Annotated in this window: 43 protein-coding genes and 4 pseudogenes (1 of these 47 running past the window's edge); 19 read left to right on the top strand and 28 right to left on the bottom strand. The window is 68.2% G+C overall.

Going from position 1 to position 57,671, the window contains the following annotated elements:
- Nucleotides 1–177, top strand: the 3' portion of a protein-coding gene (locus QZ546_RS11320) for a LacI family DNA-binding transcriptional regulator (RefSeq protein WP_294237340.1). The gene continues 846 nt to the left of window position 1, outside the view; the window shows 177 of its 1,023 coding nt (coding positions 847–1,023); the start codon falls outside the window, past its left edge; its stop codon occupies nucleotides 175–177.
- Between the two features lie 269 nt (nucleotides 178–446).
- Here the strand turns inward: QZ546_RS11320 and QZ546_RS11315 are convergent, their stop codons facing one another.
- Nucleotides 447–1,466 (bottom strand): class 1 fructose-bisphosphatase, encoded by a 1,020-nt coding sequence (locus QZ546_RS11315; RefSeq protein WP_294237337.1) that lies wholly within the window; start codon nucleotides 1,464–1,466, stop codon nucleotides 447–449.
- Nucleotides 1,467–1,715: 249 nt separating this feature from the next.
- Between QZ546_RS11315 and epsC the strand changes: the two genes are divergently transcribed.
- From epsC to QZ546_RS11275, 8 genes are all read left to right on the top strand, one after another.
- Nucleotides 1,716–2,648, top strand: coding sequence for a serine O-acetyltransferase EpsC (epsC, locus tag QZ546_RS11310; protein ID WP_294237335.1), 933 nt, complete (start codon nucleotides 1,716–1,718; stop codon nucleotides 2,646–2,648).
- On the top strand, nucleotides 2,645–3,385 hold the full coding sequence (locus QZ546_RS11305) for a gamma-glutamyl-gamma-aminobutyrate hydrolase family protein (RefSeq protein ID WP_294237332.1): 741 nt from the start codon (nucleotides 2,645–2,647) through the stop codon (nucleotides 3,383–3,385). Before epsC ends, QZ546_RS11305 begins: the two co-directional genes overlap by 4 nt.
- 94 nt (nucleotides 3,386–3,479) lie before the next feature.
- Complete coding sequence (locus QZ546_RS11300; RefSeq protein ID WP_294237328.1) at nucleotides 3,480–4,325, top strand: fumarylacetoacetate hydrolase family protein; 846 nt, start codon at nucleotides 3,480–3,482, stop codon at nucleotides 4,323–4,325.
- A gap of 172 nt (nucleotides 4,326–4,497) precedes the next feature.
- Nucleotides 4,498–5,808, top strand: a complete 1,311-nt coding sequence (gene fucP, locus QZ546_RS11295; protein ID WP_367113527.1) for an L-fucose:H+ symporter permease — start codon at nucleotides 4,498–4,500, stop codon at nucleotides 5,806–5,808.
- Nucleotides 5,805–6,536 carry an SDR family oxidoreductase gene (locus tag QZ546_RS11290; RefSeq protein WP_294237324.1) on the top strand — a complete coding sequence of 244 codons (732 nt, stop codon included), beginning with the start codon at nucleotides 5,805–5,807 and terminating at the stop codon, nucleotides 6,534–6,536. Before fucP ends, QZ546_RS11290 begins: the two co-directional genes overlap by 4 nt.
- A complete protein-coding gene (locus QZ546_RS11285) occupies nucleotides 6,533–7,420 on the top strand; it encodes an amidohydrolase (protein ID WP_294237322.1) in 888 nt (295 codons plus the stop codon). Before QZ546_RS11290 ends, QZ546_RS11285 begins: the two co-directional genes overlap by 4 nt.
- Nucleotides 7,421–7,439: 19 nt before the next feature.
- Nucleotides 7,440–7,739: a UxaA family hydrolase gene (locus QZ546_RS11280; RefSeq protein ID WP_294237320.1), complete on the top strand. Its 300-nt coding sequence runs from the start codon at nucleotides 7,440–7,442 to the stop codon at nucleotides 7,737–7,739.
- A complete protein-coding gene (locus tag QZ546_RS11275; RefSeq protein WP_294237317.1) occupies nucleotides 7,736–8,959 on the top strand; it encodes a UxaA family hydrolase in 1,224 nt (407 codons plus the stop codon). The genes QZ546_RS11280 and QZ546_RS11275 overlap by 4 nt, the downstream gene beginning before the upstream one ends.
- Nucleotides 8,960–9,109: 150 nt before the next feature.
- On the opposite strand, the gene QZ546_RS11270 is transcribed toward QZ546_RS11275, so the two are convergent.
- Together QZ546_RS11270 and QZ546_RS11265 are read right to left on the bottom strand one after the other, a co-directional pair.
- Nucleotides 9,110–10,270 carry a mannitol dehydrogenase family protein gene (locus QZ546_RS11270; protein WP_294237314.1) on the bottom strand — a complete coding sequence of 387 codons (1,161 nt, stop codon included), beginning with the start codon at nucleotides 10,268–10,270 and terminating at the stop codon, nucleotides 9,110–9,112.
- On the bottom strand, nucleotides 10,267–10,605 hold the full coding sequence (locus QZ546_RS11265; RefSeq protein ID WP_294237310.1) for an L-rhamnose mutarotase: 339 nt from the start codon (nucleotides 10,603–10,605) through the stop codon (nucleotides 10,267–10,269). Before QZ546_RS11265 ends, QZ546_RS11270 begins: the two co-directional genes overlap by 4 nt.
- A gap of 104 nt (nucleotides 10,606–10,709) precedes the next feature.
- Here QZ546_RS11265 and QZ546_RS11260 point away from each other — a divergent pair, with 104 nt between their 5' ends.
- Nucleotides 10,710–11,726: a zinc-binding alcohol dehydrogenase family protein gene (locus QZ546_RS11260; RefSeq protein ID WP_294237306.1), complete on the top strand. Its 1,017-nt coding sequence runs from the start codon at nucleotides 10,710–10,712 to the stop codon at nucleotides 11,724–11,726.
- 69 nt (nucleotides 11,727–11,795) lie between these two features.
- Complete coding sequence (locus QZ546_RS11255; protein WP_294237303.1) at nucleotides 11,796–12,620, top strand: IclR family transcriptional regulator; 825 nt, start codon at nucleotides 11,796–11,798, stop codon at nucleotides 12,618–12,620.
- A gap of 12 nt (nucleotides 12,621–12,632) precedes the next feature.
- Here QZ546_RS11255 and QZ546_RS11250 read toward each other — a convergent pair whose 3' ends face one another.
- The 7 genes from QZ546_RS11250 to QZ546_RS11220 all read right to left on the bottom strand — a co-directional run bounded on the left by QZ546_RS11250 (nucleotide 12,633) and on the right by QZ546_RS11220 (nucleotide 29,250).
- The gene (locus QZ546_RS11250; protein ID WP_294237300.1) at nucleotides 12,633–13,082 is read right to left on the bottom strand and encodes a winged helix DNA-binding protein; all 450 of its coding nucleotides are present in this window, start codon (nucleotides 13,080–13,082) and stop codon (nucleotides 12,633–12,635) included.
- A 46-nt stretch (nucleotides 13,083–13,128) separates the two neighbouring features.
- Nucleotides 13,129–14,316, bottom strand: coding sequence for an HlyD family type I secretion periplasmic adaptor subunit (locus QZ546_RS11245; RefSeq protein ID WP_294237298.1), 1,188 nt, complete (start codon nucleotides 14,314–14,316; stop codon nucleotides 13,129–13,131).
- Nucleotides 14,313–16,460 carry a type I secretion system permease/ATPase gene (locus QZ546_RS11240; RefSeq protein ID WP_294237297.1) on the bottom strand — a complete coding sequence of 716 codons (2,148 nt, stop codon included), beginning with the start codon at nucleotides 16,458–16,460 and terminating at the stop codon, nucleotides 14,313–14,315. The genes QZ546_RS11245 and QZ546_RS11240 overlap by 4 nt, the downstream gene beginning before the upstream one ends.
- Nucleotides 16,457–17,752, bottom strand: coding sequence for a TolC family protein (locus QZ546_RS11235; protein WP_294237295.1), 1,296 nt, complete (start codon nucleotides 17,750–17,752; stop codon nucleotides 16,457–16,459). The genes QZ546_RS11240 and QZ546_RS11235 overlap by 4 nt, the downstream gene beginning before the upstream one ends.
- A 181-nt stretch (nucleotides 17,753–17,933) precedes the next feature.
- A complete protein-coding gene (locus QZ546_RS11230; protein WP_294237294.1) occupies nucleotides 17,934–26,363 on the bottom strand; it encodes a BapA/Bap/LapF family large adhesin in 8,430 nt (2,809 codons plus the stop codon).
- A 178-nt stretch (nucleotides 26,364–26,541) separates the two neighbouring features.
- On the bottom strand, nucleotides 26,542–27,882 hold the full coding sequence (locus QZ546_RS11225; RefSeq protein ID WP_294237292.1) for a glycosyl hydrolase family 28 protein: 1,341 nt from the start codon (nucleotides 27,880–27,882) through the stop codon (nucleotides 26,542–26,544).
- A gap of 66 nt (nucleotides 27,883–27,948) precedes the next feature.
- Entirely contained in the window at nucleotides 27,949–29,250 is a 1,302-nt protein-coding gene (locus QZ546_RS11220; RefSeq protein WP_294237450.1) for a glycoside hydrolase family 27 protein, read from the bottom strand.
- Nucleotides 29,251–29,446: 196 nt separating this feature from the next.
- On the opposite strand from QZ546_RS11220, the gene QZ546_RS11215 reads away from it, so the two are divergent.
- Complete coding sequence (locus QZ546_RS11215) at nucleotides 29,447–30,928, top strand: sensor histidine kinase (protein WP_294237291.1); 1,482 nt, start codon at nucleotides 29,447–29,449, stop codon at nucleotides 30,926–30,928.
- Between the two features lie 268 nt (nucleotides 30,929–31,196).
- Here QZ546_RS11215 and QZ546_RS11210 read toward each other — a convergent pair whose 3' ends face one another.
- Nucleotides 31,197–32,225: an SMP-30/gluconolactonase/LRE family protein gene (locus tag QZ546_RS11210; RefSeq protein ID WP_367113526.1), complete on the bottom strand. Its 1,029-nt coding sequence runs from the start codon at nucleotides 32,223–32,225 to the stop codon at nucleotides 31,197–31,199.
- Nucleotides 32,226–32,386: 161 nt separating this feature from the next.
- Between QZ546_RS11210 and QZ546_RS11205 the strand changes: the two genes are divergently transcribed.
- Entirely contained in the window at nucleotides 32,387–32,632 is a 246-nt protein-coding gene (locus QZ546_RS11205) for a glutaredoxin domain-containing protein (RefSeq protein ID WP_294237289.1), read from the top strand.
- Between the two features lie 33 nt (nucleotides 32,633–32,665).
- Here QZ546_RS11205 and QZ546_RS11200 read toward each other — a convergent pair whose 3' ends face one another.
- From QZ546_RS11200 to QZ546_RS11180, 5 genes are read right to left on the bottom strand one after another with little or no spacing between them, the layout of a single operon-like run.
- Entirely contained in the window at nucleotides 32,666–33,292 is a 627-nt protein-coding gene (locus QZ546_RS11200; protein ID WP_294237288.1) for a DNA-binding response regulator, read from the bottom strand.
- The gene (locus QZ546_RS11195; protein WP_294237286.1) at nucleotides 33,289–34,383 is read right to left on the bottom strand and encodes a histidine kinase; all 1,095 of its coding nucleotides are present in this window, start codon (nucleotides 34,381–34,383) and stop codon (nucleotides 33,289–33,291) included. The genes QZ546_RS11200 and QZ546_RS11195 overlap by 4 nt, the downstream gene beginning before the upstream one ends.
- On the bottom strand, nucleotides 34,380–35,150 hold the full coding sequence (locus QZ546_RS11190; protein WP_294237283.1) for an ABC transporter permease: 771 nt from the start codon (nucleotides 35,148–35,150) through the stop codon (nucleotides 34,380–34,382). The genes QZ546_RS11195 and QZ546_RS11190 overlap by 4 nt, the downstream gene beginning before the upstream one ends.
- A complete protein-coding gene (locus QZ546_RS11185; RefSeq protein WP_294237280.1) occupies nucleotides 35,147–36,058 on the bottom strand; it encodes an ABC transporter ATP-binding protein in 912 nt (303 codons plus the stop codon). The genes QZ546_RS11190 and QZ546_RS11185 overlap by 4 nt, the downstream gene beginning before the upstream one ends.
- Complete coding sequence (locus tag QZ546_RS11180; RefSeq protein WP_294237277.1) at nucleotides 36,055–37,005, bottom strand: acyl-CoA thioester hydrolase/BAAT C-terminal domain-containing protein; 951 nt, start codon at nucleotides 37,003–37,005, stop codon at nucleotides 36,055–36,057. The genes QZ546_RS11185 and QZ546_RS11180 overlap by 4 nt, the downstream gene beginning before the upstream one ends.
- A 137-nt stretch (nucleotides 37,006–37,142) precedes the next feature.
- Between QZ546_RS11180 and QZ546_RS11175 the strand changes: the two genes are divergently transcribed.
- Both QZ546_RS11175 and QZ546_RS11170 read left to right on the top strand, forming a co-directional pair.
- A complete protein-coding gene (locus QZ546_RS11175) occupies nucleotides 37,143–38,354 on the top strand; it encodes an FAD-dependent monooxygenase (protein WP_294237275.1) in 1,212 nt (403 codons plus the stop codon).
- On the top strand, nucleotides 38,351–38,839 hold the full coding sequence (locus tag QZ546_RS11170; protein ID WP_294237272.1) for a DUF427 domain-containing protein: 489 nt from the start codon (nucleotides 38,351–38,353) through the stop codon (nucleotides 38,837–38,839). The genes QZ546_RS11175 and QZ546_RS11170 overlap by 4 nt, the downstream gene beginning before the upstream one ends.
- Nucleotides 38,840–38,845: 6 nt before the next feature.
- Here QZ546_RS11170 and QZ546_RS11165 read toward each other — a convergent pair whose 3' ends face one another.
- Nucleotides 38,846–39,619 (bottom strand): SDR family oxidoreductase, encoded by a 774-nt coding sequence (locus QZ546_RS11165; protein WP_294237270.1) that lies wholly within the window; start codon nucleotides 39,617–39,619, stop codon nucleotides 38,846–38,848.
- A 218-nt stretch (nucleotides 39,620–39,837) separates the two neighbouring features.
- On the opposite strand from QZ546_RS11165, the gene QZ546_RS11160 reads away from it, so the two are divergent.
- Nucleotides 39,838–41,313 carry an EAL domain-containing protein gene (locus QZ546_RS11160; protein WP_294237267.1) on the top strand — a complete coding sequence of 492 codons (1,476 nt, stop codon included), beginning with the start codon at nucleotides 39,838–39,840 and terminating at the stop codon, nucleotides 41,311–41,313.
- Here the strand turns inward: QZ546_RS11160 and QZ546_RS11155 are convergent.
- The 7 genes and pseudogenes from QZ546_RS11155 to QZ546_RS11125 all read right to left on the bottom strand — a co-directional run.
- A pseudogene (locus tag QZ546_RS11155) lies at nucleotides 41,297–41,530 on the bottom strand (hypothetical protein); the annotation flags it as partial. The gene QZ546_RS11160 and the pseudogene QZ546_RS11155 sit on opposite strands and share 17 nt — an antisense overlap.
- 177 nt (nucleotides 41,531–41,707) lie before the next feature.
- Nucleotides 41,708–42,452, bottom strand: a pseudogene (locus tag QZ546_RS11150) (IS5 family transposase); the annotation flags it as partial.
- A gap of 290 nt (nucleotides 42,453–42,742) precedes the next feature.
- Nucleotides 42,743–44,080, bottom strand: a complete 1,338-nt coding sequence (locus tag QZ546_RS11145; RefSeq protein ID WP_294237265.1) for an MmgE/PrpD family protein — start codon at nucleotides 44,078–44,080, stop codon at nucleotides 42,743–42,745.
- Nucleotides 44,077–45,183, bottom strand: coding sequence for a hypothetical protein (locus tag QZ546_RS11140; protein WP_294237261.1), 1,107 nt, complete (start codon nucleotides 45,181–45,183; stop codon nucleotides 44,077–44,079). Before QZ546_RS11140 ends, QZ546_RS11145 begins: the two co-directional genes overlap by 4 nt.
- Before the next feature lie 6 nt (nucleotides 45,184–45,189).
- A complete protein-coding gene (locus QZ546_RS11135) occupies nucleotides 45,190–46,509 on the bottom strand; it encodes an NCS2 family permease (RefSeq protein WP_294237258.1) in 1,320 nt (439 codons plus the stop codon).
- Nucleotides 46,506–47,597, bottom strand: coding sequence for a nucleoside hydrolase (locus tag QZ546_RS11130; protein ID WP_294237255.1), 1,092 nt, complete (start codon nucleotides 47,595–47,597; stop codon nucleotides 46,506–46,508). The genes QZ546_RS11135 and QZ546_RS11130 overlap by 4 nt, the downstream gene beginning before the upstream one ends.
- A complete protein-coding gene (locus QZ546_RS11125; RefSeq protein ID WP_294237253.1) occupies nucleotides 47,597–50,602 on the bottom strand; it encodes a TonB-dependent receptor in 3,006 nt (1,001 codons plus the stop codon). The genes QZ546_RS11130 and QZ546_RS11125 overlap by 1 nt, the downstream gene beginning before the upstream one ends.
- Nucleotides 50,603–50,876: 274 nt before the next feature.
- Between QZ546_RS11125 and QZ546_RS11120 the strand changes: the two genes are divergently transcribed.
- A complete protein-coding gene (locus QZ546_RS11120) occupies nucleotides 50,877–51,857 on the top strand; it encodes a LysR family transcriptional regulator (protein ID WP_294237250.1) in 981 nt (326 codons plus the stop codon).
- A gap of 480 nt (nucleotides 51,858–52,337) precedes the next feature.
- Here the strand turns inward: QZ546_RS11120 and QZ546_RS11115 are convergent.
- Both QZ546_RS11115 and QZ546_RS11110 read right to left on the bottom strand, forming a co-directional pair.
- A pseudogene (locus QZ546_RS11115) lies at nucleotides 52,338–53,546 on the bottom strand (IS3 family transposase).
- A 61-nt stretch (nucleotides 53,547–53,607) separates the two neighbouring features.
- A complete protein-coding gene (locus tag QZ546_RS11110) occupies nucleotides 53,608–54,315 on the bottom strand; it encodes an aminotransferase class I/II-fold pyridoxal phosphate-dependent enzyme (RefSeq protein WP_294237247.1) in 708 nt (235 codons plus the stop codon).
- Nucleotides 54,316–54,411: 96 nt separating this feature from the next.
- Between QZ546_RS11110 and QZ546_RS11105 the strand changes: the two genes are divergently transcribed.
- A complete protein-coding gene (locus QZ546_RS11105) occupies nucleotides 54,412–55,098 on the top strand; it encodes a pyridoxamine 5'-phosphate oxidase family protein (RefSeq protein WP_294237245.1) in 687 nt (228 codons plus the stop codon).
- On the top strand, nucleotides 55,095–55,781 hold the full coding sequence (locus QZ546_RS11100; protein WP_294237242.1) for a GNAT family protein: 687 nt from the start codon (nucleotides 55,095–55,097) through the stop codon (nucleotides 55,779–55,781). The genes QZ546_RS11105 and QZ546_RS11100 overlap by 4 nt, the downstream gene beginning before the upstream one ends.
- A gap of 216 nt (nucleotides 55,782–55,997) precedes the next feature.
- Here QZ546_RS11100 and QZ546_RS11095 read toward each other — a convergent pair whose 3' ends face one another.
- On the bottom strand, nucleotides 55,998–57,029 hold the full coding sequence (locus tag QZ546_RS11095) for a purine nucleoside permease (protein WP_294237239.1): 1,032 nt from the start codon (nucleotides 57,027–57,029) through the stop codon (nucleotides 55,998–56,000).
- Between the two features lie 543 nt (nucleotides 57,030–57,572).
- Nucleotides 57,573–57,671 (bottom strand): annotated as a pseudogene (locus QZ546_RS11090) (IS5/IS1182 family transposase); the annotation flags it as partial.

Genomic DNA, 57,671 nt, shown 5'->3' with positions numbered 1-57,671 from the left:
GACGATACCGCGATCGCTGCCCGGCTCTGGCCGCCGCTGACCGTGATCCGTCAGCCGGTGGGCGACATGGCGTTCCAGGCGGTCGAGCAGGTCCTCGCCGCGTTGCGGTCGCGGGTGGTGGAGGACCGGGTGCTGGACTTTGAACTGGTGATGCGGGAGTCGGTGGGGCGGCGGTAATTCCGTCCATCCGTTCGCCCTGAGCGAAGTCGAAGTGCATGTCCCGGACCGTGCGGCAAGGATTCCCGTGGCCTTCGACTTCGCTCAGGCGGGACGGGGTGAGGGGGGAGGGGCTCCGTTTTACAAACCCCCGTTCCCCGGCGGAGGCCGGGGCCCAGGCTCCATCAACTATGTAGAGCGGAAGACGAGGCGGGGGAGGCCAATCCATCCCGCCCCTCATGGTTCACCGCAACTGAGCCCCGGCCTTCGCCGGGGAACAGCGGGCGGGGTTATCCCGTGCGCCCATAGTCCGCGATCCGCGCCACTTCCTCCGGATCGCCCAGCACCACGCCGACGCGCTGGTGGAGCCCGATCGCCTCGACATCCATGATCGGGATCGCCCCGTCGATCGAGGCGCCGCCCGCCTGTTCGATCAGGAAGCTCATCGGGTTCGCCTCATAGAGCAGGCGCAGCTTGGCCTTGCCGTCCTTGCGGTGGTCGGCCGGATAGAGGAACACGCCGCCGCGCTTCAGGATGCGGTGGATGTCGGCGACCATCGAGGCGGTCCAGCGCATATTATAGTCGACGCCGCACGGCCTCTCGGTGCCCAGGATACACTCCTCGACATAGCGCGCGATGCCGGGCGACCATTGGCGGCGGCGCGCCATGTTGATCGCGAATTCCTTCGTGCCGGTCGGAATGCGCATCGGCCCGTCGGTCAGCCGCCACGACCCGATCTCGCGGTCGAGCGTGAATTCATAGACGCCGGTGCCGACCGTCAGGACCAGCAGCGTCTGCGGGCCGTAAATGGCATAGCCCGCCGCCACCTGCGAACGGCCGGTCTGGAGGAAGTCCTCCTCGGTCACTTCGCGGCCCGCGCAATCCTCGGGCGCCTTCAGGACCGAGAAGATGGTGCCCACCGACAGGTCGACATCGACATTGCTCGACCCGTCGATCGGATCGAACAGAAGGAGATATTCGCCGCGCGGGAAGCGGTTGGGAATGCGGTGGATGGTCTCCATCTCCTCCGACGCCATCGCGGCCAGGTGCCCGCCCCATTCATTGGCGTCGAGCAGCAGGTCGTTGGCGATCACGTCCAGCTTCTTCTGGACCTCGCCCTGGACGTTTTCGCTGCCCAGCGAGCCCAGCACATCGCCCAGCGCGCCCTTGGAGATCGCCTGGTTCACCGCCTTGCACGCCCGCGCGACGGTTTCGATCAGCAGGCGAAGTTCGGCGGGGCAGGTTTCCTCGGAGCGCCGCTGCTCCTCGATCAGGAAACGGGTCAGCGTCGTCTGGCGCGGGGTCGTCATCGTCGCATAGGCTCCAGGAGGGGACCAGGAAGGATCGGCCCCGCAGGCTCCCTCCCGCCGGACCGTGCTATGGTGTCGGGCGGACCATGGACCGCGCCGTTCCCGATCGCAATCGGCTGTTAAGGCAGGCCGTGCTTTATTGGGGCGTAGCATTTCTGTTATATCCTATTATCCAAGTGGGATATGATGGAGGTCGGAGGATCGCCCATGTCGACCAAGCCGTTCATTGCTGCCGCCCCGAAAGGGGATATGTCCGCGACCGGGATCGACGGGGTCGTGTCGGGCCTGCGCGCCGCACGGCAGGACTGGCGGGCACGGCAGGACGGGACCCGCGACGTCGAGCGTTTCCCGTCGCGCGCCGGGGTCGAGGACGTGGTGGCGCTGGTCGCTGCCGCGCTCTATCCGCGCCGCCCGGGCCATTTTCGCGGCGGCGTGGCCGAAGAGGATCGGTTCGTCGCCGCCAAGCTGCTCGCCGCGCTGACCGCGCTGGAGCGCGAGGTGGGTGCCGAACTCGCCTATTGGCAGAGCGATGCGGACGCGGCCTTTCCGCCCGAACAGGCGGCGTTGGTCGCCCGGCTGTTCGGCGCGACCCTGCCGCAGGTGCGGATGCTGATCGACAGCGATGTCGAGGCGGCGTTCTTGGCCGATCCGGCGGCGCGCAGCGTCGATGAGATCCTGCTCTGCTATCCCGGTGCGATCGCCAGCCTGCATCACCGGATTGCGCATGAACTGAACGGCCTGGGCGCGCCGATCGTCGCGCGGATGATCTCCGAACTCGCCAATGAGCGGACCGGGATCGACATCCATCCGGGGGCGACCATCGGGCGGCATTTCTTCGTCGACCATGGCACCGGCGTCGTCGTCGGCGAGACCGCGATCATCGGCGAGCGGGTCCGCGTCTATCAGCATGTGACGCTGGGCGCGCGGTCGGCGCTGGGCACCGCGCCGCGTTCGCCGCGCGATCGCTTCGCGCGCCATCCGGTCGTCGAGGACGACGTCATCATTTACGCTGGTGCGACCATACTCGGTCGTGTCACCATCGGCGCGCGCTCGGTGATCGGGGGCAATGTCTGGCTGCTGACCGATGTCGCGCCCGACAGCGTCCTCGTCCAGCCCGAGGCTTTGCATCTGCCGCGCGCCGAGGGGAGGGCGCTGCGCCAGGAACTGGAGGGAACGGCATGACGGGGGGACGCAAGCCGATCATCGGCCTGATGTGCGGCAATGAGGTGGCGAACCGCCCGATCCAGGCGGTCGCGACGCGCTTCATCGACCCGCTGATCCGCCTGTGCAACGCCAACGTGGTGATCGTCCCCGCGATTCCCGAAGCGGTCGACACGGTGATGATGGCCGACATGCTCGACGGGCTGCTGCTGACCGGCGGCCGGTCGCATGTCGCCCCCGCGCAATATGGCGACTGTGCGCAACTGGCGGCCTCCGCCTGCGACCCGCAGCGCGACTCGGTGGCGCTGGCGCTGGCCGGGCGGATGATCGACCGGGGCAAGACGGTCTTCGGCATCTGCCGGGGAATGCAGGAGATCAATGTGCTGTTCGGCGGATCGCTGACCTGCCTGGGTGGCCTGCCGCGCCATCATCGCGGTAGCTGGGACGCCGATTATGAATCGCTGTTCGACCATCACCACAGCGTCGACCTGATGCCCGGCGGCGCGCTGGCGGGGCGGAGCGCGCAGCGGCGGGTGCAGGTCAATTCGGTGCATCAGCAGGGCGTCGACCGGCTGGGCTATGGCCTGGTGGTCGAGGCGCGCGATGCCGAGGACGGCCTGATCGAGGCGTTTCGTGCGCCTGGCTGCGACGCCGATGTGCTGGCGGTGCAATGGCATCCCGAATGGGACATCGCGACCTGCGGCGTGGCGCAGGGTTTCTTCAGCCTGATGGGCGAGTCGATCCGCGGCCACGCCTGATCGGCATTTGCGAGCGGACTATCATATTGGCGAGTGACATCGCCTGATCGGGCTGCATAAGAGGCTTATCCACCTCTTATGGGAGACCGCGTCGATGAAGCTGCTGCGTTACGGAGATTATGGGCAGGAGCGCGCCGGGCTGTTGGACGCGGACGGCCACATCCGGGCGTTGCCGGAGTCGCTGGGCGATCTGGGCGGCGATCGTCTGACGCCGCAGGGCCTGGCCGCGATCGCCGCGCTCGATCCCGCCACATTGCCGCTGGTCGAGGGCAGCCCGCGCCTGGGTGCGTGCATCACGCGGCCGGGCAAGTTCGTGTGCATCGGCCTCAACTATCGCGACCATGCCGCCGAGAGCAATCTGCCCATCCCGGCCGAACCCGTCATCTTCGGAAAATGGTCGAGCGCCATCGTCGGCCCGAACGACGATGTCGAAATCCCGCGCGGCTCGGAAAAGACCGACTGGGAAGTCGAACTGGGCGTCGTGATCGGCACCCGCGCGCGCTATGTCGCGCAGGACGAGGCGCTGTCGCATGTCGCGGGCTATTGCGTCGTCCATGACGTCAGCGAGCGCGCCTTCCAGCTGGAGCGCGGCGGCACCTGGGACAAGGGCAAGGGCTGCGACACCTTCGGCCCCACCGGCCCCTGGCTGGTGACGGCGGACGAGGTCGGCGATCCGCATACGCTCCGCCTGTGGCTGGAGGTCGACGGCCATCGCTATCAGGACGGCAACACCTCGGACATGATCTTCACGGTCGCCGAGATCGTTTCCTATGTCAGCCAGTTCTGCACGCTGGAGCCGGGCGACATCATCACCACCGGTACGCCCAAGGGCGTCGGCATGGGCCAGACCCCGCCGACCTATCTACGCGCGGGCCAGACGGTGCGTCTGGGCATTGACGGCCTGGGCGAGCAGACCCAGCGCTTCGTCGCCGCCGCCTGAGCCATGGTCGCGCCCGGCCGCCATCGGAGCGGCCGGGCGCTTTCCCCTCCGATAGCCCTTGCCATGACAGGATCTGCCGCCTTAAGATCGCACTCATAAAATATAAGTTTCATGGAGAAGGAGCCGTGATGACGGCAGTCGGAGCCGGCCAAGGCCGTGGAGGGCATGGGTAATGCCGATGCATATCGACATGGCGGACGCCCGCATGGGCCGGCCCTGCGAGTGTGCGGGCACCGTGGCACGCAGCTATCTGCCCGCGCTGGTCATCACGGTCAGCCTCTTCTTCCTGTGGGGGATGGCTAACAACCTGAACGACATCCTGATCGCGCAGTTTCGTAAGGCGTTCACGCTGAGCGACTTCGGGACCAGCTTCGTCCAGCAGGTCTTCTATCTCGGCTATTTCCTGCTCGCGGTGCCCGCTTCGCTGGTCATGCGGCGGTTCGGGTACAAGATGGCGATCGTGCTGGGCCTGGTGCTGTACGGCACCGGCGCGCTGCTCTTCTATCCGGCGGCGGCGGCGAGCCTGTACCAGCTGTTCCTGCTCGGGCTGTTCGTGATCGCGGCGGGGCTGGCGTTTCTGGAGACCTCGGCCAATCCGTTGATGGGCGAGCTGGGCGATCCGGCGGGGGCGACCCGGCGGCTGAACTGGGCGCAGGCGGCCAATCCGCTGGGCGCGATCACCGGCGTGCTGATCGGCCGCTTCTTCATCCTGTCGGGTATCGAGCATGACGAGCGGGCGCTGGCGACCATGGATGCCGCCGCGCGTACCGCCTTCTACAAGGCCGAGGTGCAGGCGATCGCGCCGCCCTATGTCGGGATCGCGATCGTCGTGCTGCTGTTCGCGCTGGCCGCGGCGCTGGTCCGCTTCCCCAGCGGCGCGCCCGTCCAGGCCGACGGCCCGAGCGGCGGCGGTCGCTTCCTCGACATATTCGGCAAGCCCCGCCTGCTGGGCGCGGTGGTGGCGCAATTCTTCTATGTCGGCGCGCAGGTCGGGGTGTGGAGCTACACGATCCGCTATGCGCAGGCGAATGCGGGGCTGAACGAGCGGGGCGGGGCGGATGCGCTGTTCGTGTCGCTGGTGCTGTTCGCCGCCGGGCGCTTCCTGGGCAGCGCGCTGATGGGCCGGGCCGCGCCGGTGAGGCTGCTGGCGCTGTTCGCGGGGCTGTCCGTCCTGCTGACCGCGGCGGCGGGCATGCTGGGCGGCTGGCCGGGCCTGATCGCGCTGGTCGCCGCGAGCTTCTTCATGTCGATCCAGTTCCCGACGATCTTCGCGCTGGGGATCGAGGGGCTGGGTCCGCTGCGCCGCGCCGGGGCCTCGCTGATCGTGATGGCGATCATCGGCGGGGCCGGGCTGACCGCGCTGATGGGGCTGGTGTCGGATCATAGGGGCATCACCAGCGCGATGTTCGTGCCCATGGTCAGCTTTGCCGTCGTTACGGGTTTCGCCGTCCTGATCGGACGCCACAAGGAGAAGCATGGATGAACCGTCTGCAGGGTAAGCGGGCGATCGTGACGGGCGCGGGCCAGGGCATCGGCCGGGCCGCCGCCGAGCTGTTCGCCGCCGAGGGCGCGCAGGTGATCGCGGTCGACCGCAATGCCGAGGCGCTGGCGAGCCTTCGGGGTTGCACCGCCGAAACGCTCGACCTGCTCGATCCGGCGGCGATCGCGGCGTTCGGCGAGCGGACGGGGGCGGTGGACGTGCTGTTCAACTGCGCGGGTTATGTCGATGCGGGCGACCTGCTGACGACGAAGGACGCGGGCTATCGCCTGTCCTTCGACCTGAACGTCCATGCGATCACCCATATGCTCCAGGCCTTCCTGCCCGCGATGATCTCGAACGGGGGCGGCGCGATCGTCAACATGGCGTCGGTCGCAGGCGCGGTGATCGGCGTCGGCAATCGCTATGCCTATTGCGCGTCCAAGGCGGCGGTGGCGGGGATCACCCGCTCGGTCGCGCTCGACTATGTCGGTCAGGGCATACGCTGCAACGCGATCTGCCCGGGCACCGTCCAGTCGCCCAGCCTGGACGAGCGGCTCGCCGCGACGGGCGATGCCCAGGCGGCGCGCGCGGCCTTTATCGCGCGCCAGCCGATGGGCCGTCTGGGCCGCGCCGAGGAGATCGCCGCGCTAACCCTGTATCTCGCCTCGGACGAGAGCGCCTATACGACCGGACAGTTGCACGTCATCGACGGCGGATGGACGATGGCGTGAACGCCGCCCGGCCGCCCTTTGTCGATGCGCATTTCCACCTGTGGGACCATGGCGTGCTGCGCTACCCTTGGCTCGATGCGGCCGAGGTCGCGCCGATCGCCGCGACCTATCGCATCGCCGATTACCGGGCGGAGCTGGCGGCGTGGAATCTGGTCGGCGCGGTGCATGTCGATGCGGGCGCCGATCCGGGGCAGGGGGCGGACGAGACGGTGTGGCTCAACCGGGTCGCGCATGACGACGGCCTGCCCAGCGCCATCGTCGCGCGGGTCGAGCTGAACCATCCGGCGGTCGAGCCGCAACTGGCCTGGCAGGCCGGGCACGCGCGGGTGAAGGGTATCCGCCACCTGATCAACTGGCACCCGAGCGATCCCGCCCGCCGCGCCTATGCCATGGATCTGACCCGCGATCCCCGCTGGCGCGAGGGCTATGCGCTGCTCGGCCGCTATGGGTTGAGCTACGACTTTCACGGCTTTCCGCCCCAACTGGCCGGGTTGGCCGAGGTCGCGGCGCGGCGTCCCGAGGTGCCGGTGATCCTCAACCATCTGGCGCTGCCGATCCCGGCGGATGGGCTGGAGGCATGGCGCGCCGGGCTGAACGCCTTTGCCGCCATGTCCCATGCCGCGATCAAGCTGTCGGGCGCGGGCTTTATCGGCCCGCGCTTCGACCCCGCCGGTTTCGCCGCTATCGTCGCCGAAGTGATCGACCGGTTCGGTACGGACCGCGTGATGGTCGCGTCGAATTTCCCGACCGACCGTCTGGCGGCCGATCTCGACCGGACGCTGGGCGCCTATGAGACGCTGCTGGCCGGATTTTCCGATGACGAGCGGCGGGACCTGTGGGGGCGCAACGCCAACCGCATCTATCGACTTGGTCTCGACCTGTGACCGATACCGGAGCAAGCGCATGAGTGTGGCCGCAATTCGCCTGACCCCGACCGACAATGTCGCCGTCTGCTGCCGCACGGTCGAGCCGGGCGAGCGGATCGGCGTCGACGGCCATGACCTGCTCGTCACCGAACAGGTGGCACTGGGCCACAAGCTGGCGGTCGTGCCGCTGAGGACCGGTGACAAGGTCATCAAATATGGCATGCCGATCGGCTCGATGACGCATGACGCGCCCGCCGGGGGCTGGGTTCACATGCACAATATGCAAAGCGACTATATTCCCGCCCATCTGCGCGACGCGCATGGAGATCACGCATGAACGGGGGCATGACCGAGCGGACCTGGCAGGCTTGGGCGCGCCCCGATGGACGCAAGGGCATTCGCGACGCCATCGTCGTCGTCTATCTGGTCGAGTGCGCGCACCATGTGGCGCGCCGCATCGTCGACAAGATGGACGATCCGCGCGTGCAACTGATCGGCTTTCCCGGCTGCTACCCCAATGACTATGCGCTGGCGATGATGAAGGCGCTGACGACGCATCCCAATGTCGGGGGCGTGGTGCTGCTCTCGCTGGGCTGCGAGAGTTTCAATCGCGAGGCGCTGGCCGCCAATGCGCGTGAGCAGGGGCGCCCCGTGGAGACGATCGTCATCCAGCAATCGGGCGGCACGCGCGGCGCGATGGAGGCGGGGATCGCTGCCGTCGAACGCGTCCGCGCGGCGGCGGACGCGCAGGCGGTGCGCGTGCCGATGACCCTGTCGGAGCTGGTGATCGGCACCATCTGCGGCGGGTCGGACGGGACCAGCGGCATCACCGGCAATCCGGCGGTGGGCCGCGCGTTCGACACGCTCTACGACGCGGGTGCGATCTGCATCTTCGAGGAAACGGGCGAGATGATCGGCTGCGAAGGCCATATGGCCGAGCGCGCCGCGACGCCGGAGGTAGCCGAGGCGTTGATCGCGTCGGTCGCGCAGGCCGAACGTTATTACCGGGCGATGGGCTATGGCAGCTTCGCGCCGGGTAATGCCGAGGGAGGCCTGACCAGCCAGGAGGAGAAGTCGGCGGGCGCCTATGCCAAGTCGGGCAGCCGTCCGATCACCGGCGTGATCCTGCCCGCCGAACAGGCACCGGGACCGGGCCTGTACCTGCTCGACGTGGTGCCCGCGGGCGATCCGAAGTTCGGCTTCCCCAACATCGTCGACAATGCCGAGATCGGCGAGCTGATCGCGTGCGGCGCGCATATCAACCTGTTCGTGACCGGACGCGGCTCGGTCGTGGGCTCGGCCATCTCGCCGGTCATCAAGATCGCCGCCAATCCGGAAATGTATGCCCGGATGGAAGGGGACATGGACGTCAATGCCGGTCGCATCCTCTATGGTGAGGCGACGCTGGACGCGGTGGGGGCGGAGATCGTCGACTTGATCGTCGCGGTATCGGGCGGGGCGCAAACCAAGTCGGAAGCGCTGGGGCATCAGGAATTCGTCCTGACCTACAAGGCGGCCGGGGCCAAGGGGCCTGGCTGTTTGCCGCAGGCGGCGTAACGGCTGCGGCTGTGCGGTCGGGGCGTGCGCTTCGACTTCGCTCAGCGTGAACGGATGTCGGTATCCAGACCCGATCCCCCCGCCCGTTCAGCCTGAGCGACGTCGAAGGCCACGAGACAGGCTATCAGCAAGCGCGGCATTCCCGGGCGATCAGCCCGATTGCGCCGCCAGAGCCCGCAATTCCGGCATCGCGACCTTCTGCCCCGAGCCGTCCACCCATCGGATGAACCCGCCGATCCGCTTCTCCACCTTCGCCGCATGACCGCCGAAGATGTCCGACAGCCTGTGGTCGAGAAAGGGATTGGCGAAGCGCTCCAGCGTCGTCGCGATATAGTCCCGTGCTTCATCCTCCATCCCGTGGGCGGCAAAGCCCGGCAGCACCTCCTGCGCCATCACGCGGTCGAGCGCGCGCCGCGTGTCCGCATTGGCCAGCGCCGCGCGGACCGTCTGTCCCTCGGGCGCGCCCTGTGCACGCCATCGTCCGGCCAGCCATGTATGGCCAAGGTTCAATATGTGCAGCTTCAGCCGCTCATAGCGCTCCAGTTCGTCGGTCGGCACGATGTCGGGATGGGTGAAGGGCAGGGTGAGACCCGGCTGCCGCTCGATCGCCCAGAGGGCATAGGGCTCGGCGACGGCGCCCGCCGGCGATAGGGGCTCGCTGACGATCCGGTCGACCAGCGTGTTGGCCCAGACGCATTCGCGCTCCAGCCACGCGATGAAAGCCGCGTCGCGCCGCTGGTCGCGCGCCAGCCCGGTGATTGCCGCGCGCAGGACATCGCCGTTTCGCACCACCAGTTCGCAGGGCAGCATCGTCAGGCCCGGTTCGCCCGCCCGCCATCGCCGGTGGAGCAACGCGGTCAACAAGCCGCAAAAGCTGGTCGGCACCGCATCATCGGCCGGTGCCGTCCGGTCGCTGTCGGGGATCGCATAGCCCGTATCGCCGGTGTTGGAGACGATATGCGTCGCCCGCCCAGCCAATGCCGTCAACCGCTCCCAGTCCGCACCGGCGCTCAGCCCTTCGCGCACGCTGCGCACCTGGACGGTCCGCTCATACCGGGCGCCGTCGCGAAGGCCGCGCAGGATGACCGGGAAACCCGCCGGATCGGCAAAGCCCGCCAGACGCTTGGCCCGTTCGGGATCGTTGGTCGTCTGGACGATGACGATCGGCGGCACCGCCTGTCCGGCGGCGCGCGCCTCCTCGGCGAACAGGTCGACATGCGCCTGGAGGAAGCGGCTGGTGCCGAATTGCAGGATGACGGGGGCGGTCGCGGTCGTGGTCACGGTCACGGTCTCGGTCGCGGCTGCGGTCACTGGGCGTCCAACGAATAGATACGCTCCATCGCGACCCATTTCTCCCCCGGTGCGGCGTGGGGCAGCGGCTTTTGGAAACGGTCCATCGCCGCTTCCCATCGGGTATCCACGGCCGCCAGCTCAGCCGGGATCGCGCGGGGCCAGTCGTCCGTCACTTCGGCGATCATGACCAGCCGGTCGCCGGTGCGCCAGATTTCCATCGCGGTGAACCCCTTGGCCCGGATCGCCGCCGTCACCTCGGGCCAGGCGGCCCCGGCGGCATGAGCCTTTTCATAGTCGGCGATCAGCGCCGCATCGGCGACCAGGTCCAGCGCGAAGCATATCCGTCGGGCCATATCGAGCCTCCTCTCTCTTTTCGTGTCGTTTTAGCGTTCCCACACCTGTGCATCAATGGCATATGTGAGAGCATGATTGCATATAGGATTGCGGAGAGGGTGACATGAAGGCGCTGGTCTGTGTGCGTCCCCAGGATATTCGCGTCGAGGAGCGGCCTCGGCCGGAGCGGGGACCGGGCCATGTCCTGCTGCGGATGCGGCGCGCCGGCATCTGTGGCACCGACTATCACATCTATGCTGGCAAGCACCCGTTCCTGGAATATCCCCGGCTGATCGGCCATGAGCTGGCGGGCGAGGTTGTCGAGGCGCCCGAGGGCTCGGCGCTGACCCCGGGGCAGGTGGTGACGATCAACCCCTATCTCGCCTGTGGAACCTGCCGCGCCTGTCGCCGGGGCAAGCCCAATTGCTGCGCGCGGATCAGCGTGCTGGGCGTCCATGCCGATGGCGGCATGTGCGAATGGCTGTCGGTCCCCGAAAGCGCGGTGATCGACGCCACCGGCCTGTCGCTCGACCAGGCGGCGATGGTCGAGTTCCTGGCGATCGGCGCCCATGCCGTCCGCCGCTCCGGCCTGTCGGCGGGGGACGAGGCGGTGGTGATCGGCGCGGGACCGATCGGCATCGCGGTCGCTCTGTTCGCACGGATCGCGGGGGCGGGGCGGATCGTGCTGGCGGATACCCGTGCGCCGCGCCTGGCCTATGCCCGCGATCATCTGGGTTTCGACGAGGGCGTGGTGGCGGATGATCGGCTGGGCGAGACGCTGGCCGCGATGACCGGCGCCGAGATGTTCGACCATGTCTTCGACGCGACCGGCAATATCCATGCGATGCGCGCCGGGCTGAACTGGGTGGCGCATGGCGGCAGCTATACGCTGGTCGGGGTGTGCAAGGACGATCTGGTCTTTGCCGATCCCGAATTCCACAAGCGCGAGACGACGATGATCGCCAGCCGCAACGCGCTGTCGGTCGATTTTGACCATGTCATCGCCAGCATCCGATCGGGCGCGATCCCGACCGACGCGATCCGCACGCATGGTCTCACCCTGGACGACGCGCCACGGCGGCTGCCCGAGCTGATCGCGGAGGCGGATTCGGTGCTGAAGGCGATCGTCACCATTGCCTGAGGGGAGCCTGCGACCGCCTTGCCCGATGTCCGCCATCGTCCTAATCGACGGACTGGTTTGGGAGGCGCTATGACGGCTGAGGGCGGCAAGACGGGGGAGGGGCGCACCCGCAAGGGCAGCTATGCCGCGCCCGCGCTGGACAAGGCGTTCCTCATCATCGAACTGCTCGCCAGCCACCCGCAGGGCATGTTGGTCAGCGAAATGGCGACCGCGCTCGGCCGCTCGCTGGGCGAGCTGTTCCGCATCGTGGTAGTGATGGAGGAGGCGCGCTATCTGGAAAAGTCGCCGATCGACGACCGGTACCGCGTCACCTATAAATTCCTCGACATCGCCTATCGCGCGACGCCCGCGCGCCAGCTGACCGCCGCGGCCCTCCCTGAGATGCAGTCGCTGGCGCTGACCGTCGGCCAATCCTGTCACCTGGTGGTGATCGAGGGCGGGGCGGGGCTGGTCATCGCGCGCGAGGAAAATCCCGGCACGCGCGGCTTTGCGCTGCGCATGGGCGCTTCGATCGACATCGTCGCGAGCTGTTCGGGCAAGGTGCTGCTGGCCTTTGCGCCGCCCGCACAGCTTGGCCGTATCATCGATCGGGCCGAGCTGGTCCAGGGGCGGCCCATCGGGCGCGCGCGGCTGACCGAGGAACTGGAGCGGGTGCGGACGCAGGGCTATGAACTGCGCGAGAGCCCGGTCACGCGCGGCGTGACCGACATCAGCTATCCGGTCTTCGGCTTCGGTGGCGATTGCATGGCGGCGCTGACCATCCCCTTTCTGGAGACGATCGACGGGTCGCAATCGGTGACGATCCCCGAGGCGCGGCGGATCCTGGCCGAGGCGACCGCGCGCATCTCGCAACAACTGGGCTATCGCCCCGAGGACGGCGCGGCGGGGTCCTGAGCGGCCGGCCGGTCAGCCCGGCCGCCCGGGGGGCGTGCGGCGTTCCTCCCCCATGGTCAGGTACAGGTGGCGCAGCATCGCGGTCATCGCCTCGGTGCCGCGCTGGGTCAGGGTGACGGCCAGGCGCCGGTGATCCGCAGGATCCGTCCGCCGCCGCAACAGCCCAGCACCCTCCAGCCGGTCGATCCGTCGCAGCGCGCTGGTCGAGCTTTCGCCGGATACCAGGATCAGTTCCTTCACGCAGAGCGGCCGATTCTGTTCTTCCGCGATGAACAGCTCCAGCATCATGTCCCAGGCGGAATCGCGGAACACGTCGCGGGGAAAGAATTGCGCGATATGGGCGCGCATCGCCTTGGTCTGGCGGGCCAGGTCGAGCAGGCTGGGCGCGCGATCCAGCATGGGCGGCGGCATGGCGCTGCGCTGCGCGGGCGGGTGGTAACGGGCGGCCATTTCCTTGGGCATGGGACTTGTCCTTTTGCTGAGGGCGGCGGATGGGAAACGAAGCCGTTCATCGCTCGCGCATCGCCTCGCGCGCGCGGTTGAGCGGTTTGAGCAGATATTGGAGGACCGTCTTCTGGCCGGTATGGATGTCGGCGGTGGCGATCATGCCGGGCACGATCGGAAAGCGCTTGCCCGCCTTGTTGACCAGCGAGTCCGCCGTCGTGCGCACGAAGACGCGATAATAATAGACGTCCGGGTTCACCTCGTCGCGGATGGTGTCGGGCGAGATGCTGCTGACCCGTCCCTCCAGCCCGCCGAAGATCGCATAGTCATAGGCGGTGATCTTGACGCTGGCGCGCTGGCCGGGGCGGATGAAGGCGATGTCGCGCGGCGAGATACGCGCCTCGACCAGCAGGCGTTCGTCGAGCGGCACGATCTCCATGATCTTGCCGTTCGGGGGAATGACGCCGCCGATGGTCGACACCTCGATATTCTTGACCACGCCGCGCACCGGCGAGCGTAGCGTCAGGCGCTGGAGCGTGTCGGAGCGGCCGCGCACGACGGGGGCGAGCGCCTCGACCTCCTCGCTGACCTTGGCCAGGTCCTGCCGCGCCTCGACGACATATTGTGAGCGCAGGTCGGATTTCTTGAGGTCCAGTTCGGCCCGCTGCCGCTTCAGGCGCAGCACCTCGACATTGCTGGCCGCGCCGACGTCGATCAGGGACTCGCCGATCCCGACCTCGCGCCCGATCAGCGCCAGGGACTCGTCGATCAGGCCGACCGAACTGGTCAGACTGCGGCGGCGCGCGTCGTACAGCCTTTGCTGCTCGGCCTTGAGCGCGGGGAAGGCGTCGAGTTCGGGCGAGAAGGTCAGGGGGGTGCCGTTGACCTCCGCCTGCAACCGGGCCTGGGCGGCCAGTGCGGCGCGGTATTTGGCGGCGCTTTCCTCGACGGTCGATCCAGCCTGGGTCGGGTCGAGCTGGGCGAGGATCTGGCCCGGTTTCACGATATCGTCCTGGCGGACCAGCATCTTGGCGAGGATGCCGCCCTCCAGCGATTGCAGCACTTGTTCGCGGCTGGTGGGTACGACGCGGCCGGTGCCGGTGGCGACCTCGTCCAGTTCGGCGAACCAGGCCCAGGCCAGGAAGGTGACGAACAGCGCGGCGAGCACCCAGGTCATCCGCTTGGCCGCCAGCAGGGGTGCTGCCCCCTCGTCGGCGAAGGGCAGGTCGGCGGGATGGGCGAGCGCGGTCATGCCGCCTGGCTCCGACCTGGCTGGGCTGGTGCGGCACCCTGCATGGTGGCGAGGGCCGCCGCCTTGGGCTGGTCGAGCAGTATCTGGCCCTGGTCGATCACCACGATCCGGTCGACCATGTCGAGCACCCGCATCCGGTGGGTGGCGATGACGACGGTACGCCCCCGGCTCCAGTCGCGGAAGCGGTCGATGAACAGGCGCTCGGCCCCTTCGTCCATCGCGGCGGTGGGCTCGTCGAGCAGCATCACCTGCGGCTGGCGGATCAGCAGCCGGGCAAGCAGCAGCGCCTGTTGCTGCCCGCCCGACAGGCCCAGCCCGCCTTCGAGCACGACATGCTCCAGCCCGTCGCGAAGGCGGCGGATGAAGTCGATCGCGCCGACCATCTCCAGCGCGGCGAGGATCGCCTCGTGACTGGCCACCGGCGCACCCATGGTCAGATTCTCGTGCAAGGTGCCGTGGAAGAGGCGACTGTTCTGGGTCAGGAGCGCGACGTCGCGGCGGACGTCGCCGGGGTCGATCTGGTGCAGCGCCAGATCGTCGAGCAGGATCTCGCCCGACACGGGCTGCAACATCCCCGACAGACCTTGCAGCAACGTCGACTTGCCCGCGCCGTTACGGCCCAGCAGCGCGATCGTCTCGCCGCCCACGATATCCAGCTTCGGCACGGTCAGCGCGGGCGGGGCATTGGGGTCGGCATAGCTGAACACCGCGCCGCGAAGGGCGAAACGCCCATCGACCGCGGGCAGGGGGATGCGATGCTCGGCATCCGGATTGTCGACCGGCAGCGCCATGATCTGGTCCAGGCTGCCCGCCGCGACTTTGGCATGTTGATAGCGGCCGAGCAGGTGCGAGACCTGGCCCATCGGGGCCATCATCCGGCTGGCCAGCATCGAGGTGGCGACCAGCGCGCCGGTCGTGATGTCGCCCGCAATCACCATCGGCGCGCCGACGAAGATGACGGTGGCGTAGACCGCGTTCTGCACGCTCTGCGCCCAGGTCGACAGGCTGGCGGTCAGACCGCGAAGGCGCAGTTGCGCTTCGCCTGCCACCGCGTTGCAATGGTTCCACTGGCGCTGGAAACGCTCCTCGGCCTGAAGCGTCTTGATGTCCTCGATGCCTTGCACCGCCTCGACCAGCAGGGCGTTGCGCAGCGAGGTCTCGCGCATCGACTCGGTCGCATGGGCGCGCAGCCGCCGCTGGGCGAGCAGGCTGGGCACCAGCAATGCGACCAGCGCCACCACGGGCACCAGCGCCAGCGAGCCGCCGATAAAGGCTAGGATCACCAGGAACAGCAGGAAGAAGGGCAGGTCGGCCACCGCCGCGACGGTGGTCGAGGTCAGCATATCGCGCACCTGATCCAAGTCGCGGAGCTGCGCGATGAAGGTGCCGGTCGAGGTCGGCCGTGCCCGGTTTCGTACGCGCAGCGCATGGCCGAACACCAGGTCCGACAGGCGCAGATCGGCGCGCTTGCCCAGAATATCGGTGATCCCGACGCGCAACCGGCGCAGCACGAAGTCGAACCCGGTCGCCAGGATCACGCCGATGAACAGGATGTAGAGCGTCGGCATCGACTGGGCGGGGACGACGCGGTCATAGACCTGCATCGAGAACAACACCCCCGCCAGACCCAGGCAGTTGGTGACGATCGAGGCGATGGCGACATGGCCATAGCCCCTCATATCCTGAAGCAGCAGGCGGCGGAGCCAATGCTCCTGGAAGGGGCGGATATAGCTGTCGACCCGAATATCGGCCGCCGAGCGTGCGGGGCGGGGCACGACGAACAGCCGCGTCTGTTCGACCACCGTGGCGAGCGGGCGCTGGGCGGATTGGCCATCCTCGCCCGCCACGGTGAACAGCGCCTGGCCGTCCGCGTCGATGCCGGTGATCAGCGCCAGCTCGCCATCGTTCAGCCAGGCGATGACCGGCAGGCGCCAGCTGGTCAGCCGCATCGCGCCGGGCATCACGAAGCGCACGGACAGGCCGCTCGCGCGCGCCAGCGCCCGGACCCGCATTTCGTCATCCCCACCCGCCTGCCACAGCGTCGTCAGGCGCGCCCGCTGCTCGGCAAAGGACATGCGGTAATGGCGTGCCACCTGGCCCATCATGTCGATCCAGGCGAGCGGATCGGTGGTGGCGGCCGTCACAGCGTCACACCCCGGATCGACGTGCCGGTCAGCCCGAAATCGTCGCGTGCCCGGCCCGAATAATAGAGGCAGTCGAGCGCGAGCCGCCGCAGGTCGTGCGCCGTGTTGACCGCATCGAACCGCGCCTGTTGCAGTTCCTGTTCGGCATTGAGCAGGTCGACCAGCGTACGCGTGCCCATGTCGAGATATTGCAGGCGATAGAGCTTGCCCGTCTCGATCATATTGTCCTGCCGCGCCGCCAGGGTGCCCAGCAATTGCGATAGGCCCGCCATCTGCGTCTGTCCGGCGGCCAGCTCCTGGGCGACGTCGTTGCGGGCGGCCTGTTCGGCGGCCTGCGCGGCACGGACGCCGTAATCGGCGCTGCGCACGCGGGCGCGGACCGCATTGCCGCCGAACACGTCGCTGCTGACGTTCAGCCCGAAATTATACAGGCTGCGGTCGGAAAAGGGCGCCGCGACATCGGTCGAGGCATCGCCCGCCAGCGCGACGGTGGGCAGGCGCGCGGCATGGACGCGGCGGCTTTCGGCGCTCGCCTGCTCATATTGCGCACGGGCGCGCATGATCGCGGGCACATCCGCCCACTCGACCGTGGTGGCACGGGTGCAACTCGCCATCAGCCAGTCGGGGACGCCGGGATCGACCGCAGGCGGGGTGTCGCGACCCAGCAGATAGGCGAGGCCCGTGGTCCAGCGGCGCTGCTCCGCCTCGATCCGGGTCAGCGTCGCCTGCGCGGCGGCCACGCGCGACTGGGCCTGGAGCGCATCGGACCGGGTCGTCGCGCCCTTGCCGAAGCGCTTCTCGACCAGTGCGCTGATCTCCTGAATACGGGTCAGCTGTTCGACCGCGATCCCGCGCAGGGCGGCGTTGCGCTGAACCTCGACCAGCGCATAGCCGGTGTCGCGGATCAGCCCGTCGATCGCCAGCAGCATGTCCGCCCGCCCGATCCGGGTGCCCGCCCGCGCGGACTCGACCGCGCCCGCGACCTTGCCGAAGTCGTAGAGCATCTGCGACGCCGACAGCTGAGGCCGCGGCCGCCAGACGCTGCCCAGCCGATTGTCGTAGCCGCTGCCGACGCCCGCGCTGATCCGGGGCAGATAGCCCGCACGGGCGACGGTCACGTCCTCGCCCCGCGCTTCGACCGTCGCGGCGGCCTGGGCGACGGAGGGGTGCCAGGCCATGACCTCATGCATGGCGCTCTCCAGCGTGACCGCTCTCATATTGGCCGGTACGACCGCGACGGACGGCTGCGCGGCGGCGGTCGCCAGCAGCCCGCCTATCGCCCATGTCATCATTTCCAGCCTCCCCGATTGCCCATGGTAGCGTTCGCGCCACTCGTGATTCGTCAACCGTCCCAACCTGTCCGACATGGGAGAGGATTGAACTAAACTATTTAAAGAAAAGGGATTAAACGCCAAAGGGAAGCCCCCTTGGCGCTTGAAATCAACTCCGTTTTCGGATCGTTGCGCAAGATGGTCAGATGGTGTGGAGCATGACGGGCTTTTCATGCTCCGGATCGACGGAAACGGTCAGATAGCCCAGCGGGTCGAGCGGTAGGTCCGGCGTCGCAATGGGATCGGTAACGACCGGATTCGCATGGAGTTCGACATTCGCCGCCAGGCCGGTTCCGGCGCCGGTGTCCGGGCCGAGTGCATCCAGATAGCGGGACAGCACATCCTCGACGCTGCCCTGACCCTCCATCAGCGACAGTGCCAGCCGGGCGTCCGCATGATCCGCCGTGGCGACGGGATGGTCGGCCGCCATCAGCGTCATCGGCACCACATCGGCGTGTAGCGTCACCGCATCATCGGCCGACAAAGCGGTGATCGTCGCGGTCGGGAAGGCGGGGGCAACGCCGTTGTTGGCGATGTCGATCGCGACGTCCAGCCGCGCGGTCGAGACCTGCCCGTCGGGCTGCACGATCTGATAGGTGAAGCTGTCGATCGGATCGGTCGCAGCATAGGCGACCGGCGTCGTCGGCTGATAGGTGTAGCGGCCGACCTCGTCGATGGTCAGCGTGCCGTGCGCGCCGGTCAGCGTCTGTCCGGCATCGCCGACATCGACGAAGCTGCCGCCGACCAGCACCTTGATCCCCAGGAACGGGCTGCCCAGCGTGTCGTTGGCCAGCAATTCGCCGCTGACCGGGGTCGCACCGGTAAAGGTGAACCGGTCGAGATGGGTGACCGTCTCGGCGACATAGACGCTGGTGGTGAAGCTCGCGCCCAAGGGGTTGGTGCTGGTGATCGTGTAGTTATAGGTCCCCGAGGGCAGGCCGTTCATCGTGACGCTGATGCCCGATCCGACCAGTCCGCCGACCCCTGCCAGCGCCGTGCCGGAGGCGGTGCCGACGACCGCGCCCGCCGCATTGGTGACCGTGATCGTATAGCTGGGCAGGACCGACAGGCCCGGTGCGATCGCCGCCGTCAGGGTGACGTTCGACACGCTGTTGGCATCGACGGTGAAGCTGTCGGTGATCCGGGCGGTCTGCGGCCCGGTGAACAGCCCTGCGGTCGGTGTGGGGAAGGTCGTGTCGACCGCCGGCGCGCGGGTCTCCACCTGGTTGACGAAGGTGGCATTCGCCGTCGCGACATCGTTCACCGCGACGGGCGCGCCGGTCACGTCCGGGCTGCCGATCGTGATCGCCAGCGTCGCGCTTTCCCGCTCGCCGTCGCTGGCGTCGAGCAGCGTGTAGGAGAAGCGGTCGACCTTGCCGATCACCGCGGCATCGGCATTGGGCGTGTAGCTGTAGCTGCCATCGCGGTCGATGGTCAGCGTACCCCATTGCCCGATCACCACCGTGTCGTCGGCGGTGATCGCGGTGGTGACGCCGTTCAGCGTGACGCTTTCCACCCGGGTCTGCGGGCTGACCACATCGACCTGGCCGGTGGGGCCGGGATCGGTGATGACATTGCCGATGGTCGCCCCGGCCACGACCTGGCCGATATCGGTGAAGTCGGAATTGACACCCGCGACGCTTAAGCCCCCGAGCAGCCCGATGCCCAGCGTATTGTCGAAGGTGACGAAGGCCCGGTACTGGCCCGGCCCCAGATCGGCATTGGCGACCAGGTTGCCGTTCAGCAGGCGGACCTCCAGCAGCGAGGAATTGCCGCTGCCCTCGACCGCGACCCAGTTGGTGCCGTCCAAACGCTGGACCACCACCGAATAGCCGCTGGCGACGCCCAGCGACAGCGTCGCGTTATAGGTGAAGGTCGCGTCCAAGGTGTGGCCCGGCTGGACCGTGAACTGGACGTTGGGGATGGCCAGCACCTGCGCGTCGAGATTGATGAGGCCGAGCGAGACGAGCGCGGTGTAATTGGCGTTGCCCAGCGTCTCGTTCGTCTGGACCGGCAGCAGGTCGACGGTCGCCGAGGCGGCATTGTCGAAGGCGCTGATGTCGAACGGGGCGGTGATCGATACGGTGGTCGAGGCATTGCCCGCCCCGTCGCGCAAGCCGATATTCAGCGTCTCGCCCGCGACCTGGGGGGGCGTCAGCGTGACCGCATAGATACCGCCGGTTGCCACCGTGCCGGTGCCGATGACGGTGCCCGCCGCATTGCGGACCTCCACGCTCGCGCCGACCTCTCCGGTGCCGGTCACGATCGTGCCGGTGGCGTTGATCGCGGCGGTCGGCGGGGCGGGCGGCGTGATGTCCGGGGCACTTAGCGGCGTCGGGGCCGATATGTTGCCCGCCGCATCGACCTGGGTCACGGTCAGCGCCTGGCCATTGGCCTGCGGCGTGGTCAGCGTCGCGCTATAGCCGCCGTCGCTGCCGACGACTGCGCTGCCGACCTGCTGCCCCAGCGGATCGAGGATGCGCACCGTGGCACCCGCTTCGCCGGTGCCGGTGACGACCGTGCCCGTCCCGTTGACCAGCGCGACCGGCGCGGCGGGCGGGGTAATGTCGGGGGCGGTCAGCGGGCTGGGCGGCGAGGCGTTCCCGGCCGCGTCGGCCTGAATGACGGTGAGCGCCTGGCCATTGGCCTGGGCGGTCGTCAGCGTGACCGCATAGCTGCCATTGGCGGCCACGGTCGCGGTGCCGATCGCATTGCCCAGCGCATCGCGCACGGTGACGGTCGCGCCCGCCTCTCCGGTGCCGCTGACCAGCGTACCGACGCCGTTGATGGCGGCGGTCAGGCCGGTCGGCGCGGTGATGTCGGGCGCGGTCGCCTGCGCGACGGCCGATACATTGCCCGCCGCATCGGCCTGGGTCAGCGTCAGCGCCTGTCCATTGGCCTGGGCGGGCGTGAGCGGCGCGGTGAAAATGCCGTCCGCACCGACCAGCGCGCTACCGATCACCGCGCCGCCGGGGTCGCGAATGGTGACGGTCGCGCCGACCTCGCCGGTGCCGCTCAGGCTGGTGCCGTCGCCCGCGACCAGCCCGGTGGGGGCGAGCGGGGCGGTCAGGTCGGGCGCGGTCAGCGGGGCGGCGGGGGATGTGTTGCCCGCCACGTCCGCCTGCACCACGCTCAGCGCCTGGCCGTTGATCTGGGCGGTCGGCAGGACCACGGCATAGCTGCCGCCGGCGCCGACCGTCGCGCTGCCCAGTTGCGTACCGCTTGCGTCGAGCACGCGGACGGTTGCGCCGACCTCACCCGTGCCGCTGACCACCGTGCCGGTGGCGTCGATCGTCGCCGCCGGAAGGGCGGGCGGCGTCAGGTCGGGCGCGGTCGCGGTGGCGGGGGGCGAGACATCGCCCTCCGCATCGGTCTGGGTCACGCGCACGATCTCGCCGTTGCGCTGCGGCGTGGTCAGGGTCGCGGTGTAGCTGCCGTCCCCCGCGACGATGCCGGTGCCGATGATCGTACCGTCCGCATCGCGCACGGTGATCGCGGTCCCCGCCTGGCCGGTGCCGCTGACGCTCGCGCCATCGGCGGCGACGGTCGCGGTCGGGGCGAGGGGCGTGTCGTTGGGGATCAGGTCGGGCGCGGTCGCATTGCCGGGGGCCGAGACGTTGCCCGCCGCATCGGCCTGGGTCAGCGTCAGGATCTGGCCGTTGGTCAGCGGCGGCGACAGGGTCACGCCGAAGCTGCCATCCGCACCGACGGGCACGGTCGCGAGGACCAGGCCGACCGGGTCGGTCACGGTGACGACCGCACCGACCTCGCCCGTGCCGGTCAGGGTCGCGCCGTCGCCGGACACGCTGCCCAGCGGGGCGGCAGGCGGCGTGCGGTCGAGCGCGACGATGCTGGTCGCGGGCGATCCGTTGCCCGCCGCATCCGCCTGCGTCACGCTGAGCACCTGGCTGTCGAGCTGCGCGGCGGACAGCGTCACGGCATAGCCGCCCTGCGTGCCGACCAGAGCGCTGCCCAGCACTGCACCGTTCGCGTCGCGCACGGTGACGGTCGCACCCGCTTCTCCCGTACCCGACACGATCGTGCCAGTCGCATCCAGCGCCGCGATGGGGGCCACCGGAGGCGTGATGTCGGGCGCGAAGACCGTCACCACCGGCGAGACATTGCCGGCCGCGTCGGTCAGCGTCGCGGTCACCGTCCCGCCATTGGCCTGGGCCGGGGTCAGAGGCACGGCGAAACGGCCGTCCGCCTCCACCACGCCGGTCCCGATCACGGTGCCGCCCGCGTCACGCAGCGTCACGGTCGCGCCGACCTCGCCGGTGCCGATGGCATTGGCGCCCGTCGCGTCGAGGGCGATCAGCGGCGCGGCGGGCGGCGTGATGTCGGGCGCTATGGCCGGGCTGGGCGCGGAGACGTTCCCGGCGGCATCGGCCTGGGTCGCCTGAAGCACCTCGCCATTCACCTGCGCCGTGGTGAGCGTCACCGCATAGGCGCCGGTCGCGCCCGCGGTGCCGGTGCCGATCACCTGACCCGAGGGATCGCGGATCGTCACGGTCGCGCCCGCTTCCGCCTGGCCGCTGACGATCGTGCCGTCGCCGCTGATCGCGGCGGTCAGGCCCGTGGGCGCCGTGATGTCCGGCGCGGTCAGCGACGTGCTGGCCGAGACGTTGCCGCCGCGATCGGCCTGGTCGAGGGACAGCACCTCGCCATTGGCCTGGGGCGGGGTCAGCGTGGCGGCATAGCTGCCATTCGCGTCGACCTGCGCGCTGCCGATCACGACGCCGCCGGGACCGCGCACCGTCACGGTGGCGAAGGGCTCGCCGGTCCCGCTCACCACGCTACCGTCGACGGAGATGGTCGCGACCGGCGCATCGGGCGCGGTGACGTCCGGCGCGGCAACGATGCTGGGTGGCGAGACATTGCCCGCCGCATCGCTCTGGTCGGCGGAGAGGATCTGGCCATTGGTCTGCGGCGTGGCCAGCGTCACCACGAACAGGCCATCGCTGCCGACGACCGCGCTGCCCAGCGTCGTGCCGCCCGCATCGACGACCCGCACCGTCGCGCCGGGCTCGCCATTGCCATAGACCGAGGCGCCGTCGCTCGACAGCGTCGCGATGGGCGCGTCGGGCGCGGTCGTATCGGGCGCGGTCACCGTGATCGCCGGCGAGACATTGCCCGCCGCGTCCGTCTGGCTGACGATCAGCGTCTCGCCATTCGCCTGTGGCGTGGCGAGGGGTGCGGTGAAGGCGCCTTGCGGATCGACCGTCGCGCGGCCGATGACGGTGCCTGCGGCGTCGCGTATCTCGACCGTCGCGCCGGGCTCGCCGGTGCCGGACAGGCTCGTTCCGCCCGGCGCCAGCGTAGCGGTCGGTGCAGCGGGCGCGACCAGATCGGGCGTCACCGTCGCGGTGGCGGGCGAGACATTGCCAGCCGCATCGCTCTGTACCACCGACAGCGTCTGGCCGTTCGCGATGCCGCCGGGTAGCGCGACGCTGAAACCGCCGTCGCTGCCCACCGTGGCGGTACCGACCGGCTGGCCCGCCGCGTCCCGAACCGTCACGGTTGCGCCGACCTCGCCCGAGCCAATCAGGCTGGTCCCATCCGCGCTGACCGTCGCCAGGGGCGCGGCAGGCGGCGTGATGTCGGGCGCCGTCACGCTGGTCGCGGGCGAAGTGTTACCGGCCGGGTCGCTCTGGCTGACGCTCAGCGTGCCGCCATTGGCCTGAGGCGAGCTGAGCGGGACGGAGTAGTTGCCATCCGTCCCGACGGTGGCAGTGCCAAGTGGTTGGCCGGTAGCGTCGCGGACCGTGACGGTCGCGCCGGGCTCGCCGGTGCCGGTGATGCTGGTGCCATCGGCCGCGATGGTCGCGGTCGGTGCAGCAGGTGCGGTCGTATCACGCGCCGTCACGGTGGTGGCGGGCGAGATGTTCCCAGCCGAATCGCTCTGCGAAACGGTCAAGGTGCCGCCGTTCGCCTGCGGCGAGGTTAGCGGAACGGAGTAGCTGCCGTCCGATCCGACGGTCGCGGTACCAAGCGGCTGGCCGATGGCGTCGCGAACCGTGACGGTTGCGCCGGGCTCGCCGGTGCCGGTGATGCTGGTGCCATCGGCCGCGATTGTCGCGGTAGGCGCAGCAGGTGCGGTCGTATCAGGCGCCGTCACGGTGGTGGCGGGCGAGGCGTTACCGGCAGGGTCGCTCTGCGAAACGCTCAGCGTACCGCCGTTCGCCTGAGGCGAGGCCAGCGGAACGGAGTAGCTGCCGTCCGTCCCAACGGTTGCGCTGCCAAGTGGCTGGCCGGTGGCGTCGCGGACCGTGACGGTTGCGCCGGGCTCGCCGGTGCCGGAGACGCTGGTGCCATCGGCCGCGATGGTCGCGGTCGGCGCAGCAGGTGCGGTCGTATCCGGAGCCGTCACAGTGGTGGCGGGCGAGATGTTTCCGGCCGGATCGCTCTGCGAAACGGTCAAGGTACCGCCGTTCGCCTGAGGCGAGGCCAGCGAAACGGAGTAGCTGCCGTCGGTTCCGACGGTCGCGGTACCAAGCGGCTGGCCGGTGGCGTCGCGAACCGTGACGGTTGCGCCGGGCTCGCCGGTGCCGGTGATGCTGGTGCCATCGGCTGCGATGGTCGCAGTCGGCGCAGCAGGTGCGGTCGTATCAGGAGCCGTCACGGTCGTGGCGGGCGAGGCGTTGCCGGCAGGATCGCTCTGGCTGACGCTCAGCGTGCCGCCGTTCGCCTGAGGCGAGGTCAGCGGGACAGAGTAGCTCCCGTTGGTCCCGACGGTCGCGGTACCGAGCGGCTGGCCGGCGGCGTCGCGAACCGTGACGGTTGCGCCGGGCTCGCCGGTGCCGCTGACGCTGGTGCCATCGGCTGCGATGGTCGCAGTCGGCGCAGCAGGTGCCGTCGTATCGGGTGCCGTCACGGTGGTGGTGGGCGAGGCGTTACCGGCAGGGTCGCTCTGGCTGACGCTCAGCGTGCCGCCATTGGCCTGCGGCGAGGTCAGCGGGACGGAGTAGCTGCCGTCGGTCCCGACGGTCGCGGTACCGAGCAGTTGGCCGGTGGTGTCGCGAACCGTGACGGTCGCGCCGGGTTCGCCGGTGCCGGTGATCGTGGCGCCATCGGCCGCGATGGTCGCGGTCGGCGCAGCGGGTGCGGTCGTATCGGGCGCCGTCACGGTGGTGGTGGGCGAGATGTTCCCGGCCGGATCGCTCTGCGAAACGGTTAAGGTACCGCCATTGGCTTGGGGCGACGTCAGCGGGACGGTATAATTCCCGTCGGTCCCGACGGTCGCGGTGCCGAGTGCTTGGCCGGTTGCGTCGCGGACCGTGACGGTCGCGCCGGGCTCGCCGGTGCCGGTGATGCTGGCGCCGTCGGCCGCAATCGTCGCGGTCGGTGCATCGGGGGCGGTCATGTCCGGCGTGGTCAGACTCATCGGGGGCGATGCGTTGCCCGCCGGGTCGCTCTGCGAGACGATCAGTGTCCCGCCATCGGTCTGTGGGGTGGTCAGCGACAGCGTGTAGGTGCCGCCCGCGCCGACGATCGCGGTGCCGAGCGACTGACCGGTGGCGTCGCGCACGGTGACGGTCGCGCCCGGCTCGCCGGTGCCGGTGATGCCGGTGCCATCGCCCGTGATCGTTGCGGTCGGGGCGGCGGGGGGCGTGATGTCCGGGGCGGTCAGCGTGATGGCGGGCGATATGTTGCCCGCCGGATCGCTTTGGGTGACGGTCAGGGTGCCGCCATTGGCTTGGGGCGTGGTCAGCGACAGGGTGTAGGTCCCGCCCGCGCCGACGATTGAGGTCCCGAGCGACTGACCGGTGGCGTCGCGCACGGTGACGGTCGCGCCGGGCTCGCCGGTGCCGGTGATCGTCGTGCCCTGTTCGTTCAGGGTCGCGACCGGGGCGGCGGGGGGCGTGATGTCCGGCGCGGTCGCGGTGGCGGCGGGGGAGACGTTGCCGGCCGCATCGGTCTGGGTCACCGTCACCGGCTGGCCATTGGCCTGGGGCGGGTTGACCGGTACGGTGAAGCGGCCATCGGCGCCGACCGTGCCGGTGCCGATCACATTGCCCGCGGGATCGGTCACGCGCACCGTGGCTCCGGCCTCGCCGGTCCCGCTGACGCTCTCGCCCCGCGCGGTGAAGCTGGCGGTAGGCTGCGCAGGAGGCTGGGTATCGGCGGTGGCGTCGGGCGTCCGGTCCTTGCCGCCACCGCCCGACACCGCCGCGACCAGGCCGCCCACGCCCGCAACGCCCAGCACGGCGGGCAGGATGAAGCCCGACGCGCCGCCATCGCCATGCCCTGCGCCGATCAGTTCGTCGATATCGCTCAGCGGCGTGAAACGTCCCGTCCCGCTGGCGGCGGGATGGGCCAGCCACTGGCCGCCGCGATCGTCGCGCAGCACCAGGTCGCTCACCATGCCCTGCTGCGTGGCGTAGAAATGGTCGATGCGGATCGTCTGTCCATCGGTCAGGCGCAGGATCAGGTCGTCGCCCTGCCGCTCCATCGCGGCGACCCGGGACCGGTCGAGGTCGAGCCGCACGACGCTGGGTACGGTGAGTTCGATGACGTCACCGCTGGCGGTGGTGGTGGTGCCGGTCGCTTTGGCGATGATCTCGGTCTGCATGGCCTGTTCCTCCCGTTCGCATGTCGACATGGACCCGGCGCAGGGCCGGGCGGGAGGGCGCGCATGGTTGTCCGCACGCACGCGCATGACCTCCTCTTTGCGAAGGACAAAACCCGGCACGACCCGCGAGCGATGCTGAAATTCCGATTTCGGAACTGATTGAGATGGTTAACGAAAATTAATCGCGGGTGGCCGGGGCGGGGGAATCGCCATCGGGAAAGGGCATCCAGCGGGCGGCGCAGTCCCCGGGCGCCGCGGGCGCTGGCGGCACGGTCAGGCCCGGCGGGACGGGCGAAACGCCGCCGGGCCCCGCCGACAGCAGGGCGTTGTCGATCTGCCACCGGGCGCTCCGGTCGAAATGCACCCCGTCCAGCGTCACCTGCATCGGATGGGCGGGATCGTGCCCGCGCAGCACCAGCGTGCCGCCGGCGCCACTCACGTCGTGCAGCGTGATGTCGCGGTACACCGGGATCGCCATGCCGATCGCTCCGGCATCATAGCGCGTGTCGAAGTCGATCGGCCGCTGATTGTCGCGCAGGCAGACGCCCTCATAGCGTACCCGCGTCACCAGCCCGCCCCGGCTGGCGTCGCTCTTGATGCGAAGGCCGGAGGTCGTGCCGTCCAGCGTCACGTCGCGGACCAATATGTCGCTGACCCCGGCATTGGTCTCGCTGCCGATCGAGACGCCGTGGCCGGAATAGAAATGATCGTCGAGGATCGAGACGTACCGCGTGGGGCCATGCCCCGCCTTGATCGCGATATCGTCGTCGCCGGTCCGGATGAAGCTGTGCGCGATCGTCACGTCCTGCGACGCGCCGGGATCGACGCCATCGGTATTGCGCGCATCGGCGGGCGTATCGATCCGGATGCCCCAGATGGTCGCGCCGCGCACACCGTCAAGTACGAGATGGAAGTTGGGCGCGTCGTGCAGCGTCACGCGGTAGAAGACCAGGTCGCGCGCATCGGTGGCCTCGATCAGCCGCGGGTTGTTCTGCTTACCGCCCTCGCGCTGGGCCCGGCGGGCGCGTTGCCACCAGCTTTCGTCGAGCCCCGCCAGCTTCGCGCCGCCCGCACCGTCGATCATGCCTTCGCCGACGATGCCGCCGCCGCGCGTGCCGGTAAAGGAGAGGAAGGGCAGGCAGCCATTGCCCTTGGCCGCGATCGTGCCGCACAGACCCTGTCCCCGGTCATAGGCGCGCGGGTCGGGCACCGCCGTCAGGACCGCGCCGCGATCGAGCCACAGGGTCACGCCCGACTTCATCCGCAACGGCCCGCTGACGAAGCGTCCCGCACCGGTCAGGCGCACGGCACCGCCGGGTGCGCAATGGTCGATCGCCGACTGAAGCCGCCGCATCTCCCTGGGCCAGTCCTGGCCATCGGGGGCCAGGCTGGTGCAGACCCGATCGGGTAGGCCGGGTTCCTGGACCACCCGCCGGTCCTGCGCGCTCGCCGGGACGGCCGCCAGCATGAGCAGCGGCAGGATGGTGGCGCAGAGCCGAGAGGGCAGGGCTTCGTTCATGCCCGCCAACCTGCCATGACCGCCCCCAACGCGGCATGGCCGGTTGAGGACGGTTCGTTCATGCCGTCACGTAGCGAGGCGGTAGAGCCCCGATCCATGCGGCGGCAGCGTCTGTCCGAACCGGTCCCGCGCGCGGCCCAGGCTCTGGCCCGCCCACAGGTCGACGACCTCGACCGCGCCCGACAGGCCGAGCTGCGACAGGGCGATCCCCACCGCCTTGGGCTTGTCGGTGGTGTTGAACAGCGCGAGATAGCGGTCGGCGGGCGCACCTTCGGGGCTGGCGGACCAGATGCGGGTGCCGTCCTCGACGAAATGCGGCCGATTGTCGGTCGAGGCCTGATTGACCGCCAGTACCGCGCGATTGGTCAGCAGCGCCAGCGTGGGTGCGTCGAGATGGCGCAGGTCGCCGCCCATGATCAGCGGCGACCGCGCGATCGACCAGAGCGTCATCAGCGTGCGCTGCTCGTCGGGCGTAAACTTGGTATCGCGCTTGCCGAGCGCCAGTCGCCCGAGCGGCAGCATATCGGCGTCGGGCCAGGAGCCCGGCCCGCGATAGGGCGTCCAGTTTTCCAGCCGGGTGAACTGTGCCTCCAGCATGGCCCATTCGTCCCAGAAATCGTCCGAGATCCGCCACATCTGCGCAAAGCGGCGGACATGGGGCCCGCGCAGCACCGGCGTTTCGCCCGGCGACAGGCTGAGGGTGATCGGGCGGCCGCAGGCGCCGATCGCCTTGTGCGCCGCCTCGATCTCGGGCGCATGAGCGTCATAGGGGCGGCTCATATCGTCCATCTTGACGAAATCGACGCCCCAGGACGCATAGAGCCGGAAGACGCTGTCATAATAGGCCTGGGCACCGGGCCTGGTCATGTCGACGCCGTACATGTCCGGATTCCAGGGGCAGATGCTGGTGATGTCCGCAATGTCGGCGGCGCGGTAGCGGGTGCCCAGGATCGGCAGGTTGCGCTTCACCGCCAGCCGGGGAATGCCGCGCATCAGGTGGATGCCGAACGTCATGCCCATGGCGTGCACATCGGCGGCGAGCCTAATGAAGCCCGACCCATCGGCGCTGGAGGGAAAGCGGTTGGGCGCGGGGATCAGTCGGCCATAGCCGTCCATCGCGGGTACCGGCGCGGCGTTATAGGTATAGCTGGACGCGTCGGGCTCATACCATTGGATGTCGACGGTGAAGACGTTGTACCCAAAGGGCAGCAGCTTGTCGCGCATGATGGCGGCGGTTTCGCGCGCCTGGGCCTCGGTGATGGTGGTGGCGAAGCTGTTCCAGCTGTTCCAGCCCATCGGCGGACGTGGCGCCAGCATGGCGGTCTGTCCCGCCGCCGCACCGACCGGCATCGCCTGCGCCCCCAGCATCGCGCCACCGGTCAGCGCCGCGCCGGCGAGCGCCTGGCGGCGATTGATTCCGCCCTTATCGTCCGTCATCCTCCACTCCCTTGGTCTGTCTTATATTAGTCGTACAATTGTAGACGCTGAGCGGGATCGGGCAAGCCGGGCGATAGGGGGATGCCGGGGATTGCGATCGGCACCGGAGCGGATAGGGGCACGGGAGATGCAGAACGCCGAAGACGAAGATCAGCAGCGCGCCAGCGCCGTCGAATTGCAGGCCAGCCACGCGCTGTTGCAGGCCACCATGGACGCGTCGACCGACATGATCCAGGTGTTCGTCGCGATCCGTGACGCGGCGGGCCGGATCGTCGACTTCCGCTGGGTGCTGAACAACCACACTTCGGCAAGCAAATATGGCGAGGTGCGCGGCGAGAGCCTGTTGCAGCGCAATCCCGGCGTCGTGCAGGAGGGTATTTTCGACGCCTTTTGCCGCGTGACCGAAACCGGCGTGCCCGAACAGGCCGAGCATCATTATACCCATGAACAGTTTGACGGCTGGTTCTATCAGACGGTCGTCAAGCTGGGCGACGGGGTTGCGACGACGACCCGCGACATCTCCGAGTGGAAGGCGACGCAGGCGGAGATCCTGCGGCTTCGCGAAGAGGTGGTGCAGGTCAAGCTGGCCGATACCGAAAGCCAGCTGGCGGCGATCTTCGCAACCGCGCCGGTCGGGCTGTCGGTCATCACCCCGGACGGACGCTTCCTGCGGGTCAACGACGAACTCTGCCGGATCCTGGGCCGCCCGGCCGAAGAGCTGCTGCGCTCCAGCGTCGCCGACGTCACGCACCCGGACGATATTCCGCCCAGCCTGGTCGCGATCGAGCAGGCGGTCGCGACGGGGCGCCCCAGCACGCTCGACAAACGCTATTTCGCGCCCGATGGCGCGCAGGTGTGGGCGAGCAGCACCATCTCGCTGCTGCCGCCGGTCGGCGGGCAGGGCAATCGGTTCCTGGTCGTCACCGCCGACCTGACCGAGCGGCACAAGGCCGAGGCGGCGTTGCGCCGGAGCGAGGCATCGCAACGCGTGCTGATCGCCGAATTGCAGCACCGGACCAGCAACCTGATGGGCGTGGTCCGCTCGATCGCCGACCATACGGCGCGCGGCACGGACGATCTGGCCGATTTCCTGGTGCAGTTCGACGACCGCATGGCAGCGCTGTCGCGCGTGCAGGGGCTGTTGTCGCGGTTGAACGATCAGGACCGGGTGCCGTTCGAGGACCTGATCCAGGCCGAATTGACGGCGATGGGCGGTGACGTGGAGCGGGTGACGCTGAATGGTCCCGCGGGCGTGCGCCTTCGGTCTTCGACGGTCCACACGCTGGCGATGGCGATCCATGAACTGGCGACGAACGCCATCAAATATGGCGCGCTGGGCCAGCCCGACGGGCGGCTGTCGATCCTGTGGTGCCTGGATCCGGTCGGGGGAGACGGCAAGCCCTGGTTGCATATCGACTGGCGCGAAAGCGGCGTCGCGATGCCGCCGCGGGAGGCGGAGCGGCAGCGCAGCGGGCAGGGGCGCGAGCTTATCGAGCGGGCGCTGCCCTATCAGCTGAACGCGCGGACCACCTATGCCTTGGGACCGGACGGGGTGCACTGCACGATCGCCATTCCCGTGTCCGCCAGCACGGTGGAGGGCCCGATCTAAGGCGCGTCGACAGTCAGCTATGCCTATTCGTCCCTCGCCCCTCGCAGAGGGGAGAGGGTTGCGCAGACTTGGTCTTTGCGTAGCAAAGGCTTAGTCGGAGCTGGGTGAGGGGTGGGCGCTCGTCAGAGCGAGCGCGCGAGCCGGAGGCTCGCTCGACCCCTCACCCAAGCTGCGCTAGCCAGCACGCTGGCAAGCTTCGCTAACCCTCTCCCCTGTCCAGGGGAGAGGGAAAGGAAATATATCATGAACGTCGATCCGGGCTAGCCGATCAACCCTGCCAGCCTAGGCGGAGGGCGATGCGGAGGATTCGGTCATTGGCCGCCATGAACAGCGCGCGGCCGCCTTCGCCGAAGGCGCAGTTGGCGATCGGCGTGCCCTGTTCGATCAGGCCAAGCGGCTCCGCCTCGGATGTCATCAGCATCATGCCGCCCGGCACCGAACAGACGAGCGTGCCGTCGCGCGCGACCTTCATGCCGTCGGGCAGTCCCGCGCCGCCCGCCGCCAGCATCGCCTTGGCGTCGAGCAGCACATGCCGCCCGCTCACGCCTCCCCGCTGATCGACGTCATAGACCATGATCCGGGGCGCCGCCTCGTCGGATACCGAGACGTAGAGTTGCCGCTCGTCGGGCGACATCGCGATGCCGTTGGGGCGGGTCAGCCCGCCGTCGATCAGGTCGATCCGGCCATCGGGGCGACGGCGATAGACGCCGTTGACCGGCTGTTCCTTCAGCGGCGAGGAATCGCCGTCCTGAAAGCCGTAAGGCGGGTCGGTGAACCAGATCGCCCCGTCGCGCGCGACATGCAGGTCGTTGGGGCTGCTGAAGCGCTTGCCCGCATAGCGATCGGCCAGCACGGTGCGGCGCCCCGTCGCGAGATCGACCCGGTCGATGCTTCCGCCGCCGCTATTGGCGATCAGCAATGCGCCGTCCCGGTCGAGCGTCAGGCCGTTGGCGCCGGGCTCGCGAACGAGCCGGGGATCGGTGTTCGCCGCGCCCGAGGGGTTCAGCGCGACCGACACGCCCCGTCCGCGCTGCCAGCGGCGCACGATATTCGCGGGCGGATCGGAAAACAGGAGATAATCCCCGCGCGGCACCCAGACCGGTCCTTCCGCCCAGCGAATGCCGGTCGCGATCACCTCCGGCTCGGTGCCTGGCGCGATCATCCGGTCGAGCCGGGGCGACAGGCGACGCAGGCGCGGCGTGGTCTCCGCCGCGACCTCCGGGGCGGCCATGAGCGCGAGACCGGCGGCGAGGACGGAGCGGCGGGTGGTCGTCATGCGCGCGATGATGTCACGCAAGTCCGTGCAACGTAAGAGAAGATCTTTGCGTCACTTCGCCTCGTCCGTTCCCGCCATGCCCCGGCTTAGCATTTGCCGGAGTTCTGCGTTTGGCCAGCGTCGGTCGTGGAACCCTTTGCGCCGATCGACGCTCCGACCAACAGGCGAAAAGGGAGACGAGAATGGCAGAGCAAAAGACGGCAATCCTCTATCGGATGGTCCTGCCGGAGCATACATGCCCGTTCGGCGTCCGCGCGAAGCAGATGCTGGAGGCGGCGGGCTTTACGGTCGACGACCGCATCCTGGCGTCGCGCGACGAGGTCGAGGCGTTCAAGGCGGAACAGGGCGTCGCGACCACGCCGCAGATTTTCATCGACGATGCGCGGATCGGTGGCAGCGACGAGCTGGAACGCTATCTGGCCGCGTGATCCGGGGCGGGGTGCCGCCGCTTGGCGGCGCCCTCAAAGCCAACCATTGGCCCGCGCCATCCGCCCCGCCTCGATCCGGTTGGCGGCCCCCAGCTTGGCGGCGGCATCGGACAGGTAGTTGCGGACGGTGCCGGGCGACAGGCCCAGGCGGCGGGCGATGTCCTTGTTCGACAGCCCTTCCTCGGCCAGGCGCAGCGTGTCGCGCTCGCGATCGGTCAGCGGATCGTCGCCGACCTCCCACGCCGCCGCTGCCAGATGCGCTGGGATGGCGCGGCCTCCGCCCGCGACGCTACGGATCGCGGCGGCCAGATCGTCGACCGGTGCGTCCTTCAGCAGATAGCCGCGTACCCCGGCCGCTCGTGCGCGGGCGAGATAGCCGGGGCGGGCGAAGGTCGTGACGATGACGACCGCCGTGCCCGGCATCTCCTTCGACACGATCTGCGCCAGGTCCAGGCCGGTCCGTCCCGGCATCTCGATATCGGTCAGCAATATGTCGGGGCGCAGTTGCCGCACCAGATCGAGCGCGGCATCGCCATCGGCGGCCCGGCCGATAATCGCAAAATCCGGCTCCAGTGCCAGCAACGCCGCGATCGCGCCGAGCACCATCACTTGGTCCTCGGCGATGACGATACGGATGGGGTCGGGGCGGATGGATGTCATGCGGGCACTCGCGCCTCGATCCGGGTGCCGGGACGGGTGGTGGAGAGCGCCAGCGCACCGCCCGCCGCGACCAGCCGCTGGCGCATACCGGTCAGGCCGTTGCCTTCGCGAAAGGACAGGCCACTGCCGTCATCCTCGACCACCAGCATCGCGTCCTCCGGCCCCATGGCGACCGCGATGGCGCAGCGATGGGCACCGGCATGACGGATCACGTTGGTCACCGCCTCGCGCAGGGTCATGGCCAGCACCGCGCCCGCATTGGCGGGAATATCGGCGGGATCGCCCGTCAGCGTCGCTGTCACCCCTGCCGTCCGCAGCGCGGCGAGCGAGGCGGCGGCCTCCTGCACCAGCCCGCCGCCCGCCTGGCCCGCCAGTGCGGCGCGAACCTCGGCCAGCCCGGCGCGTGCCGCCGCCGCGATCTCGCCGATCTCGGCACGGGCGCTATCGGTATCGCGGTCGAGCATCCGTGTCGCCAGATCGGCCTTCAGCGCGACCAGCGTCAGGGTGCGGCCGACCACGTCGTGAAGGTCGCGCGCGATCCGCTCGCGCTCGGCCATGCCCGCGAGGCGGCGTACCTCCTCCTGCGTCGCGATCAGCGCCTGGGTGCGTTCGTAGAAAGCCTGACGCGAGATGGTGGCGCCACCGGTCATCGCGACCAGCAAGACGCCCGGCAGCCACCACAGCAGCGGCTGGCCCTGAAGCAGCCCGGTCGCGGCGGTCAGCGCGGCGATGACGATCAGCCCTCGGATCGCGGCCCGCCGGGGCGACAGGGTGCCCATCTCGGCCGCGCCATAGATGGAAAAGGTCGTCCACCCGACCGGCAGCGGCGAGAGCGCGATGCCGATCGCCGTGATCGCCATGCAGGCGGCGATCAGGCGCGGCCCCCTGACCCGGTGCGCCAGTGCATAGAGCGGCAGGAACACGGCCATCGCCAGCAGCGTCCACAGGATCGTCGCCGCTTTGGGCGACGCCCAAAGCCAGGGCAGCGGCACGAAGATCAGATAGATCAGCCAGGGCCAGGGGCCATCCCACCACCGCTCGCCCGCCGTTCGCATGACCGGCTTTTCGCCGAGCAGGGCCCGGCCGGTCAAGCAGGGCTCTTTCGCCAGCCGGTCCAGGCCCAGGCGATGGCCGCCGCCGTCATCGCCGCCACCGCGAACAGGTGGCCGCCGGGCGTCCCGATCGTGTCGACACCGATGATCGCGCGTGCCAGCTGGCCCAGATGATAGGAGGGCGTGACCTCTCCCAGCGAACGCATCCAGCCGGGCAGCATCGCGCTGGGGATCCACAGCCCGCCCAGCACCGACCCGCCCAGGAACAGCGCATTGGCGATCGCCACCGCGCCCTTGCCGCTCATCCGCATTCCCATGCCGAAGCCGATCAGCGCGAATGGGATGGCGGACCCCAGATGCAGCAAGGTCAGCGCGACCCAGGTCTCCGCGGACAGCCGCACGCCCGCCAAGATCGCCAGCGCGTCGATCAGCGCCAGGGCCAGCGCGGTCGTGACGACCGAGGCGACCAGCTTGGCGACGACATAGGCCCCGGCGGGCATGGGCGAGACGCGCTTCAGCTCGATCAATCCCTGCTCGCGCTCCATCGCGACGCCCGCGCCAAAGCCGAACAGGGCCGGGCCCGTGGCGGCGAACACGCCATATCCGGCCAGCGTCGCGGCGGCGAAGGCGGGCGATGGCGACTTGGCGACCGCCAGCGTGAAGAGGCCGTAAAAGGCCGCGGGCGTCAGCACGGTCGGCAACAGGAATTGCGGCAGGCGCGCGGTGCGCTTCAGCTCGGCGACGACTTCCCGATACCAGATGCCCGAGGGCGGCCTATATATCGGGGACAGGGTGGCGGCGGTCATGCGGCGATCCTTTCCTGCCCAGCGGCGAGTAGCGCCGCGATCGCGTCCTCCAGCGTGGCGTCGGCGATGCGCAGATCGGTGAGCGCCGGATCGACGTCGAGCAGCGCCCGCGCGGTCGCGACCGCGTCCGCCGTGACGATGCGCAGGTCTGCACCTTCCCGATCACCCTCTCGGGCGGCGGGCAGATGTGCGGCGACGGCGGTGGTCAGCGTACTGCGGCAGCGGATCACCGAACCGCCCGCCCTTGCGCGGATCGCGGCGGAGGTATCGTCGGCGACGATCCGTCCGGCGTCCATCACCACGATCCGGTCGGCCAGCGCATCCGCCTCTGCCAGATCATGGCTGGTCAGCAATATCGCCGCGCCCTCATCGGCGAGGGTGCGGACGGTACTCCACAGCGCCCGGGCCGCACCGCGATCCATCGCGGCGGTCGGTTCGTCCAGGACGAGCAGGTCGGGCCGTCCACAGATCGCCAGCGCATAATGGACGCGCCGTGCCTGTCCGCCCGACAGCGCGGCGCAGCGCCGTTCCGCCAGATCGCTCAGCCCGGCCAGCGCCAGCGTCTCGGCCAGCGGGCGCGGATCGGGATAATAGCCGGACTGGAGCGTCACCACCTCCGCGACGGTCAGCACATCGGGCAACCCTGCGCTTTGCAGCATGACGCCCATTCGCCGCCGCGCGGCGGGGCGCCGGGGATCGAGCCCGAACAGCGTCGCCGCACCGTCATCGGGCGCGATCCGCCCGGTCAGCAGCGAGACCGAGGTGGTCTTGCCCGCACCATTGGGGCCGAGCAGCGCGGTCACTTCCCCTGCGCGCACGCCCAGGTCCAGTCCGGCCAGCACCGGGCGACCGCCCAGCCGCTTCGACACGCGGGTCAGCCGCGCGACATCGCCGAGATGGTCGGTCATCGCGCCTCTCCCGGCCGGAGCACCCGGTCGAGCGCGGCCAGCACCTTGGTCCAGCTGTCGGTCCGTGCGGCGATCACGCCGTCCGTCGTGCCGCCCAGGCTTGCCAGCCGCGCCGCATCGGGACTGCCTGTGTCAACCGGCGTTCCGAAGACGAAATGCCCGGCATCGGCATAGGACAGCACCGTGACGCCCGGTCGATATTGCGCCTGTCGCAATCGCGCCTCGACGGCATGGGCCATGGGGCAGGCGGGCCAGAGCGTGTCGGCTTCGCCGCACACCAGGATGATCGCCGCGCGGCTGCGCTCCACCGGAATGGTGCCGAGCGCGCCCTTGGCCGGGTCGGCCAGCCCATCGGCGTAGAGCGCGTGAATGCCCTTCCACGCGCCGGTCCAGCCATAGGGGGTGAAGGGCACCGGCTGTCCGCCTTCGGTCCAGGAGGATTCGGTGACCATTTCGGCACCGCCGATCCCCGGCCAGACGACGCTTGACGGCGCGGCCATGACGGCGATCTTCAGGTCTGGTCGGCGCGACGCGACCAGCAATGCGGCCTCGGCGCCCTTGGAGGTGCCGATGATGCCGATCCGGTCGGCCGCGACCTCGGGCCGGGCCTTCAGCCAGTCGAGCGCATGGGTGAAGGTTTCGATCGGAATGGATTTCAGCGCGGGCGGCTGTCCGGGGCTGCCGAAATAGCTCAGTTGCAGCACGACATAGCCATGCGCGGCCAGCGCCGCTGCTTCCCGCGCGGTCGCCTGGCCCAGCCCGCCCTCCGACCCGCCGAGCAGCAGGATCGCGGGCGCCCGGCCGGTCCGGTCGGGCAGATACAGGTTGCCGATCAGGTCGGGCTGGCGGATCGGGCGCGGGGCGATGGCGATCGCCTCGGGCGGGACGATCGGCGGTAGCGTCGCGATTGGAAGGGCGGCGGCGAGCGCCAGGGCGGTCAGAAGCATCGGTCGATCCCCCGATTGAAGATACGCCTCTTGTGCTTCGCCATGGCCTCACGCGGCAGTGACATATGTCATGGCCGCATCCCGTCCCTCGTCACTTTTCCTTCGCCCGGCGTTATGCTGCCAAAGGAGACGAACGCGTGTCGACCAGGGTTCTGATCACCGGCGCCAGCATCGCGGGCAACGCCTTGGCCTGGTGGCTCAGCCGCGCCGGATATGAGGTGGCGGTGGTCGAACGCGCCCCCGCCTTTCGCGATGGCGGGCAGAATGTCGATGTGCGCGGCGCGGGACGATCGGTGCTGCGCGAGATGGGGCTGGAGGCGGCGGCGCTGGCGGCGGGCACCGGCGAGAAGGGCACCGCCTGGATCGACGGGCGCGGACGGATCGCCGCGCGGTTCCTGACCGCCGAGCTGGGCCAGGACGGGCCGACGGCGGAAATGGAGATCCTGCGCGGCGATCTGGCCCAGCTGTTGTTCGAGGCGGCGCGGGGCACGGCCCGCTATCGCTTCGGCGACCATGTGGTGGCGATCGACCAGCGCGACGACGTGGCGATCGTGCGTTTCGCGAGCGGCGCGACGGAGCGGTTCGATGCGGTACTGGTGGCCGAGGGCGTGGGCTCGGCGACGCGCGAACTGGTCTTTCCGGGCGAGAACCGGCCGCGCTGGATGCACATGACCATGGCCTATTTCACCATCCCGCGTGTCGCCGAGGATGACCGGCTCTGGCGCTGGTATCATGCACCGGGCGGGCGCAGCGTGTCGCTCCGCCCCGATCGGCATGGCACGACCCGCGCGATGTTGTGCGTGCAGAAGCCGCCCGAAGGCGAACAGGATTGGGATGTCGCGCGGCAAAAAACATGGCTGCGCGAAACCTTTGCCGATGTCGGTTGGCAGGGGCCCCGCGTGCTGGCGGGCATGGCGGACACGTCCGACTTTTATTTCGACGTGCTCCGCCAGGTACGAATGCCGCGCTGGTCGAAGGGCAGGGTGGCGCTGTGCGGCGATGCGGCGTGGTGCGTCACGCCGCTGGGCGGCGTCGGCGCGACGCTCGCCGTGACGGGCGCGCGGGTGCTGGCGGGCGAGATGATCCGCGCGGCATCGCTCGGCACGGCCTTCGGTGCCTATGACAAGGCGATGCGGCCGATGGTCGACAAGGCGCAGGGCATCCCGCGTTTCGTCCCCCGGCTGGCGAACCCGCATAGCCGGACCGGCATCCATATCCTCCATGCGATACTGTCACTCACCAGCCAGCCGATCGTCGCCCGGGCCGCCGCCCGGCTGTTCGGCGGAGGCGACGCGCACGAGCCCGACCTGTCGCGCTACACCCCGCAATCCGAAAGCATGGCCCGATGAAGCCCGATCCCGTCGCCCCCGGTCAGGAAAGCGTCTGGTCCTATCCGCGTCCCGCCATTGCCGAGCGGAGCGACCGCCATATCCGCATCGAGCATCGCGGCATCCTTCTCGCCGACAGCCGCGCAGCGGTCCGCACGCTGGAGACCAGCCATCCACCCAGCTGGTACCTGCCGCCCGCCGATATCGTGCCCGGCGTGCTGCGCCCGTCCGACCGGCGATCCTTTTGCGAGTGGAAGGGGCAGGCGGTCTATTGGCATGTCGAAATCGGCGGCCAGCTGCTGCGCGATGTGGCGTGGAGCTATCCCAATCCCACGCCCGCTTTCGCGATCCTGCGCGACCATGTCGCATTCTACGCCGCGCCGCTCGACCGGTGCAGCGTGGATGGCGAGACGGTGCGGCCCCAGCCGGGCGGCTTTTACGGCGGCTGGATCACCGCCGATCTGGCCGGGCCGTTCAAGGGCGGCCCCGGCAGCATGGGCTGGTAGGCGGAGTCAAGCGCCGCCCGCTTCCCGCTGGCGCGCGGCGCGTTCGGTCAGCGTCTTCAGCGTTTCGTCGAACCGCCCCTCGCGCTCCGCCTGGCGCAGGAACTGGACTTCGTCGACCAGGATTTCGGAAGGGGTGGGCGACTGGGCGAACTGCGCCACGACCGCATCGGCAAAGGCGTCGAGCGGCATATAGCCGGGGCGGTTGGCCTGGCCCGGGGTCAGGTCAGTCTGCACGCCCGGCGGTGCTACTTCGATCACCTCCACCTTGCCTGCCAGCTGGGTGCGCAGCGACACGGTATAGGAATGGATCGCTGCCTTGGTCGCCGAATAGGTCGGGGTCGCGACCAGTGGCACGAAGGCCAGGCCCGAGGTCACGTTGACGATGGCCGCATCCGGCTGTGCCGTCAGATGCTCGATCAGCGCGTTCGTCAGCCGGATCGGTCCCAGCAAGTTGGTGGTCAGCGTGGCTTCGGCATCCGACAGGTCACGCCGCCGGGTCAGGTCCTCGAACCGCATGATCCCGGCATTGTTGAAAAGCACGTTGAGTGCGGGGAAGTCGGCGACGACCTTTGCGGCAAAGGCGTCGACCGCCGCGCCGTCCTCGACGTCCAGCGTGACGACATGGATGCGATCCCGTCCCCTGGCTGCGGCCTCCAGCGCATCGCGGCGACGCCCCGCGATGATGACCGTGTCGCCCCGATCATGGAAACGATGCGCCAGCGCTTCCCCGATACCGCTGCCACCGCCGGTCATCAGGATGGTGTTGCCACTGGTCTTCATGGTCGCAAGGCTCCGGAGCTATGGTGTTGTCACCAAGGGAAAATGCTCTTGGCACATGATCGTTCACCGCCCCGAGGCAACCGGACGGGTCGGCACAGGTTGCCCTCCTCCTGTCCTACCCCATTGCGCGGGCCATGGAGTCCTATCGTTCGATCCAGATCGGGTTGGTGATCGCCGGGGTCGTCTGGCTCGTCCTCATCGTCCTGGGCACCCGGCGGTTGGCGGGCGGCATCGCGAAGCCGATCGCGGCCCTGGATGCGGCGGCCCGGCTGCTCGAAAATGGGGAGCGGCATGAGGTCGAGGTGGTCAGCCAGGACGAGGTCGGGCGGCTGGCGTCATCATTCAATCGCATGTCGCTGGGCATCAAGGAGCGCGAGCAGCGCATCTCGCATCTGGCATTCCATGACGGCCTGACCGACCTGCCGAACCGGGCCTTCTTTCAACAGACGCTCGACCAGGCGGTGGCGCGCGCGCAGCGGCTGGGCGAGGAGGTCGCGGTCCTGTGCCTGGACCTGGATGGCTTCAAAGGTGTCAACGACACGCTGGGCCACCCGGTCGGCGATGCGCTTCTGCGCGATGTCGGCCAGTTGCTGTTGCGGTTGGCGGACGGCGCGATGGTCGCACGACTGGGCGGAGACGAGTTCGCGATCATCATTGGCGTAGAGGCCCATTCCGAACGCCCCCGGCGGCTGGCACAGGCAATTGTGAAGGCGCTGGCCGAGCCGTGGGACGTGGGCGGTCACACGACCGTCGTCGGCGCAAGTGTCGGTATCGCCATGTTCCCGACCGACGGTCGCGACGGCATGACCCTGCTGAAGAATGCGGACCTGGCGCTGTACCGGGCCAAGTCCGATGGGCGTGGCGGTTTCCGCTTCTTCGAGCAATCGTTGGACGAGGCCGCGCGACGACGTCGTCAGATCGAGACGGATTTGCGCGTCGCGATCCGGTCCGGCGATCTCCGCCTGTATTTCCAGCCGATCGTCGCGGGCGACAATGGCGCGATCAAGGGGTTCGAAGCGCTGCTGCGGTGGCCGCACCCTCAGCAGGGCCATATTTCGCCGGCCGATTTCATCCCTATCGCCGAAGAATGCGGCTTGATCCTCCAGATTGGCGAATGGGTGATGCATGAAGCTTGCCGGATCGCGGCGGCATGGCCGACGCATATCCGCATCGCGGTCAATGTCTCGCCGCTTCAGTTCCGCGCGCAAGGCTTCAGCGCGATCGTGCTCCAAGCCCTCTCCAAAAGCGGCCTGGCTCCGGAGCGGTTGGAAATCGAGATCACGGAATCGGTCTTTTTGGATGGCGAGTCCAACGTCCTGCAAATCCTCCACATGCTCAAGGCGCTCGGGGTGCGAATAGCGCTGGACGACTTCGGAACGGGATATTCCTCGCTTAGCTATTTGCGGTCCTTCCCATTCGACAAGATCAAGATCGATCGCTCGTTCGTCACCAACGTGGCCAACGATGCCAGCGCCGCTGCCATCGTCAAAGCGATCGTCGACCTCGCCACCGCGCTGAAGATGGATACGACGGCAGAAGGGGTCGAAGACGATCGACAGTTCGCTCAACTTCGCAAGAATGGATGCACGACGCTGCAGGGCTATCTGTTCAGTCGTCCTGTCGATGAGATGAGAGCGATGAAATTATTGTCGCAAACTGATGGCGGCGAGCAGAAACTTAGAGCATTGGGTTGATAAGATAGGCGTGGCTTGCGTAGGGGGTCGTTCCCTGCATCTGGTGGATCGGATAGACGATGAACCGGTCTGGCTCTGACGTCGAGATCTTGGTGATGTATTCGTAGGGTGTGAGGCCGATGAGAGTTTTGAGCTGGCGAGCGAAGTTGTAGGCAGCCATGAAGTCGGCGAGGTGCGTTCGGAGCTGGTCATGGCTCTGATAACCGAACCGTGAAACCCGCCTTGCGCGCCGTGACGTCGCCGACGCGCATGAGGCGTCGTGGCCCCCGCTGGTGCGGTGCTTCCGGCATCCGAGCGGCGTTATTCGGGTGATCGCTTTGCACTGCGCACTGTTGGCTGCATTGTTTCGGCCCATGCTGAAAATCGTCGTGCTAAGGCTGAGACTCCAGCAGAGCCAGAAGGCGAGCGCGGTTGCGACGGCGACGCCGGACAGGAAGTTGGCGGCGAGTTTGTCATAGCGGGTGGCGACACGGCGGAGGTCCTTAAGACGGCAGAACGCGTTCTCGATAAGGTGGCGGGCGCGGTACCTGTCCTTGTCGTAGCGGATTGTGCGTTTGCGGTTTCGTCGCCCCGCAATGACGGGAACGGCTCCAGCGTCACGGAGCGAGCGGCGCAGCCGGTCGGCATCGTAGCCTTTGTCAGAAAGGAGGTAACACATGCGGCCGGCCCGTTCGAGAAGCACAGGTGCCGCTTTCACGTCGCTGATGTTGCCGGCCGTCAGCATCAGGACATAGGGGCGGCCGATAACATCGGTAGCGCGTGAATCTTGGTCGTCCATCCGCCGCGCGAGCGACCGATCGCCTGGATATGGCGCGCCCTTTTCCGCCAAATGCCGCGCGTTGTGCCTTGATGTAGGGGCTGTCGATCGCTGTGCTCTTTGCAACCACGCCAGCATCCACCAGCGCGTCGAGCAGCTTGAGCCAGAAGCCACGGCGTGACCAGCGGTTGAACCGGTTGCAGATCGTCGTGGATGGCCCGTAATCGACCGGGCAATCGCACCAGCGGCAGCCAACCTTCAGCACGTGCACCATGCCCGAGATTACCCACCGGTCGTCAACCCGCCGGGCACCGGGCTGGTTCCTGGGTAAATGCGGCTCGATCGCCGCCCACGCTTCATCCGACAACCAGAACAGCGCTATGCGTCACTCCTCCTGATTCATGCCCCGGTGAATCAGGAAAATCAGCATCCCTCAAGGGGCTGATTGGGTTTCGACCCTAATGGGTGTCCGAAGTTGGAACTCGGAAGATGACACCTGAATGTCCTGATGTGGGTCAAGACCTGCTGGGACTGTTTGCGTCGAAAACCGCCGCTCGTGCTGTTCTATGCGGCCCATCGGCATTGCGCCCAACTTTATCGTTCGGCGTGTCGCCGACGATTCCTGGAATCGGTTGTTCGGCCACATCTTGCAATCGCGTTCGGGCGCGGACGTCACCGGGGCGGCGACACCATCGCCAGCAAGGCCGTCACCGACTGCGCTTCGAAGCGGTCGATTGCCGCGCGCAGGCGTCCGGCGGCGGCGGCGCCGATCCGCGGCGCGACGAGCGCGTCGAACTTGGCGGCGAGCCGAGGCGCCGCGACGCCGGGCGTCAGGCGCTGGGCGGCCATGTCGTGCATGGCACGGAGCGTCCGGCCGTCGCCGAGGTCGATCTCGACCGCGGTCATGTCCTCCGGCCAGTCGCCGGATGCCAGTATGACGGTGACACGGTCGTGCAGGCGACGGATCGCCGCATCCGCGACGATTGTGTCCGCATGGGTGCGGATATCGCCGGTAGGGCGGCCGGCCAGCGCCAGCGCGGCGTTGAAGCGCAGGCTGAACTTGGCGGCATGGCCGTCCTGCGGTTCGGACAGGTTGCACATCGCATTGAGTGACGGATGCACCGTCAGTCGCACCGCCCGAACGTCGTCCGCGGCAAAGCCATGCTCATGCCGCAACGCGCCGATCGCCTCCAGCGTACCATGCACCCCGAAGCAGGCGGCATGGAATTTGAAGCGATTGTCGCGCAGGTGATAGCCGGTCCAGACGGGCGCCGTCGCCGGCCAGCCATCGCCGAGCGTGTCGGCGAAACCCTGCCGCGCCTCCAGCATGGTCGCGCAGCCGGTGATGCCGCGCTCGGCGCGTAGCGCGGCGAGCAGACCGGCCTCCGCCGCCCGGCCGGCATGCATCGGCTTCGCCATCGTGCCGAACTGCGCCTTCAGGCCCGCGGCCATCGATGCGGCCAGCCCTAGCGCGCGTGCCTGTCCCGCATCGTCGAGGCCAAGCGCATGAGCGCACCCCATTGCCGCGCCCAGCGCCCCGATCGTGCCGGTCGCGTGGAAGCCGCGGGCGTAATGCGGCCCACTGATCGCCGCACCGATCATCCCCGCGGCCTCATACCCCGCCACGAATCCCCGCAGCACCGCTGCGCCGTCCAGCGCCCGCATCTCGGCCAGCGCCAGCAGCGGTGGCAGCAGCACGGTCGTGGGATGGACGTGCATCGCGAGGTTCACGTCGTCATAGTCGAGCGCATGGCCGGCGACGCCATGTACCAGTGCCGCCTGGCGCCCGCTGAACCGGTGCCCCGCACCCAGGATCGTCGCGACCGGCGTCGCCCCTTCTTCGTGTACCTCCGCCAGCAACAGCCGGGTAACCGGCTCTTGCTGGCCGGCGATGGCAAGCCCGAACCAGTCGAGCATGCAGAGCTTCGCCATCGCTTGGACGTCGGGCGGCACGTTCGCCGCCGCGGCGGTGCTCAGGCGGACGACCGCGGCGGTCGCACCTCCGGTCACGCGAGGTCCGTCGCGGCCGCCGCAGCGTCGAAGTCGTGCGCGAAGTCCGCCTGCCACCGGTCCCTTTGTGCCGGCGTGGCCCAGCTTCCCGCGATGCCGTTGAGCATCATGGCGCGCAACGCCGCCAGATCGAAGCCGAGGTGCGAATACATCAGCTCCCACGCCCCGGCCGGTGTGACGTTGTGCAACGTCGGGTCGTCGGTATTGGGGTGCAGCCGCAGCCCCAGCTCGGCCATGCGGCGGATCGGGTGATCCAGCGCCCAGCGCTCGCGCGGCAGCGTGCGCAGATACCAGCTATTGGTCGGGACGATGGTGAACACCGTGCCCGCCTCGGCGTAGCGTTGCGCCAGCGCCGGATTGTCGACGATCGTATAGCCATGGTCGATCCGGTCGACCCCCAGCCGATCGACCGCCGTTTCGACATTGGTCCATGGCTCCCCGAACTCACCGGCATGGGCGGTGGCGCGCAGGCCGGACTCCCGGGCGAGCGTATAGGCTTCGATGAACCGTTCGGGCGGGTTGTCGGTTTCGCGATAATCGATGCCGATCCCCGCAACGCGCGGGTCGCGATGCGCGACCATCGCGGTCACCATGTCGAGCGCGGCCTCCGCGCCCGCCTCGCGGTCGATGCTGGGGATCAGCAGCGACGAGATGCCATGATCCGCCTCGGCCCGCGTCATGCCGGCGAAGATGGCCGCCTGCATCTCGGCATAGGCCAGGCCCTGGTCGCGCATGCTGGCGGTCGGGTTCCAGAAGAACTCCGCGTGCCGGACATTCTCCGCCGCCGCATCCGCCAGATATTCATAGGCGATGCGCTCGAACGCCTCGGGCTCCAGCAGCAGATGCCGTTCCAGCGTGCGCAGGACATGGAGCACACCGACCGGCTTCTCGCCGCGGGTGTAGAAGCCGGCGATCTCGTCGGGCGTCACCGGGGCGCGGTGGCGTGCGGCGAGCTCGGCGAAGGTGTCGTGGCGGACTGCGCCCAGCAGATGGCAGTGCAGTTCCACCTTGGGGATGGCACGGAAGAAGGCGCGCTGCTCGGGCGAGACGGGACGGCCGATGGGGCTCTCGGGAACGTTCCCGAGCTGGGCAGGCTGAGGCATGAGGGGTCAATGTCCGGTGGCGGCAGTGTAGAAATAATAGCCCAGCGGGATGCTGAGGACGATCAGGCCGAGCGGCAGCTCGCGAACCCGCCCGGCCAGCAGCATGACCAGAACATGCGCGAGCAGCCCACCGGCGATACCGGTGCCGAAGCTGTTGGAGATCAGCGTCAGCAGCACCATCGCCATCGCGGGCAACTGGTCGAGCGCATCGCCCTGGTGCGCGCGGGCCAGCGTGCCGAACATCGAGATGCCGATGAGGATCAGCGCCGGCGCGGTGGCGGCACGGGGGATCGCCATCGCGACCGGCAGCAGCGCCAGGGTCATGAGGAAGCAGAGCGCGGCGACCAGTGGCGTCAGCCCGGTCCGCCCGCCCGCCTCGACCCCGGCGGCGGATTCGACCAGCGCGGTGCCGGCGGGAATGCCGATCAGCGGGCCGACGGTCGCCGCGATCGAATCGATCAGGAACGGCCGCTCGATTCCGGGCAGGTTGCCCTCGTCATCGGTCAGCCCGGCCTTGGCGCCGATCGCCAGCGTCGTGCCCAGCGTCGAGAAGAATTCGCCCGCAAAGAAGGCGAACATATAGGGCAGCGCGGCGAGCGTCAGCGCCCCGACCGGATCGAGCCGGAAGGCGACCGGCGCGATGCCGTGCGGCAGCGAGACAGCGCCGTGCAGCGTGGTCAGCCCATAGGGAATGCCCGCCAGCGCGGCGGCGGCGATGCCGGCAAGGATCGCCCCCGGCACGCGCCGCGCCTGCAAGGCGACCGCAACGGCCAGCCCGATCAACGCGACGATCGGGCCGGGGGCGGCGAAATCGCCCAGCGCCAGCGCATTCGACCGGGCGTTGACCGCCACCATGCCGGCGTCGCGGCATCCCAGCAACGCGATGAACAGGCCGATCGACGCCCCCAGCCCCAGCTTGATCTGCGGGGGGATCATCCGAACCACCAGTTCGCGCGCGCCGGTAAGCGTCAGGGCAAGGAACGCCAGACCCGAGCATAATGCGATGCCCAGCCCGACCGGCCAGGGCACGCCCTCCACCTGCGCCAGCGTCACGCCGAGGATCGCCGATCCGCCGATGCCGGGACCGACCAGGAAGGGCAGGTTGGCATAGAGCCCCATCGCCGCGCTGCCGCCCGCGAGCAGCAGGATCGCGGCGGTGGTGGCGGCGCCCCGATCCATGCCGCCGCTCGACAACAGCGACGGGATGACGACGATCAGATAGGCCGCGGCGAGGAAGCTGGTCAGCCCTGCCATCGCTTCGCGCGCGGGCGTGGTGCCTCGGGCGGCAAGGTCGAAGCGATGCTCCAGCAGGCGGGCAACGCTCATCGCCCGGCCTGTTCGACGAAGCGGCGGGTAAAGCGTTGGGCGTCGATCGCCCGCACCAGATGCACCTCGCGCGTCCCGGCGGGGGCCATGTCCGGCTTCCAGATCAACGGCTGGCCATAGCTGGCGCTGCGCTGCGTCTCGACGTCGAGATGCGCGACGACGTCTTCGGTGACGATGCTCGGGTCGATGGCGACGGCGACGGTGATCTCGTCCCACAGCGGCTGGCCCAGGCGGGCGTAGCGCTTCACATAGTCGCCTACCGGCTTGCCCGAGGCGGCGATACGGTCGGCGAGTTCGGGCGTCATCTTGACGCTGGACGATACGTTGCCGACCGCGGTGATCCGTTTCCACGGTGCGGTCAGGACGATGTGCGCGGCCTCCGGATCGAACAGGAAGTTGAAATCGGTGGCATAATCGGTGTTGCCCGTCGCGCGGCCGAAGCCGGTATCGACCTTGCCCGCCTCGATCACGATGCCCTTGGCGAGATCCGCCAGATCGGGGGCGATGCGCAGTGCAAGCGCGATGTTGGTCAGGGGGCCCGCCGCGACGATCGTCACCTCCCCCGGATGCGCGCGGACGGTGCGGATCAGCGCGGTGACGGCATCGTCTGCCGCCGGCTTCAGCGCGGGCGTGCCTTCCGGCATCGGCGGTATCAGCCTGGGCTGATCGGGGTGATAGCTGCGGCCCGGTCGCGGCGCGTTCCAGGCACCCTTGAACGGCACCTTGCCGAACGCCGCCTCCCAATTGGCCATTTCCGCAGGCGTGCGCAGCAACGGCATCTCGGCCCCGGCATGAACCTTGACGTCGGAGCGCCGCGCGATTTCGAGGAAGCGCAACAGATGCTGCACCTCCTCGGTCAGCCAGGCATCGCCGGTGACGACGCCCACGCCGTCCAGCACGACCCGCTCGTCGCGCAACAACGGGATCATCGCCTGGATATTGCTCTGGCCGGGACCGAGAAAGTCGTTGTCGAAGAAGATGCGGACCGGTCCCGCGGATGCCGGCTGCTGCGCGGTGGTGGCAGGCGCCGACAGGGCGGCGACCAGCGCCGCCCCCATGCCCACCAGCCGACGCCTGACGCCGCGCATCAGAACCGCGCGCTCACGCCGGCGAACACATAGCGGCCGAGCGCATCGTAAATGCCCGCATAGAAGGGACCGTTGCTCACCTGGCCGGTGCCGGTGCTGGCGGTCAGCGGCGGATCCTTGTCGAACACGTTGTTCACTCCCAGCCGCAGCGTGTAGCGGCGCGCGACGGCGATCGACACGCCCAGGTCGAGATAATCCATGGTCGGCAGGTATTTGTCATAGGCGTAATAGGTGCCGCTCAGATAGGGCGCGCTGCTCGACCGGTCATTGCGCACTTCGCTGAGGTGCCGCCAGGTGGCCGAGAGTGCCACGCCGTCAGGCAGCGTATAGGTGACGAGCACACGGTGCCGCCACTTGGGGATCGGCACGCCGCAGGTCACGCCGAAATAGCCGTCGCAGCGATAGGGTGGCGATCCCGGCAGGATCTGCGTCTCGTATTTGCGCGTCGACGTGCCAGCCGCATTGATCGTCAGGCGGCCCGGATTGCCGCCGAAGATGTCGGCGAGATTCTGGTCGGCGGCGACCGACAGGTCGATGCCGCTGGTCTTCAGATAGCCCGAATTGATGCTGGTGGTGGTCACGAAGCCGCCCGTCACCAGCGATCCCGTCGCCGGGTTGCGGCGGATCAGGTCGCAGAACACGCCCTGCGTGATGCACTGGTTCAGCGTGATGCCCGCGGGCACCGTGGTGATGAGTTTCTTGACGTCGATGTCGAAATAGTCGGCGGTCATCGTGATGCCGCGCAGCCAGCGCGGGGTAAGCTGCACGCCGAACGACGTGGTGTTGCTGGTTTCCGGTTCCAGCCGCGGATTGCCGCCGATCAGCGCGCCCGACTGCTGCCCCGCGGCGGGCGCGATCAGGCCATATTGCGTCGCGGTGACGCCGCTCTGGGCGCATTGCGCGGCGGTCGCGCGCGGGGTGGTGCCTTCGCAAGGGTCCGAGATGCTGGCCGTCACCTGCCGCTGCGGACCGAACAGCTCGACCAGATTGGGCGCCCGCACCGCGCGCTGGTAACTGCCGCGGAAGCGGATGTCGCTGACCGGCGACCAGTCGGCGCCGGCCTTGTATGCCCAGGTGTTTCCGGCCGTGCTATAGCTGGAATAGCGCACGCCGCCCTCGACGTTCAGGCTGCGGACGAACGGCTTGTCCTCGACCAGCGGCACGCGGACCTCGCCATAGACTTCCTTCACGTCGAACGATCCGGCGATCGGAAACTCGCCACCCGAATTGCCGGCGACGTCGCGGCTCGAATAGAATTGGTCGGGCGTGAAGCGGATTTCCTCGCGGCGATATTCCGCACCGATCGCGACGCCGACACCGTGGCTGGCGAACGGGCTCGTGACGCCCAGATTGCCGGTCAACGACGCGCTGGCGATCGCTTCCTCGGTATAGCCGGTGCGGGTCACGGTGTTCTGGACGTAGTTCAGCGCGTCCGGCGTGATGCCGCCGATCGCGAAGATGTTGATCGGTACGCACGACGGATTGGTCGCCGCCGATTCGCACACGATCTGCCCATTGCCGTTGGTGACGGCGCGAAGCGCGTTGCGGAAGCGGGCCAGCGAATAATCGTTGATCAGGCGCGAATCGTAATTGGTCCGGCCATACTGACCGTAAATGTCATAATGCCAGTTTGACGACACGTCGCCGCGCAGGCCGAGCACGCCGCGATAGCTTTCATGGTTGGTGTAATCGTGGCGCGACCCGCCTGCGGCATTGCGCAGCGAGACGATCACCGTCGCGCTTTGCGCATTGGTCAGGCCGACCGAGGTGCAGATCTGGTTGCGCTCCGACGCCGACAGAAAGGGATTGGAGCAATTGACGCTGAACGGCACCGAAAAGGTCGCGGTCGGCGACAGGCGGATGTCCGCTTCGTCGCGCATGAACATGAATTCACCATAGGCTTCGGCGGCGTCGGAGAATTTGTAGTTGGCGAACAGGTCGGCATTGATGCGCTTGTCCGGCGCCTGCAGGTCGTAGGTGTTGCCGTTGTTGAAGCCGTCCGAACTGCGATAGGCGCGCAGGCTGTTGCCGGTTGCCGAATCCAGCGTGAAGCTGCCACGCACTGCGCCGGTCACGGGGTTGGTCAACTGGAATTGCGCGGGCGAGGTCGCGCTCGACAGCGAACAGGCATAGCCGGCGGCGGTCGCATTGAGGTTGCAGCTCGAAAAGTCGCGCGCGGCGGTGCCGACGCCGTCGATCGAGCGATAGCCGACAAAGGCGGTGACGTTGCCGCGGCCGCCGGCAAAGTTCTTGCCGAACGTCAGCGATACGCTCTGCTGGCCGCCGTCCTTGTTGTCGCCGCTATAAGGAGCGACGCCGGCGGCGCGCGCGACGCTGCTGATCGGATTGTCGTTGGTGTGGGTGAACAGGCCGGCGGTGGCGTCGAGCTGGAGGCCGTCGAAGTCGCGCTTCAGAATGAAGTTGACGACGCCGGCCAGGGCGTCCGAGCCATAGACGGCGGAGGCGCCGCCGGTGACGATGTCGACGCGTTGGATCAGCGCCGCCGGCACGTTGTTGATGTCGGCGGCCTGCGCCGCGCCGCGGGCGGGGTCGCCCTGCATCAATCGGCGACCGTCGATCAGCACCAGCGTGCGCTGGTTGCCCAGGTTGCGCAGGTTTATCGTCGCGGTGCCGCTGGCGCCGACCGTGCCGCCGCGATTGCCGCCCCCCTGATCCGCATAGGCCTGGGGAAGGGTGTTGATCAGGTCCTCCACCCGCGTTGCGCCACGCGCGCTGATCTCGGCGCCGGACACGGTGTTGATCGGGCTGACGCTGGTCGCATTCGGGGTGCGGATGCGCGATCCGGTGACGACGATATCGTTCGCGGGCGGTGCGGCATCGGGGGCGTCAGAGGCTGACGCGACCTGCTGCGCAGTATCCTGCTGCCGGGCGTCCTGGGCCGCGGCGGGCAGCGCCACGCCAAGGGCGGCGAGCAACGCGCTGGTCGATACGGTCAGGCGGCTCATGCCGCGGGTCGAGGTCAGGAAAACGGAACGGTTCAACATCGGCGGCGCCCCCACATGACTCGCCAGCCGGCACCGCATGGCACCGTCTCGCGCGTGTTACCGGCCGCAGGCGGGTTCTCCCGCTCGACGGCCACTCATGTCCACCTGCATTGCCCTGGCTGGTCCGCCGCTTGTCGCGGCCGGGTGTCATCCCCCCGTCCTCCGTGATCCTCTCAGGGGGATTCATCGGACGACGGGGGCAGGATAATGGGTCGGTCAGCAATCGCTATGATTTTCATCCTATCTGCTTATCATCATTCCTTATGACCGACGGGTGGCAGCCGAGGAGATGATGGCGATGCGGGCGGATCAACTGGCGACGCGCCTCCAGGCGCTGTCGTTGCGGCAGTTGCGCAGTTTCGCCGCGGTGGCGCGGTTCGGCAGCTTCAGTCGTGCAGCGGCCGACCTGGCGGTGACGCAACCCGCGCTCAGCGCGACGATCCGTCAGATGGAGGGGCGGCTGGAGATCGTGCTGTTCGACCGCACCACCCATGCGGTCGCGCTGAGCGAGGCGGGCCGCGCCATGCTGCCGCATGTCGAGCGGCTGCTCACCACTGCTGGCCATGCCTTCGTCGACATGCGCGCGGCGCTGACGCACCAGCGGCCGGCGATCCGCATCGGCGTGATGCCGTCGGCCATGGCGATGGTGGCGCAGGCGGTCGCGGCGCTCGACGCGGACGACGCGGCGCCGGACGTGCACCTGTCGGACGGGCGCAGCGACGAGCTGGTGCAGGGGCTGCGCGAGGCGCGGCTCGACATGATCGTCAGCGCGGCATCGGCCGCCGACGCGCCGTTCGACCGGCACCTGCTGGTGGAGGACGACCTGTTGCTCGTCGCCAGCGACGCGCATCCGCTCGCCCGCCGCGACGCCCAGCCCTGGCGTGCGCTGGCGGCGTCGCAGATCGTGCATTTCGCCGGCGGCAGCATCGGCGAACTCGCCGCCGCCGCGCTGCTGCCCTACGGCCTCGCCGCCTCGCCGCGCTATCGCGTCGACCACGTCGAATCGCTCTACGGGTTGGTGCGCAGCGGGCTCGCCGTCGGCATCTTGCCGCGCCTCTACACCCATATGGTGCACCATCAGGACGGCATCCGCCTGATCCGCCTCGTCGCGCCGGTCATCACCCGCAAGATCATGCTGCTGAGCCGCCCGACACTGGGCGCCGAGCACCCCTTGGCGGCTGACTACGCCCTGCGCCTGCATGCCCGGCTGGCCGCGGCACCGGGAGCCGCGGCCCCGGACTCGGCGGAATACTGATGTAGGCTAAAGCGAAAGCCGGCTTAGCCTTCTGGGCGGTTTTGTCACCGGGAACGGGTCGCAACGATACAGGTGGCGGCCATGTCCCTTTGGCAGCACGTCCAGATACCCCCGACGGTCCGCCCTGTCGAAGCGGCGGCTCACGATCCTCGCATAGGCGGCCGAGTGGCTTCCGCGCGCCGACGATCCCGCGCGGATGTCGGTCGCTGTCGCCGATCTTGGCATCGAGACAGGCACGGAGAGGTGTTTGATGTGTAAAGATAGGCAGTTCGCTGAATATGGTTGTCGCACTCTTCGCTGATGGGATAACGAGCGCAGAAGCGGCCTTTGCGCCTGGGCATGCTTCACCTTTGCTGCGACCAGGCAAACGAAGCACGAGATCCCCATTGCCGCCGATCCTGGCCGCCTCTGTACCGGGCGTTGGCTGAGGCGACGACGTCAGGTCGTTGTGCACATTGGCGGTGACGTGACCCCGGTCTTTCATCCAGCGGCAACCAGAGACCGACCGGTGTTGTCGCGCATGGGCGCAGGTGAAGCAACGGGCGGGGTTAACCCCGCCCGTTGCTGTTCGAGCCCGGCAGCGAAGGCTGCCGGAGTGGCGTAGCCGAGCGACGAGTGCGGTCGCTCGGTGTTGTAGTCGTCGACGCAGCGGGCGAGGATCGAGCGGGCCTGACCGATGGTGAAGAACAGCGTCTCGTTGAGCAGCTCGTCGCGGATGCGACCGTTGAAGCTCTCGACGAACCCATTCTGTGTGGGCTTGCCCGGCGCGATGTAATGCCATTCGACGCCTGCATCGCCTGACCAGGCGAGCACCGCGTTCGACGTCAGTCCGGTCCCGTTGTCGCTGACGATCATCTTCGGCTTGCCCCGCTCGGCGATCAGATCGTTCAACTCGCGCACGACCCGCCGGCCCGAGATCGAGGTGTCTACCACCGCTCGGAGGCATTCGCGTGTCACGTCGTCGACGATGTTGAGCACGCGGAACCGCCGGCCGGTGACGAACTGGTCGTGCACAAAGTCCAGGCTCCAGCGCTGGTTGGGAAGCGCCAGCACCGGCGCGGGCGCCCGTGCGCCAACCGCGCGCCTCCGTCTCTTCCGGCGCCTGACCGTCAGTCATGCCGGGTCATCGATCCCCCGGATCGATGCCTGTTCCGGCACGATCCTCGCGGTAGAGCCGCTGGGTCTTCTTGCGGTTGATCGTGATCCCGTCCCGGCGCAGCAGGATGTGCAGACGCCGATAGCCGAACCGCCGGCGCTGCTGCGCCAGCTCACGCAAACGCGACCGCAGGTCGCCATCATCTGCCCGGCAGGAGCGATACCGCATGCTCGTGCGATCCGCTCCGACAACCGCACATGCCCGCCGCTCGCTCATCCCCAACGTCGCCTGGAGATGCGCGACCGCTTGTCGCTTCGCGGCGGGCGTCACCACTTTTTTGACAGCAGGTCTTTCAACCCCGCATTGTCCAGCATCGTGTCCGCGAGCAGCCGCTTGAGCCGGGCATTCTCATCCTCGAGCGACCGCAACCGCTTTGCGTCAGATACCTCCAGGCCGCCGAACTTCGCCTTCCATGCATAGTAGGTCGCGCTCGACATGCCGTGCTTGCGGCATAGCTCCGTCACCACCGCACCCGCCTCGGCCTCCTTCAAAATGCCGATGATCTGCTCTTCCGAAAACTGCTTCCGCTTCATTCCGTCCGTCCCTTCAAGGGCCGGTCTCTAGTTCCAAGTGGATGAAGAAACGGGGCGCATGTCACCGGATCGTCATGCCCTCCGCATCGCAGGGACGCGGCACGATCGCGGCGCCTGCCGCAGCAAAGATGTCGCGGGCAGTGCGATACCCCGGTTCCTCCAGCCAAGCGGTCTGGCCAGGAGCCGGCAGCAGCACCCGCGCGAGCAGCGCCAGGATGGCCGCCGTCGACGGCTTGATGACGACCTGTTCGGGATCGGCCAGCACGGCCCGTGCCCGCGTGACATGATCGACGATCGCCTGCCGCAACGCCGGCAAACCGTTCTCATCGCGGTAGCCGAGGTCATGGATATGCAGATGGCGCGCACGGGCGCTCAGGCAGCGGGACCATCCCTCGTGCGGGAAGCTGTCGAGATCGGGCAGGCCCGGCCGGAACGGCAGGAACCGTTCCGGCTCCGGTTCCGGCGGTGATAATCGCGGCAGCGGCGCTGCACGTGCACCGTCGAGAGCCGGCGGCAGGTCGGCCACCCGCATCGCCGACCCCGCCCGCCCGGTCACGAAGCCCTCCGCACGCAGCAACTCATAGCCCGCCACGACCGTCGATCGCGCCACCCCCAGCATCGCCGCCAACGCGCGCGAGGAGGGCAGGCGTTCGCCTCCCACGAGCTGCCCCGCCAACACCCGGTCGCGGATGGCAGCATGGATCTGCCGTTCCAGATGCCCGGCGCGGCGGTCGATCAGGATCCAGGTGGCAGGATATGTAGCGGCCATGCCTCCTTCAACTGGACTGCCGATCTTTGCGCAAGTGGCATTGGGCAGCGATCCGCTTTCCCGACATGGCAGTCCCGCGACAGGCAAGGGGGCCACATGACACCGACCGATCATTCATCCGACAAGGAAGCCTATCCGATCACCGAACGCAGCCGGGTGCGGCGTGGGCATCGCCGCGCGGACTATGCCGCCGGCACGGTCCATGCGGTGCTCGACGCCGCGCCGATCTGCCATGTCGGTTATGTCATCGATGGCGAGCCCTATGTCACGCCGACCATCCACTGGCGCGAGGGGGAACGGGTCTATTGGCACGGCTCCGCCGCCAGTCGCTTCCTGCGTCAGGCCGAAGGACAGCGCGTCTGCCTGACCGTCAGCCATATGGATGGCTATGTGCTGGCGCGGTCGGCCTTCAATCATTCGGTCAACTACCGCTCGGCGATGGTCTTCGGCATCGCGCGGGTCGTCGAGGAGCCAGACGCGATCGCCGACGCGCTGCGGCGGTTCACCGACGGCTTGTTCCCTGGTCGCTGGGAGACATTGCGGCCGATGACCACGCAGGAACTGAAGGCAACCAGTGTCCTGTACCTCGACATTGAGGAAGCCAGCGTGAAGGCACGGGCCGAGCCGCCCAGCGACGGCGATGAGGCGGCGCACCCGGTCTGGGCCGGGGTGCTGCCGATCCGCAGCGCCTTCGCTGCGCCCGAACCCGCCCCCGAACTGAGCGGGGATATCGTCTTTCCAGCAGGTCTTTCCGCCCTGCTCGCATCGGGGCGGCTAAGGTGACCGCCGGCCCCGCGCCGGATCGGACCGACGACCTGCCGCTCGGTGCCGTCGTCACCGGTGCGGCTCCGCCATTGCCGGGGTTCGATATCCATGCCGGTCGCGCCGTTACGCTCGAACCGCTCGGGATGGCGCACGCGGCCGATCTCTGGCGTGTCGCGCAAGGGGCGGATCGCTCCTTCACCTATCTGCGCTATGGGCCGTTCGCGACGGAGGAGGCGTTCGCCGCGCATGTCGCGGGATTGTCCGGGATCGGCCGGCAACCCTTCTTCGCCGTGATCCCGCGAGCCAGCGGAACGGCTGCGGGCTGGGCCTCCTTCTGTGATATCGCGCCGGACGATGCGGCCATCGAGATCGGCAGCATCTGGTTCTCACCCGTCCTGCAACGCACCCGCGCCGCGACCGAGGCGATATTTCTGATGATGAACCATGCCTACGCGCTCGGCTATCACCGGGTCGCCTGGCGCTGCAACGCCCTGAACGCAGCGTCTATCCGGGCCGCCAGCCGCTTCGGTTTCACCCATGAAGGGACATGGCGGTGTGACGGAATCGTGAAGGGCCGTCGTCGTGATACCGCGTGGTTCTCCCTCCTGGCGCCTGAGTGGCCTGCACAACGTGATCGTTTCACGGCCTGGCTCGACGACGACAATTTCGACGAGAATGGCGTCGCCAGAAACCCGCTGTGAGGGTGATCCAGCCTACCGGTGCTTTTTCATTGGAGCGGCGGCCGGCATAGCCGAGACATTCTCATTCGATCCCAATCGGGACGCTTTAACGGCGCGGTGACGGGGCGTCATGCGTGGTCGTGCCGCACCCATGACGTACCTGTCCCATGCGACATCCTTCCATTCCAACGAAAGGATCGCACCAGCAAACTGTAAGATCAAACACCTGGGCATGCCTTACCGAGAGGAGTTTTGCGGATCATTTGAGCTTGGATCGACGCTCGGTATATTTTTGGCATAGATGTCCCAGCGGGCGAGCAGTTCGTGGACGACAGGAACGCCAACGCGGTAATTGGCTTCGTAAGCTGCCATTTGTCCTGGCCCTTCATCACCGACACTGGCGATTGCCGACGTGCCGGGCGGCGGCATTGACGGATTGCTGCCCGTGCGCAGGACCATGACGCGTGCCGGATCCACCAGCTTGAGTTTCCCGCCAAGTTCGATGGCACCGGCCAATGTCTGGCTTTCCATATTGGTCATAGCGAACACACCCTTGTTATGCGTCCACAATTTGACCCAATCGCGCGCCCACTTGGTGCGCCCCGGACCATGCCAGTAGCGGCGCGACCCCAGCGTTTCACCCATTAGGACAAACGGCGGGCGCTGGGCGTTGGGATATCCTTTCCATGCGGCGCGCGCCTCACGAAGCGAGGGAGAATCGGGAATTGGGATCGAACGTGTCCGTTCAAATGCCCAGCGTGCCAATCCCTGGTTCAACTCGATCGCCATGCCCAGCCCAGACGTGTCGTCGCTTCCGCCAAAGCTGTTACCATTGGTCGGCAGCATATCGGGCCTGTCCGCACCAATCGCGAAAAGTCCATAGGGCCAAGATTTTGGCACTTCGCGATCGTCGAACTCGCGCAAAGTATCGCCCTGTACTACCCAGCGCGCCCATGCCGCGCTACCGACGGATGCAACGGCAGGATCGACACCCGAGATACCCGTGAACAGCCAATATGTCCTGGTGAAGTCGAAACGGGGGTCCATCAACAGACCGATCAATTGCTGGCCATTGTCGCTGAATAGGGTGCCGGTACCGCCCCAGACCATGCCGTAAAGTCCCTGCGCATTTCGTCGCAGGGGGTGTGTCGTACCCGGCAACGGGATGACTTCATCCAGATGTTCGCGTTCGGCCCATAATTGGAATTCGCCGGGAACGTCACCTGTGTCCTTCCCCGGCTCAAAATTTGCAACGACGATAACCTTCACCGGTATTCGCTGGTTCACGGGCAAGGAGGGTACCGACGGCTCCTGCGCCATTGCTGGCGTTAGCAGTGAGACAGCAAAGGCAAGGGAGATGATAGATGATCGAACGATAGATTGCATTGCTATGTCTCGCACTCTGGAAATCGGAAAACCTATAAAGTCGAATGCCCCGATTTAATTTGCAGAAATGGCCTAAGATTTGTGAAAATTTCGCGCAGCGCTTCCGGCGAAGGGTAATAATTAATCACCAAGCGCGCACATACAAACGCCATGAATTTGACGCGCCGTTGCAATAAATAGGTCGGCCTTGAATGAAGCGGCAGTGTAATCAAACCCTCCGTCCTCTATCCTAAACGGTAAGTGAGCGTCGTCGCGCGAACAGAGGTGCGGCAGCTTCGCAGAATGCCTCAGCGCCTGACTCTCACTGCGCCCGTCTTCGACAAGTATGACGCCGCGTCCTCATTACACTGAAGCGAGCCAAGTTGCCCACAAACGAACGGCCCGAGAGACGGCCGGGGCATTCCCATTAGGGTCAGGACTCGTTGATCATAGCCAGAAGATGACGGTTGCGGCGAGGGCGATGGCCGAGAAGAAGGCGGTGGGGCAGCGGTCGTAGCGGGTGGCGACGCGGCGCCAGTCTTTGAG

Source organism: uncultured Sphingomonas sp., from assembly GCF_913062585.1.
GTDB lineage: Bacteria > Pseudomonadota > Alphaproteobacteria > Sphingomonadales > Sphingomonadaceae > Sphingomonas.
This window is presented reverse-complemented; position numbering and strand designations above follow the sequence as displayed.

Coding starts and splice junctions, on each gene's coding strand:
- QZ546_RS11130 (WP_294237255.1), bottom strand. CDS start 47,597: ATGCGCGGCGTCAGGCGTCGGCTGGTGGGCATGGGGGCGGCGCTGGTC.
- QZ546_RS11190 (WP_294237283.1), bottom strand. CDS start 35,150: ATGACCGCCGCCACCCTGTCCCCGATATATAGGCCGCCCTCGGGCATC.
- QZ546_RS11200 (WP_294237288.1), bottom strand. CDS start 33,292: ATGACATCCATCCGCCCCGACCCCATCCGTATCGTCATCGCCGAGGAC.
- epsC (WP_294237335.1), top strand. CDS start 1,716: ATGTCCGCGACCGGGATCGACGGGGTCGTGTCGGGCCTGCGCGCCGCA.
- QZ546_RS11215 (WP_294237291.1), top strand. CDS start 29,447: ATGCAGAACGCCGAAGACGAAGATCAGCAGCGCGCCAGCGCCGTCGAA.
- QZ546_RS11300 (WP_294237328.1), top strand. CDS start 3,480: ATGAAGCTGCTGCGTTACGGAGATTATGGGCAGGAGCGCGCCGGGCTG.
- QZ546_RS11290 (WP_294237324.1), top strand. CDS start 5,805: ATGAACCGTCTGCAGGGTAAGCGGGCGATCGTGACGGGCGCGGGCCAG.
- QZ546_RS11245 (WP_294237298.1), bottom strand. CDS start 14,316: ATGACCGCGCTCGCCCATCCCGCCGACCTGCCCTTCGCCGACGAGGGG.
- QZ546_RS11225 (WP_294237292.1), bottom strand. CDS start 27,882: ATGAACGAAGCCCTGCCCTCTCGGCTCTGCGCCACCATCCTGCCGCTG.
- QZ546_RS11125 (WP_294237253.1), bottom strand. CDS start 50,602: ATGTTGAACCGTTCCGTTTTCCTGACCTCGACCCGCGGCATGAGCCGC.
- QZ546_RS11165 (WP_294237270.1), bottom strand. CDS start 39,619: ATGAAGACCAGTGGCAACACCATCCTGATGACCGGCGGTGGCAGCGGT.
- QZ546_RS11185 (WP_294237280.1), bottom strand. CDS start 36,058: ATGACCGACCATCTCGGCGATGTCGCGCGGCTGACCCGCGTGTCGAAG.
- QZ546_RS11315 (WP_294237337.1), bottom strand. CDS start 1,466: ATGACGACCCCGCGCCAGACGACGCTGACCCGTTTCCTGATCGAGGAG.
- QZ546_RS11305 (WP_294237332.1), top strand. CDS start 2,645: ATGACGGGGGGACGCAAGCCGATCATCGGCCTGATGTGCGGCAATGAG.
- QZ546_RS11140 (WP_294237261.1), bottom strand. CDS start 45,183: ATGCCTCAGCCTGCCCAGCTCGGGAACGTTCCCGAGAGCCCCATCGGC.
- QZ546_RS11265 (WP_294237310.1), bottom strand. CDS start 10,605: ATGGCCCGACGGATATGCTTCGCGCTGGACCTGGTCGCCGATGCGGCG.
- QZ546_RS11235 (WP_294237295.1), bottom strand. CDS start 17,752: ATGATGACATGGGCGATAGGCGGGCTGCTGGCGACCGCCGCCGCGCAG.
- QZ546_RS11250 (WP_294237300.1), bottom strand. CDS start 13,082: ATGCCCAAGGAAATGGCCGCCCGTTACCACCCGCCCGCGCAGCGCAGC.
- QZ546_RS11180 (WP_294237277.1), bottom strand. CDS start 37,005: ATGCTTCTGACCGCCCTGGCGCTCGCCGCCGCCCTTCCAATCGCGACG.
- QZ546_RS11260 (WP_294237306.1), top strand. CDS start 10,710: ATGAAGGCGCTGGTCTGTGTGCGTCCCCAGGATATTCGCGTCGAGGAG.
- QZ546_RS11255 (WP_294237303.1), top strand. CDS start 11,796: ATGACGGCTGAGGGCGGCAAGACGGGGGAGGGGCGCACCCGCAAGGGC.
- QZ546_RS11205 (WP_294237289.1), top strand. CDS start 32,387: ATGGCAGAGCAAAAGACGGCAATCCTCTATCGGATGGTCCTGCCGGAG.
- QZ546_RS11220 (WP_294237450.1), bottom strand. CDS start 29,250: ATGCTGGGGGCGCAGGCGATGCCGGTCGGTGCGGCGGCGGGACAGACC.
- QZ546_RS11230 (WP_294237294.1), bottom strand. CDS start 26,363: ATGCAGACCGAGATCATCGCCAAAGCGACCGGCACCACCACCACCGCC.
- QZ546_RS11135 (WP_294237258.1), bottom strand. CDS start 46,509: ATGAGCGTTGCCCGCCTGCTGGAGCATCGCTTCGACCTTGCCGCCCGA.
- QZ546_RS11275 (WP_294237317.1), top strand. CDS start 7,736: ATGAACGGGGGCATGACCGAGCGGACCTGGCAGGCTTGGGCGCGCCCC.
- fucP (WP_367113527.1), top strand. CDS start 4,498: ATGCCGATGCATATCGACATGGCGGACGCCCGCATGGGCCGGCCCTGC.
- QZ546_RS11105 (WP_294237245.1), top strand. CDS start 54,412: ATGACACCGACCGATCATTCATCCGACAAGGAAGCCTATCCGATCACC.
- QZ546_RS11110 (WP_294237247.1), bottom strand. CDS start 54,315: ATGGCCGCTACATATCCTGCCACCTGGATCCTGATCGACCGCCGCGCC.
- QZ546_RS11170 (WP_294237272.1), top strand. CDS start 38,351: ATGAAGCCCGATCCCGTCGCCCCCGGTCAGGAAAGCGTCTGGTCCTAT.
- QZ546_RS11280 (WP_294237320.1), top strand. CDS start 7,440: ATGAGTGTGGCCGCAATTCGCCTGACCCCGACCGACAATGTCGCCGTC.